Source organism: Cupriavidus sp. 05T313 (genome assembly GCF_056396665.1).
Window position 1 is genome coordinate 1 of sequence record NZ_JBFTLX010000035.1, and the last position, 57,671, is coordinate 57,671.

At 63.6% G+C, this 57,671-nt stretch carries 46 protein-coding genes and 1 pseudogene (1 of these 47 running past the window's edge); 19 read left to right on the plus strand and 28 right to left on the minus strand.

Features of this window, described 5'->3' with window-relative positions; all coding sequences use genetic code 11:
* The 7 genes from AC1DKD_RS10950 to AC1DKD_RS10980 form a co-directional block, all read right to left on the minus strand.
* Window positions 1–674: hypothetical protein (locus tag AC1DKD_RS10950; protein ID WP_477143275.1), on the minus strand; the 674-nt coding region annotated here is incomplete at its 3' end.
* Between the two features lie 498 nt (window positions 675–1,172).
* The gene (locus tag AC1DKD_RS10955; RefSeq protein ID WP_441632805.1) at window positions 1,173–1,745 is read right to left on the minus strand and encodes a hypothetical protein; all 573 of its coding nucleotides are present in this window, start codon (window positions 1,743–1,745) and stop codon (window positions 1,173–1,175) included.
* Between the two features lie 3 nt (window positions 1,746–1,748).
* Entirely contained in the window at window positions 1,749–4,175 is a 2,427-nt protein-coding gene (locus tag AC1DKD_RS10960) for a glycoside hydrolase family 19 protein (RefSeq protein WP_477111397.1), read from the minus strand.
* Between the two features lie 2 nt (window positions 4,176–4,177).
* Entirely contained in the window at window positions 4,178–6,535 is a 2,358-nt protein-coding gene (locus tag AC1DKD_RS10965; protein WP_477111398.1) for a type VI secretion system Vgr family protein, read from the minus strand.
* A 546-nt stretch (window positions 6,536–7,081) separates the two neighbouring features.
* Window positions 7,082–7,915 carry a tripartite tricarboxylate transporter substrate binding protein gene (locus tag AC1DKD_RS10970; RefSeq protein WP_441632811.1) on the minus strand — a complete coding sequence of 278 codons (834 nt, stop codon included), beginning with the start codon at window positions 7,913–7,915 and terminating at the stop codon, window positions 7,082–7,084.
* 224 nt (window positions 7,916–8,139) lie between these two features.
* Window positions 8,140–8,931 carry a GntR family transcriptional regulator gene (locus tag AC1DKD_RS10975; protein WP_441632813.1) on the minus strand — a complete coding sequence of 264 codons (792 nt, stop codon included), beginning with the start codon at window positions 8,929–8,931 and terminating at the stop codon, window positions 8,140–8,142.
* 770 nt (window positions 8,932–9,701) lie between these two features.
* Window positions 9,702–10,259 carry a hypothetical protein gene (locus AC1DKD_RS10980; RefSeq protein ID WP_441632815.1) on the minus strand — a complete coding sequence of 186 codons (558 nt, stop codon included), beginning with the start codon at window positions 10,257–10,259 and terminating at the stop codon, window positions 9,702–9,704.
* Window positions 10,260–10,769: 510 nt separating this feature from the next.
* Between AC1DKD_RS10980 and AC1DKD_RS10985 the strand changes: the two genes are divergently transcribed.
* Entirely contained in the window at window positions 10,770–12,011 is a 1,242-nt protein-coding gene (locus tag AC1DKD_RS10985) for a hypothetical protein (protein ID WP_441632816.1), read from the plus strand.
* A complete protein-coding gene (locus AC1DKD_RS10990) occupies window positions 12,008–12,202 on the plus strand; it encodes a hypothetical protein (RefSeq protein WP_441632818.1) in 195 nt (64 codons plus the stop codon). Before AC1DKD_RS10985 ends, AC1DKD_RS10990 begins: the two co-directional genes overlap by 4 nt.
* A 10-nt stretch (window positions 12,203–12,212) precedes the next feature.
* Here AC1DKD_RS10990 and AC1DKD_RS10995 read toward each other — a convergent pair whose 3' ends face one another.
* A complete protein-coding gene (locus AC1DKD_RS10995; RefSeq protein WP_441632820.1) occupies window positions 12,213–12,986 on the minus strand; it encodes a YbaY family lipoprotein in 774 nt (257 codons plus the stop codon).
* 495 nt (window positions 12,987–13,481) lie between these two features.
* On the opposite strand from AC1DKD_RS10995, the gene AC1DKD_RS11000 reads away from it, so the two are divergent.
* The 3 genes from AC1DKD_RS11000 to AC1DKD_RS11010 all read left to right on the plus strand — a co-directional run bounded on the left by AC1DKD_RS11000 (window position 13,482) and on the right by AC1DKD_RS11010 (window position 18,728).
* The gene (locus AC1DKD_RS11000) at window positions 13,482–14,387 is read left to right on the plus strand and encodes a transporter (protein ID WP_441632822.1); all 906 of its coding nucleotides are present in this window, start codon (window positions 13,482–13,484) and stop codon (window positions 14,385–14,387) included.
* A gap of 89 nt (window positions 14,388–14,476) precedes the next feature.
* Window positions 14,477–16,426: an alkyl/aryl-sulfatase gene (locus AC1DKD_RS11005; RefSeq protein WP_477143276.1), complete on the plus strand. Its 1,950-nt coding sequence runs from the start codon at window positions 14,477–14,479 to the stop codon at window positions 16,424–16,426.
* 883 nt (window positions 16,427–17,309) lie between these two features.
* A complete protein-coding gene (locus AC1DKD_RS11010; RefSeq protein ID WP_441632826.1) occupies window positions 17,310–18,728 on the plus strand; it encodes an NCS2 family permease in 1,419 nt (472 codons plus the stop codon).
* Between the two features lie 217 nt (window positions 18,729–18,945).
* On the opposite strand, the gene metC is transcribed toward AC1DKD_RS11010, so the two are convergent.
* From metC to AC1DKD_RS11035, 5 genes are read right to left on the minus strand one after another with little or no spacing between them, the layout of a single operon-like run.
* Window positions 18,946–20,154 carry a cystathionine beta-lyase gene (metC, locus tag AC1DKD_RS11015; RefSeq protein WP_441632828.1) on the minus strand — a complete coding sequence of 403 codons (1,209 nt, stop codon included), beginning with the start codon at window positions 20,152–20,154 and terminating at the stop codon, window positions 18,946–18,948.
* 32 nt (window positions 20,155–20,186) lie between these two features.
* Window positions 20,187–21,041, minus strand: coding sequence for an amino acid ABC transporter ATP-binding protein (locus AC1DKD_RS11020; protein WP_477102723.1), 855 nt, complete (start codon window positions 21,039–21,041; stop codon window positions 20,187–20,189).
* Window positions 21,028–21,831 (minus strand): amino acid ABC transporter permease, encoded by an 804-nt coding sequence (locus AC1DKD_RS11025; protein WP_441632832.1) that lies wholly within the window; start codon window positions 21,829–21,831, stop codon window positions 21,028–21,030. Before AC1DKD_RS11025 ends, AC1DKD_RS11020 begins: the two co-directional genes overlap by 14 nt.
* Window positions 21,818–22,564 (minus strand): amino acid ABC transporter permease, encoded by a 747-nt coding sequence (locus tag AC1DKD_RS11030; protein ID WP_441632834.1) that lies wholly within the window; start codon window positions 22,562–22,564, stop codon window positions 21,818–21,820. Before AC1DKD_RS11030 ends, AC1DKD_RS11025 begins: the two co-directional genes overlap by 14 nt.
* Window positions 22,564–23,412, minus strand: a complete 849-nt coding sequence (locus tag AC1DKD_RS11035; RefSeq protein ID WP_441632836.1) for a transporter substrate-binding domain-containing protein — start codon at window positions 23,410–23,412, stop codon at window positions 22,564–22,566. Before AC1DKD_RS11035 ends, AC1DKD_RS11030 begins: the two co-directional genes overlap by 1 nt.
* Window positions 23,413–23,691: 279 nt before the next feature.
* Between AC1DKD_RS11035 and AC1DKD_RS11040 the strand changes: the two genes are divergently transcribed.
* A complete protein-coding gene (locus AC1DKD_RS11040) occupies window positions 23,692–24,696 on the plus strand; it encodes a tripartite tricarboxylate transporter substrate binding protein (protein WP_441632838.1) in 1,005 nt (334 codons plus the stop codon).
* Between the two features lie 77 nt (window positions 24,697–24,773).
* Here the strand turns inward: AC1DKD_RS11040 and AC1DKD_RS11045 are convergent, their stop codons facing one another.
* Entirely contained in the window at window positions 24,774–27,035 is a 2,262-nt protein-coding gene (locus tag AC1DKD_RS11045; protein WP_477111399.1) for a rhodanese-like domain-containing protein, read from the minus strand.
* Between the two features lie 289 nt (window positions 27,036–27,324).
* On the opposite strand from AC1DKD_RS11045, the gene AC1DKD_RS11050 reads away from it, so the two are divergent.
* The 3 genes from AC1DKD_RS11050 to AC1DKD_RS11060 all read left to right on the plus strand — a co-directional run bounded on the left by AC1DKD_RS11050 (window position 27,325) and on the right by AC1DKD_RS11060 (window position 30,966).
* Complete coding sequence (locus AC1DKD_RS11050) at window positions 27,325–29,190, plus strand: rhodanese-like domain-containing protein (RefSeq protein WP_477143277.1); 1,866 nt, start codon at window positions 27,325–27,327, stop codon at window positions 29,188–29,190.
* A 184-nt stretch (window positions 29,191–29,374) separates the two neighbouring features.
* On the plus strand, window positions 29,375–29,668 hold the full coding sequence (locus tag AC1DKD_RS11055; protein WP_045236754.1) for a helix-turn-helix domain-containing protein: 294 nt from the start codon (window positions 29,375–29,377) through the stop codon (window positions 29,666–29,668).
* On the plus strand, window positions 29,665–30,966 hold the full coding sequence (locus AC1DKD_RS11060) for a type II toxin-antitoxin system HipA family toxin (RefSeq protein ID WP_477143278.1): 1,302 nt from the start codon (window positions 29,665–29,667) through the stop codon (window positions 30,964–30,966). Before AC1DKD_RS11055 ends, AC1DKD_RS11060 begins: the two co-directional genes overlap by 4 nt.
* 26 nt (window positions 30,967–30,992) lie before the next feature.
* Here the strand turns inward: AC1DKD_RS11060 and hutG are convergent, their stop codons facing one another.
* The 6 genes and pseudogenes from hutG to AC1DKD_RS11090 all read right to left on the minus strand — a co-directional run bounded on the left by hutG (window position 30,993) and on the right by AC1DKD_RS11090 (window position 35,781).
* Complete coding sequence (hutG, locus tag AC1DKD_RS11065; RefSeq protein WP_477102729.1) at window positions 30,993–31,934, minus strand: formimidoylglutamase; 942 nt, start codon at window positions 31,932–31,934, stop codon at window positions 30,993–30,995.
* A complete protein-coding gene (locus AC1DKD_RS11070; RefSeq protein ID WP_441629467.1) occupies window positions 31,931–32,692 on the minus strand; it encodes an amino acid ABC transporter ATP-binding protein in 762 nt (253 codons plus the stop codon). Before AC1DKD_RS11070 ends, hutG begins: the two co-directional genes overlap by 4 nt.
* Window positions 32,689–33,357, minus strand: coding sequence for an amino acid ABC transporter permease (locus AC1DKD_RS11075; RefSeq protein ID WP_441629468.1), 669 nt, complete (start codon window positions 33,355–33,357; stop codon window positions 32,689–32,691). Before AC1DKD_RS11075 ends, AC1DKD_RS11070 begins: the two co-directional genes overlap by 4 nt.
* A gap of 14 nt (window positions 33,358–33,371) precedes the next feature.
* Window positions 33,372–34,121 carry a glutamine ABC transporter substrate-binding protein gene (locus tag AC1DKD_RS11080; RefSeq protein WP_441629469.1) on the minus strand — a complete coding sequence of 250 codons (750 nt, stop codon included), beginning with the start codon at window positions 34,119–34,121 and terminating at the stop codon, window positions 33,372–33,374.
* Window positions 34,122–34,197: 76 nt separating this feature from the next.
* A pseudogene (locus AC1DKD_RS11085) lies at window positions 34,198–34,774 on the minus strand (IclR family transcriptional regulator).
* 290 nt (window positions 34,775–35,064) lie between these two features.
* A complete protein-coding gene (locus AC1DKD_RS11090; protein ID WP_441629471.1) occupies window positions 35,065–35,781 on the minus strand; it encodes an SDR family NAD(P)-dependent oxidoreductase in 717 nt (238 codons plus the stop codon).
* A gap of 287 nt (window positions 35,782–36,068) precedes the next feature.
* Here AC1DKD_RS11090 and AC1DKD_RS11095 point away from each other — a divergent pair, with 287 nt between their 5' ends.
* On the plus strand, window positions 36,069–38,168 hold the full coding sequence (locus AC1DKD_RS11095) for a TonB-dependent siderophore receptor (protein WP_441629472.1): 2,100 nt from the start codon (window positions 36,069–36,071) through the stop codon (window positions 38,166–38,168).
* Window positions 38,169–38,175: 7 nt separating this feature from the next.
* On the opposite strand, the gene AC1DKD_RS11100 is transcribed toward AC1DKD_RS11095, so the two are convergent.
* Window positions 38,176–39,072 (minus strand): LysR substrate-binding domain-containing protein, encoded by an 897-nt coding sequence (locus AC1DKD_RS11100; protein ID WP_441629473.1) that lies wholly within the window; start codon window positions 39,070–39,072, stop codon window positions 38,176–38,178.
* Window positions 39,073–39,192: 120 nt separating this feature from the next.
* Here AC1DKD_RS11100 and AC1DKD_RS11105 point away from each other — a divergent pair, with 120 nt between their 5' ends.
* Both AC1DKD_RS11105 and AC1DKD_RS11110 read left to right on the plus strand, forming a co-directional pair.
* Complete coding sequence (locus AC1DKD_RS11105; RefSeq protein WP_441629474.1) at window positions 39,193–39,768, plus strand: NAD(P)H-dependent oxidoreductase; 576 nt, start codon at window positions 39,193–39,195, stop codon at window positions 39,766–39,768.
* A gap of 151 nt (window positions 39,769–39,919) precedes the next feature.
* On the plus strand, window positions 39,920–40,804 hold the full coding sequence (locus tag AC1DKD_RS11110) for an EamA family transporter (protein ID WP_477102734.1): 885 nt from the start codon (window positions 39,920–39,922) through the stop codon (window positions 40,802–40,804).
* Window position 40,805: 1 nt separating this feature from the next.
* Here AC1DKD_RS11110 and AC1DKD_RS11115 read toward each other — a convergent pair whose 3' ends face one another.
* The gene (locus AC1DKD_RS11115; protein ID WP_441629476.1) at window positions 40,806–41,417 is read right to left on the minus strand and encodes a GNAT family N-acetyltransferase; all 612 of its coding nucleotides are present in this window, start codon (window positions 41,415–41,417) and stop codon (window positions 40,806–40,808) included.
* Between the two features lie 88 nt (window positions 41,418–41,505).
* Between AC1DKD_RS11115 and AC1DKD_RS11120 the strand changes: the two genes are divergently transcribed.
* On the plus strand, window positions 41,506–42,009 hold the full coding sequence (locus AC1DKD_RS11120; protein WP_441629477.1) for a winged helix-turn-helix transcriptional regulator: 504 nt from the start codon (window positions 41,506–41,508) through the stop codon (window positions 42,007–42,009).
* Between the two features lie 50 nt (window positions 42,010–42,059).
* On the opposite strand, the gene AC1DKD_RS11125 is transcribed toward AC1DKD_RS11120, so the two are convergent.
* The 4 genes from AC1DKD_RS11125 to AC1DKD_RS11140 all read right to left on the minus strand — a co-directional run bounded on the left by AC1DKD_RS11125 (window position 42,060) and on the right by AC1DKD_RS11140 (window position 45,286).
* Window positions 42,060–42,191, minus strand: a complete 132-nt coding sequence (locus tag AC1DKD_RS11125; RefSeq protein ID WP_441629478.1) for a hypothetical protein — start codon at window positions 42,189–42,191, stop codon at window positions 42,060–42,062.
* An 85-nt stretch (window positions 42,192–42,276) separates the two neighbouring features.
* Window positions 42,277–43,323 (minus strand): DUF1254 domain-containing protein, encoded by a 1,047-nt coding sequence (locus AC1DKD_RS11130; protein WP_441629479.1) that lies wholly within the window; start codon window positions 43,321–43,323, stop codon window positions 42,277–42,279.
* A gap of 374 nt (window positions 43,324–43,697) precedes the next feature.
* Entirely contained in the window at window positions 43,698–44,177 is a 480-nt protein-coding gene (locus tag AC1DKD_RS11135; RefSeq protein WP_441629480.1) for an SRPBCC family protein, read from the minus strand.
* Between the two features lie 2 nt (window positions 44,178–44,179).
* On the minus strand, window positions 44,180–45,286 hold the full coding sequence (locus AC1DKD_RS11140; protein ID WP_477143279.1) for a saccharopine dehydrogenase family protein: 1,107 nt from the start codon (window positions 45,284–45,286) through the stop codon (window positions 44,180–44,182).
* 712 nt (window positions 45,287–45,998) lie between these two features.
* Between AC1DKD_RS11140 and AC1DKD_RS11145 the strand changes: the two genes are divergently transcribed.
* The 6 genes from AC1DKD_RS11145 to AC1DKD_RS11170 all read left to right on the plus strand — a co-directional run bounded on the left by AC1DKD_RS11145 (window position 45,999) and on the right by AC1DKD_RS11170 (window position 55,296).
* Window positions 45,999–46,397, plus strand: a complete 399-nt coding sequence (locus AC1DKD_RS11145) for a VOC family protein (RefSeq protein ID WP_441629482.1) — start codon at window positions 45,999–46,001, stop codon at window positions 46,395–46,397.
* A 452-nt stretch (window positions 46,398–46,849) separates the two neighbouring features.
* Window positions 46,850–48,169 (plus strand): MFS transporter, encoded by a 1,320-nt coding sequence (locus AC1DKD_RS11150; protein WP_477143285.1) that lies wholly within the window; start codon window positions 46,850–46,852, stop codon window positions 48,167–48,169.
* Window positions 48,170–48,237: 68 nt separating this feature from the next.
* The gene (gene nirB / locus AC1DKD_RS11155) at window positions 48,238–50,787 is read left to right on the plus strand and encodes a nitrite reductase large subunit NirB (RefSeq protein ID WP_477143280.1); all 2,550 of its coding nucleotides are present in this window, start codon (window positions 48,238–48,240) and stop codon (window positions 50,785–50,787) included.
* A gap of 45 nt (window positions 50,788–50,832) precedes the next feature.
* Window positions 50,833–51,204, plus strand: coding sequence for a nitrite reductase small subunit NirD (gene nirD, locus AC1DKD_RS11160; protein ID WP_045236818.1), 372 nt, complete (start codon window positions 50,833–50,835; stop codon window positions 51,202–51,204).
* The gene (locus AC1DKD_RS11165; protein WP_477143281.1) at window positions 51,201–52,430 is read left to right on the plus strand and encodes an NAD(P)/FAD-dependent oxidoreductase; all 1,230 of its coding nucleotides are present in this window, start codon (window positions 51,201–51,203) and stop codon (window positions 52,428–52,430) included. Before nirD ends, AC1DKD_RS11165 begins: the two co-directional genes overlap by 4 nt.
* Window positions 52,431–52,503: 73 nt before the next feature.
* Window positions 52,504–55,296 carry a molybdopterin-dependent oxidoreductase gene (locus AC1DKD_RS11170; RefSeq protein WP_441629484.1) on the plus strand — a complete coding sequence of 931 codons (2,793 nt, stop codon included), beginning with the start codon at window positions 52,504–52,506 and terminating at the stop codon, window positions 55,294–55,296.
* A 24-nt stretch (window positions 55,297–55,320) separates the two neighbouring features.
* On the opposite strand, the gene ppk2 is transcribed toward AC1DKD_RS11170, so the two are convergent.
* Together ppk2 and ftsH are read right to left on the minus strand one after the other, a co-directional pair.
* Window positions 55,321–56,133 (minus strand): polyphosphate kinase 2, encoded by an 813-nt coding sequence (ppk2, locus tag AC1DKD_RS11175; RefSeq protein ID WP_477143282.1) that lies wholly within the window; start codon window positions 56,131–56,133, stop codon window positions 55,321–55,323.
* On the minus strand, window positions 56,130–57,671 hold the 3' portion of the coding sequence (gene ftsH, locus AC1DKD_RS11180) for an ATP-dependent zinc metalloprotease FtsH (RefSeq protein WP_441629486.1). The gene runs 381 nt beyond the window's last position; 1,542 of the gene's 1,923 nt are visible here — the last part of the coding sequence; the start codon falls outside the window, past its right edge; the stop codon is at window positions 56,130–56,132. Before ftsH ends, ppk2 begins: the two co-directional genes overlap by 4 nt.

Below are 57,671 nucleotides of genomic sequence, written 5' to 3' on the forward strand. Positions count from 1 at the left end.
GTCCCAATCATTTCCATAAACAGGTCGTAACTGAAGCCATTTTCCAGGCTAAGCTCGCGCTTGCGTAGCAGGCACACGGCATCTAATTGGGCCGTCATCTTGTCGTTGCCAACCATGACATGAACGCAGCGATAGCGTGATGTGTACTCCTTCTCTGGCTTGCAACGTCCACGTGCTTTGGCAAAGGTTTCCTCAGCGATCCAGCCATGCCAGTTACTGCCCTGGATCGGCCTTACCTCGGTTTTTATTGCCGGGTCACCGCAGTTTGATGTTTGGTATGCTGAACTCATCACCAGCGTCGGCAGGCTATCTCCGGGTTTCAATCGGAATACGCTGTGACCTTTAGCAGTCAACTTTCTTTCGATTCCGATCTCTTCGACGATGAAGGCAACGCTATCGCCCCCACGGGGGTCGAAGTTCGGATCGTATTGAAAATCCATTTCCATGACGGCATAGTCCTTGTTTTTATATGAACTGGTGCACCCGAACCCAATCACTTGATCAGAGACGCTTTTCAAAGCCGGAGTTCTCAATGACATGCCACATTGCTCCTCCACTTTGGAAGAAGTACGATTAGTTCCGATGCTGCGAAGACGAGCCGCGTCAGTTGCCGATTGCGCATAGGCGATCGAATATAAAAGCAGCCCGCATGCTGCGATAATGCGCCGAATCATGGATCCTTTCCTATCTCAGTGGAGCAGGCATTGTCTGCCCACATATACTTCCAGAAATCTCCGGAAGTATTTTTCATCATGAATTCCGAATATTTCTGAATTCGGTTACTCCATAAAACGGAGCGTCCCAAGCATTTCCATAAAAAGGTCGTAACTGAAGCCACTTTCCAGGCTAAGCTCGCGCTTGCGTAGCAGACACACACCTCCTAATTGGGCCATCATTTTTTCGTTGCCAACCATGACGTGAACACAGCGGTAGCTGTGATTGCTCGTATCCGGCACGTGCAATACCAAGTGCGAGAAGGAGCAAGCCGTTGGGCGGGCCCGCCGCGCCAAACCAGAACCAAGGACCGCGCGCGCGGTTAGCGACGCCGCCCGGGCACCACTCTGTGCGGCCACCGCAGCCCGGAAACCCTTCTGTCAATGAGCCTCCTAACGATGTGCTCGGAAATTGGGCAAAAGATGTGCATAACACAATGGGTTGTACGTCATCACTCTCTACTGACCTACTTGTTTGGCAAGCCTAGCTTTCAAAATTAGAGCCTCATATTTTTTAATAAAAATATTCCCCGAAGATGTATTTGGAGCGCAAAATTTTGTTGTCAGGACATTTTTTTTATCGCCCAGCGCAATTGATACGCATTTTGCGGTCAGTGAATAGCCGTCATTCCTCTTGTATTTAGGCAGCATCTGCATAAATCCGACCCACTCACCTATATACCCCTCCATTCCACTGACAAATACGTGCCGAGCCGGATAATTTTCTATCTGGTGTCGAGTAAAATTCTGGCCATCGATTTCTTCGTATGAAAAATAGTACCTCCCATCATCCAAGTATAATCTGTCAGCATCTGATATCACGGAATCAATGCCATGCCTATCATCAAGGGAGAGATAATTATCCCCACCATAATTAGTGTGGTTTTCTATTTCATAATAGCAATCAGAAATCATCTTAAATTTAAATTCCCTGCTCTCAGGCAACTCAAAATTACACCTCGACTCCGAAAATGCGGTGGAGGATGAAACCGCACACATCAGCGCAAGCACGGCAAAATAGAATAATTTCATCAATCAATCCATTATCAGCTTGAAGTCAACTGAAAATCCATCGACCATATCGGAAAGATACGAATACGCGTGTCTTGTGAGCCTTAGTCGTTCGTCAAACCCAACCGCCTGCGCATTCACGCAAAGCGTGACATTTCTGATCGCACTGGCTAACGCTGTCGAGTCAATATCCTCATCAAACGATACTCTTTCGACCCAATAATTAATGCCTAATTTCCCCAACGGAACAAGGACGTGATTCTCGTTATAACGGTATCTCTGCTTGCTGGCCCAATAATATCCGCTCACATCGCAAGCATTATAAGCCTCTGCAATCACGCTTTCCGGGCCTGGGTCAGTTGCGAAATTCGCACCACCACGATATTTGCTATAATTTCGATAATTATCCCCACCCGTCAGCTGAATCATCCCTTTTCCGGAAAAACGTACGCCGTCCCCGGGATCGCAATTCCCGAGAGGGGACAGTGTTTTCATCTGACCGCCAATCAATCTTTGAACTGGCGTATGACATCGTCCCTCATAATAATTCGTGAGGTAAGCCACCGAGCCATTCTCCCGCATAGAAGAATAGAGACCTGTTTCATGCAGCGTTTGCCCAAACCAGTTTGCCATTCTTGGCTTCGATGTAATTCCATATCTATTCATACAGACACTTATCGCAGGATAAAGATTGGTTGGTCGCACCACACGACCGCTGTTATCGTTTCGTCCATCTTTAAAAATTTTCGATAACGATTGAATCGTGCGATTCGATCCAGCTGGAATAGCCTGAGCCAGTTCTCGGATGTTCAGCCACCCGCACTTCCTGAAATGGCGGATGAATTCAAGTGGGTGAAAAAACCAGAGTTTCTGTGCTGGAGGGAGTCCTGTTGCATCCCAGAATTGTAATCTCACCTGAAAATCGATAAATTTCTTATACCCATCAGGATTATTTTCGTAAAATCCACCTTGATCCGTGATCTTTGCGTATCGTGTTTCATTGTTTTTACTATCCCACTCGCTTGGAGCCTCACATACAAAACCACGCAGCTTGGCGCGAACATCATGTGCCATCACATAGCCGCGCAGTTCATCGTCCTTGCTCCATTCCTTCGGGTTGGGCACCACAGACGACGCGCTTGTAACAGTCGCTGCCGGAGCGGTGGTGGAGGCGGAAGACGCATTAACATCGTTCAGCAATTGCTTCAAGGCATCGACATCGCACAGCGCATCACTGTCAAATGGGCTGTTAGTGTCACTGACCTTTCTCCAGTTCATGAAGAACGGAAAATCAGCGTCAGAGGTTTTTATAACCTTATGGTCGCTAATATCGATATAGCCCGCTTTGCCATCAGTGTCGAATACCACGGAAATCCAAGTGCGGCGATCGCCGGCAGCCTGTAACGTAATCGACGGATTAAGAACCCGCCCGAAGCGCTGCATTTCATAGCCGTCCGCAGGGCAAGCGGGATACAACGCCGTTGCCCGCTTGAAGAGATCGTACTCATAATCCGCGTACGCATCCGGCATGGGATCAAGTGTCAGCGGTCGGAGCGGTGTTCCGTCTCCTATATCGAGCCATGAGCGGGTGTAGCGCTGGCCGCGGTCGAAAAACGCCTCGACATACAAGGTTTGGCCATCGGCAAGTGTTCCGGCCTGCTGCCCAGCGAACGTTATGCCGTGAATCTTGGAGTTACCATCGGGCGAAGGATTGACCGGCGACGGCAGGAAGGTGCTCGGACCACGAATCACATAGTACGTACTTCCCCAACAATCTGAGGTCGTAGATGTGACTAGTTGCTGCTGTCCTAGCTGGGTTGCATCGAAATACCCGTGGGGTCCGGTGAAGTCATCCGGCATCATGAAAATCTCGAAGTGCAGGTACGGAATGCCATGGCACTTGCCCACGTAACCAAGGACATCTTTTCTGCAAACTTTCTGTCCCTCGCCGGAAACGGCTCCCTTTGTAGAGTGCTTCAGCCAGGATGGAAACGCGTAGTGTGCTGGCGCCGGGATCGGCGGAAGACCTCGGCTGTTCTGCTCGTCCAGATCCATCAAATGTATGTAGAGCGAATAGAATGTCAGCTTGCGACCGTTGCCGGTCTCTGTCGTGTGCTTCAGCAGCACAAAGCCCGTATTGCTGTTCAGTTCAGGCGTTCCATCCGCTTTTTGCACACCATCGCTGATCGGCTTCTGGCTCACGCCATATGCCACAACTTCACCGTCGGCAATTGCCCGCACCTCAAGATTCTGGTTACTGGGATACAGATGTACGCCGGTATGCCAGCGGCGATCAAAGGCAACCGGATAGATGCCGTGTGCCAGTTCGTATCCGTCCACTTCGTCCATCATGGGATCAACTGGATATCGTTTCGGCACATCGCCGGAACTGGCGGACATGCCGTCAGACGTCAGGCCCGAAGCGGGAAGGAATGGAGGGCTGATGAGCATGTTTAGCGCGATATGTTGTAGGAATTCGTTGCATTGAAATTGCTTTTTGGAAGCGCTGGCAACGGGGCATTGACACTAGCAGGGCCTTCGAACGTGAACGATGCTGCCTTGATCTTGAAATCGCCCGGGCAGTGGAACACGACATTGCCGTTCTCGATCGTAAGCGCGGCGCCGCCGCTCGCCATGACAGTCTTCGTGCGCCCTGTAACCAACACGTCGGCGCTGGCGCTTGCCACCCGCAGTTGCTTGTCGGCAAACAGGTCCATCGCGTCGCTCTGTGCCTGAATCTCGACCTTGCCCTTCGCCGCGAAGATCTTCAGCCCGAGCTTGTGCGCGCACAGCGAGATCAGGTCGCCGGCGGCCAGCGTGAAGCGCTTTACCGCGCTCACGTCAACGTGCCTGCCGGCGCTTACCATCACGTTTGCGCTGGCGGCCTGCTGGATCGATTGTGGGGTCACCAGCGCGATGCCGCCTGGTGCGCTGGCGATCAGCCCTGCGCTCTTGAGCTGGTCCAGCGCGTCTTTCAGGCTCGCCTGGGTCGCCTTGTCGGCGGGCACGGCCTTCGCCTGCGTGGTGGTGTCGACCAGCGCGGTCACGCGGCTCAGGGCCAACTGAAGCTCCTGGAGCGCCGCCTGCATCTCAAGCTGCGGGGCATTCGGGCTCGACAAGCCGTCGGCTGACAGCATCAGGCCCTTCGCCCCGTGCACGGTGCCCCAGCCCTGCGTGCTGATCTCGAAGCCCTCGCCGCGCTTCTGTTTCTGGCTGTCGACCAGATAGCCAAGGCTGACCGACGACTTCATGTAGACCGTCGCGACCTTCGCGCCTTCGTGGCCCTTCAGATCCTCGAAGCGGATCTTCGCGCCATGGAGCGGCGAGCGCCATATCGCGCGGCTGTGCCAGCCCGCCTTGCCATGTACGATGTCCGGGTGCGCATAGTCATGCAGCGCCCCGGCGATATACATGCGGTCCACGTCCCCGTTGGTGCATTCGAGCCGGACCTCCGTGCCCGGCAGCAGCGGCGAATGGAAGCCGCCCTGGTATGACGCGCTTGGGCGCATGAGGCGCAGCGGCATGGTGTTCACGCCCCGCTTGCCCGTGCGGCGCTGGAAATGCGGCAGTGCCCGGTAGCGGCCGTATTCGTCCAGCCACGCGTAAGGGCCGTCGTCGCCCGACTCGATGGTGGCGACCAGCGTGCCGCCGATCCTGCGCCAGTCCCGCTCAGGGACGTACTCAGGGCGATACGTCAGATGCGAGGGCGTTGCCTCGAACGTGTTGATGACCGGCTGGCTGCGACTGCCTGTCGTGACCAGCTTCGTGATCACGACACCGTATTCGGCCTCGGGCATCTTGTGGTTGGTCAGGCGCACCACCATGCCGGGCATCATGCCGATCACGTTGCTCGTGCCCCTGAACGTGGTCTGCCGGGCGATCAGTTCATCGCGTCTGGCGTCGGCCAGCATCTGCCCGACCTCTGCCGTGTGGTGGTGCTCGGTGCCGCGGTTCACGCTGCCGTACACGGAGTGGTCGTCGCGCGCGACGTACGACTCGGCCTTCAGCGGATCACCAGGCGTACGGTAGTTTTGCTCCCGTAACTCGACCACGGCCGGCACCAGTTTGCGGACCGGACTGATCGACAGCACCGCCTCGTGCCAGTTGCCCGAGAGGCCGGAAACCGGCATCAGCGGCACCTCGAGCGCGCGCACGTAGCCGCGGGGCGAGTTGCCGAATACGATCGTGTCGCGCTGTGGTCCGTCTCCCTTGCGGCCCTGCTTGAAGTAGATGAAGATGCCGGCGCGCCGGCAATAGCGCGACACAAAGTTCCAGACGGTCTCCTCGTACATGACCGTCTGCTCAAAGCGCTCCTCGACGCCTTCCAGCTTGAACTCGACGTCGAATGACTCGATCAGGTGGCGGTCGATGATCGACTCGGCGATCAGTTCCTTTAGCGTCTTGTCCAGGAAGATTCCCGAGTCGTACACCTGCCTGTACAGGGCAACACGTGGCTCGATGCGCAGCCTGTAGGTGGACTCGTCACGGCTTGTGCTGAGACGCTCCCATTGCGTCACCACGCCATTGACCGTGCGTGCAGGACTGACTACCGGGTCGACCAGACCCGGCAACGATGGGATCGCGGCGCGTTCGTCGATCGTAAAGGTCGAGCGACGCCCCACGCAGGCCGCGCCGTCGATCGCCTTGTCGATCGACGTGACGGTGATGTCAGCCACGTAGGTTTCGTTGAACCCTTCCTCAAGACGGAACTCCAGAACATCCAGCGGCGAGGTGAGCGTGGCTACCGAGAGACCGAGGTGCTGGGTCAGCCTGGCACTCGGATGCTGCAAAACGTCAATGAGGGTTCGCATGGCGGCAGTGAAATCCGGTTTCTCGTTGATCGGCATGGACGCGCTGCGTGTGCCAGTGCCATCTAGCGGAACAGGCTAGCTCACCACATCAAGGGCTGTCTATCGGACAAGTCCGAATCTGGCGCCATCCACTGACGAAGCGTTTTCCAATGGCGGGGGAGCCTGGAGAGCCAGATAGCCAACGCATTTCCATCGGTTGATGAGCCTCGGTTAAACAAGGCCCGTTTGGTATTGACAGCCGATGGGAGGCCGGCTAGCGGGGATGGTTGATCATCGCCGGATGATCATCGACTTGTACGAAACAGGAATCCGCACCATAGCAGGCGCGCGCCATACTCGAGGGCACCGAGACGCTGGAATTCTTTCCCGCCGCGAACGCGCACGCGCGCTGCGCATGGATCGCCTCGGCGCCGGGCCGGCTGCATTATCGCCAGATGAAGCGCAACAACCGGGGGCTGGTATTGCGCTATCTGCGCACACCATAGCAATCCTTGCGGCCAGTTTCCTGATTCTCCTCACGGCGCCACCTCGCGACTGCAACACAATTCAATCGGCCTGAATTCGATCGCGGCTGATGACCTTCTCCCACTCGGTCATCTGCACCTTGATAAACCGAGATGCTTCCGATGGCGTTCCTGCCACGACCGCACCGCCGAGGTTACTCACACGTTCCCGGCTCTCGGACTCGCTCATTGCCTTGCGAATCGCTTCCGAAAGACGCTGTACGATGTGGGGTGGTGTGCCGGCAGGAGCAAACACGCTGTTCCACTCGTACACCTCATAGCGCATCACTCCCTCTTCTGCCATGGTCGGCGTGCCGGGCAGGGCTGCGACACGTTTGTCGCCGGTCACGGCAAGCGCGCGGAGCTTTCCGGCGCGGATATGAGGCAAGGCGGAGGCCGTGTTGGCGAAGAAGACCGGGACCTGACCGGCAATGACGTCAGCCAAGGCCGGGCCGCCGCCCTTGTAGGGGACATGTAGCAACTCGATTCCCATGGACTGCGCAAACATCGCACCAGCCAAGTGCTGTGCGGTCCCATTCCCACCTGATGCATAGGCAATTCGACCTGGCTCCTTGCGAGCCAATGACACCACATCACCCACCGAGGATGCAGGAAAACCAGGATTCGCGACCAGGATGTTCGGGAACAAGGCAATCAACGATACCGGCACGAACGATCCGATGGGGTCATAAGGCAGTCGTTTGTACAGGGCCGGGTTGATCGCAAACGATGATGCATCCAGCAGCAGCGTATAGCCATCCGGATCCGTTTTTGCGACCAGATCCGCGGCAATCCTACCCCCAGCGCCAGGGCGATTGTCGACCGTGACCCTTTGCCCCAGTTCCTGGCTGAGAAGAGGCGACAGCAGGCGTGCCATTGCATCAGCACCTCCGCCCGGTGGATAGCCCACGACTAACCGGATAGGTTTTTCCGTCGGCCATGCCGTCGCTTGCGCGTGGCTACCGATCAGGCCACAGCAAAGCACGGCTATAGATGCACAGACTGCGAATCGCATAGGTCTCCAATCAATTTGCGGCTACTTCCCGAGCGGGCCGCTATAACGCGAAGGTCCCGCTTAACACCATCGGGGTTGACAGGCCTTCAACGAGTCTCGGTGCGGTACTGAAACTCGTCTCCGTTACCCAAGGCCAGGCGATATTCCACAGGCTTATCCGCCATATCGAACGCAACACGAGTTACCGACAATGCCGGGTGGTGCTCAGCCACACGAAGCAGTTCCGCTTCGCGTCCGCCTAGCCTGGTAAAGCTCAGATCATCGACGGCTCGACAGACCGTCACCCCGCAACGTACCGCGTAAAACGGATACAACAGAGCGGGGAATTCGCGGGGTTCAAGTACGGACAACCCGCGAAATCTCACCTCCGGCAGCCAAATGGTCTCGAGCAATCGGACCATTCCCTTCCAACTGCGCTGCCGTGACAAGTGCACTACCTGCGCGCCTTCTTCCAACCCTAGCTTCGCGGCCACGTCGACCGGTGCGGGCAAGACCTGCCTAGACATGATGCGAGACTGCGGAAGCTCTGCGCTGTCATCATCACAGCGAAGAAATCGCGTCATAAAGGCCCCGTATAGGGCACCTCTCACATAGGTCCCGCGGCCCTGCGCCCGCTCGAGCATGCCTTGGTCCACCAACACGTGAATCGCCGCGCGCACAGTTCCGACCGCGACGCGATAGTGCTGTGCCAAAGCGCTCTCCGTTGCAATCGCTGTACCTGGCGCCCACTCACCAGCCAAGATACGCGCCTTCAGCGAACCAGCGATTCTCGACCAGAGCGGTGAGGTGCCGACGAGCAAAGCATCATCGAATTCAGCAGGGATTCCGGAGGAGGCAACAGATTTCATTAAATAAAAATCACTAAAATATTTGGCCATACTATTCTTCTATCAAACAACAAGTCAAGTCCACTTGAATAAAATCGTACTTTTCCTAATAGAATAGGAATAATCCTATTTACCTTTGTTTTATTCTGTTTTCAACTCTAACGATTGACAATCAATTTCATATATTCTTCTTCGATCGCTGCGGCTGCACCCGGGGCCCCGTATCGCCCAGACTACAGGACTGACCTAGCCGAATGGAGGACGGTTGCCGGCAAAAGCGGGGTTCGTGTGGGCGTTGTAGCGTTGTAGTCCAGCCTAGCTTTCCTGGCATCGACAACAGTGCGCTTTCGCGTCCACTCCCTCATCGCGGGGATGTGTGACGTGCTGGAGCCCGATACACATCAGAAGACGAAATGGTACGGCTACACCGATTTGACTTGCGTGGCCCGCGCCGGAACCCCTCATGGCACGATGCGCACTGGCATGCGCTGCTGGGGGCGGCGTATGCACTGGGCTGGCACCTGGCCCCGCCCGGTCGCCGCCGGTCTGTGCGGACTGGTTGCCGCCGGTTCCGATCGCGCTGGCGCCCGACCATTTCGGCAAGCCTGTGCCGACGGCACCGATAGATGAACCAATGACGGCTTGTGCCACTCACCGGCATCGACATCAACCCGTGTACATCAAGCTGAGTGCCCCACTTCGGGTGAAATCCGACTTGCAGCACCAGGCATGCGCACTGTGCCCATATGAAGGTGACCCGGAGCTGCTGCGCCAATTGGTAGCCCCGGCAGCAACCGATGTTGACCAGGGTCGCGCGTCCGTTAGTCCTTGCCCTCCAAAATACCTGTCAGTGCTTCCGTCAGCGTGGTCACGACCTGCGCGCCTTTGCTCGCTGCAGCGTTGCCAGCGCCATTGGTTTCACGGAAATACTGGATGGAATATTCCCATGGCTGGAAATTCAATAGCCCTTGTTTCAGTTCATCTACCCTGCCCTGCAGGCGTTCGACTTCGTCGCTGCTTAGCATCTGGACCACCGCGGTGGGGCGCGGTGCCCGCACATTGCCCGGGTCGACCGACAGAACCCACTTCTGACGCGGCAGCCGTGAGTCCGACAACTTCAGCACGGAAATAGCCCCGAGGAAGGCAGCCGATGCGGATGGGACATCCAGCGTCAGTACGGCGTCACCGTAACTTGCGCGAATCTGTTTCCCGTGTGTCGACACGGAAAAACCCTCCCCGCCGAGGAAGACGTGAAACTCCTTTTTTAGCTCGTCGAGGATCCGCTGCCTGTCTTTGATCCGGAGGGCAATGAGCTTATCACCCAGTTTAGCTTCCTCTTCCCTCAATTCTTGAATTCGCTTGAAACCTTCCAGGGCCATGCCTGCACTCCTTGATCTGACAAAATCGATTGACGAAAAACGTTGACGGCCTGTGACTCGTGGCGGTCGATCTCGCGCCGGTCCAATCTATCTGGCATTTGCTCCGGAAATCTCATCCGATATGGATGGGTTCCCTTCAAGAACAAAACTCGTCAAGATGGAAAATCTCAATCTGGCTGAGACGCCCATACTTTACTCGGTTTCAGTGTTTCAGTCATTGCAAGGTTCGCATAACCTATTCAATCAATCTTGTTTTCCATGGATGTAGCAAATCTACGACACAGATAGGACGAGTAAATGATTAAAGGAATCGGATGAATCATATCTTTCATAACGATTTTTTCCACTATCGCTATTCTTTATAAGGCGCTAAAAAAAATTAGTACTTGTCCCATTGATTCCAATGAGGCATTACGCTCAAATCGGGGCTACATTTGCGCACATAGCCCATCCGGAGAGAGAGCGTATGCAGAAGAACAAGCGGCCCATCGGCATTTGGGAGGCCCAGCCATGAAGCGAAGAATTGCCTGCGTTAACGACGAACTGGAGGATGGTGGCAGGATCCTGCCCTCTCCAGGCCGAGGTTGCACTTTTGGCGATCCCGCTCGCCAGACAGCGATGATCGGAGGCCAGGCATACTGCGAAGCCTGCAAGAGCACTGGCACGATTGCCAAGGCCGGCGGGCCACGCCGGATGCAGTTCATGGGCGAGATTGCCCTGGACGGCGATATTGTCCTGTGCCGGTGCCCGACGCCGCCGCGCATTGTTGCTCTGCTTGCCGGCGAAAAATGGTTCGACGATATGGGCGCACGCAATGGCGCACCCGCGGCCATCTCCCCCGCACAGAGCATATTTGCGGCATCCAACCCGCAGTACGACCAACAGATCCAGCTCATCAACGAGCAGACGGGGCAACCGTTGGCGCGCGTGAGATATCGCCTCATCGGTGAGCTGGGTACGTTTGACGGCCGCACTGACGAACAGGGGATGAGTGAGCGCGTCGCCAGCGACACCGCATCGACCATGAAGATCGAAATCTTGGGGGCCGGGCGCCTGATGCGGCCGATCAAGACGGTTAAGGTGCAACATACGCCTATCGAGGACCGGGCGCCGGTCAAGGTCTATCTGTTACAGCCCCGCGGCACGCTGTATTGGGGCAGTGCCGAGCTGGACGGCGGATATGTTCAGCCGCTGCTCGATGCGTTCCGGAAGGCGGGGATTGCGCACTGCTTCGCTGGRCTGACCCATGCCGCTGGCGCAGCCATGCCAAATGGAAACGAATTCGCTGGCACATTGCTTGACGCTATCCATTCGGGAATGCCGATCCGCTCGCGCGACGACAGCGAGTGGACGATTGCGGGCGGTATAGCGATGGAGGCTCCGCAGTTCAACCTGATCGGCTACAGCTACGGCTCTCTCCTGGCCGCGCAAACCGCATGGTCATATGCCCGTGCCGGCCACGTGATCGACCATTTGGTACTGGTGGGCTCACCGATTGAGGCGGGGTTCCTTTCACACCTGCGCAACCACGAGAACATCCGCAAGACCATCGTTATCGATCTGGAGCCGTTCGGAGACCCGATCTACGCCGGAATGCCTTGGCGCGAGCTGGTTGAATCGGTGCCGATGCTTGAGAGCCAGATGCTCGCCGGCAAGTGCGAGGGGCACTTCTACTATGCCCATGTTGTGAGAGACAGCCCGAAACGATGGGCTGCGCTCGCCGAGCGTGTTGCGGCGGAGGGCCTTAGATGACTACGCGCACCAAGGCCCTTGTGCGCATCGTCCCCGGCCTCGGAGCACTTCTCGCTCTCGATGGGCTCGGCCTGGCCGTGGCTACCATCCTGGTGACAAACTGCGTGCTCCGCCCGCCATGGGCACAGCATCAACAGATGCGCACTGCGACCCGCAAAGATGAAGTCACGCTCGTCACACTCTTCCGATGAACAGCCTCTTCTAGCGCTGCGCCACGGCCTCGAAGCGCGCCGCCACGACATTGTCGGCCCCGAGCAGATCGAGCTGGTGGCCCGCGATGCGATAGCGCCGTACGGTTTCCAGGGCGCGCAGGATCTGCGTTTCCTGGGCCATGCCCTGTGCGCAGGCCATCATGGTGCCTGCCAGGCCTTTGATGCGAAGCTGGTCCCCATCGACTTCAAAGCCGCCCATCAGGCTGTTGCAGCCGCCATTGCCTGACAGTCGCGCTTCGTCGGTGGCAAGGATCAGGTGCGGTTCCCGCTGGTGCTCCGCCACGCTGACCGGCGCATCGCCTATCCGCGTGAGCTTCCAGTAAGTCCCGCGCAACGGACTGTCAGGCACCTGGGCGGATGGTTTCCCCTCGCCCCTCGAAGCCGATACCAGCTGCAACTGGAGTGGCGCATTGCTGCCGTCGAGCGCCGGGACATGCGTGTCGGTGGTGAACAGCAACCGGCCGTGCTGCCGGATCACCGCCCGCACGGCGTAGCGATGGCCAGGTTCAATCGCCTGGTCTTGGTAGGCAACCCCGAAATGAAAGGGTGGCTGGCCCGCCGGATCCAGCGTGGAGCGGCCGATAACCTTGGCTGGCGCTCCGGCGCGCGATACGTCTTGCAGCGTGACTTCAAACACGGCATCGGGAGGCAACGCGATACGCTCGCGATAAGCCGCCGTGCCCGTCACGGTGCCGGCCAGCGCAGGCAACGCCAGGGCGGCAACGATCGCTGCAAGAGTTTGGCGTACGGGGTTCTTCGACATGGTTTTCTCCGTTCTCGGGTTCATTGGGTTGACTCGTGAAGCCTTCACGCAATCACGACTATGTAGTTTTCCGGACAACTGCTGACTATATGCCACGCGTCGAGCCTGCACCTTCCGTTTCAGGATTCCGCAGCGTCCACGTCGATGCAATAGGCCTACATAACACACTTCTGGCGTAACGCTTTTGCCGGGCATCAAACTCGCGGTTATTCCCCAAAACTCGCGATCACACAATGCAGCGGGAATCAGGCCGGCAGCACAAAGTACAATGACGGCCCTTCACTCGGTCCTGAATCAACCGGTCACCCACTGATGATCACGTATTGAGTTTCACTTCGCATCCGATTGGGAGTATTCATGCGAAAAAGCGTTACCCCAGCCGTTCATCCCGTACGCTGTGTACTGGGAAAACGAGCAATGAAATGTAGCAAAAATATAACAAAGACACGCACTTTACACAGGCCTGCATGGCAATGCCATCTCGATGCCGTGCGATTGAAGCCTTCGGCCGCCGCGTTGTTATTTTTCCTGCTGCCTGGCATTGCGGCCGCCGATGGTGCCCGGGACTGGATCAATCTCCCGATCGACACGAATCTGGTCTATCTCTACTACAACCATGTTCAGTCCAACACGCAGCTCGACACGACCCTTCCAGTGCAAGGTGTTGACACCACCATGAACATGGCGTTGGTCCGCTATGCGTATTCCTTTCCGGTTGCAGGCAAGACCGGCGGCATCCAGTTCCTGCTGCCCTACAGCTGGGCGACAGCCACCATCGATAGTTCCATTGCTCCGCTGGCTTCGCGCGAGTTCAGCAAGAACGGCGTGGGAGACCTGACCGTTGTGCTGGCAGCCAACCTGTTTGGCGCGCCGGCAATGACGCGCGAGGCATTTGCCAAGGCCACACCACAGACGCTTCTTACCGCGGCAGTCTTCCTCACCGTGCCCGTCGGGCAGTATGACCGGAACAAGCCGGTCAACTTCGGTGGAAATCGTTGGGTAGTCAAGCCACAGCTTGCATTCAACTATCCCTTTGGCAACTCGATGCTGTCCGTCAATGGCAATGTTTCGCTTTACACGGAGAACAGTGAATACTACAAGCCGGATGGCCACGGAAAGCTTCAGCAAGAACCGTTGGGGACGCTGGAGGCGCACTACAGCTACAGCTTCAACCGCGCGCTGTGGGCGGCGGTGGACATGGTCTATAGCAACGGTGGGCAGACCAGGATCAACGGCGTCAAGCAACACAACGCACAGGACACACTGAAGCTTGGTGTCAGCGGAAGCTTCAATTTCACCCCCACGGATGCCGTCTCGATGTCCTACCTCAAGACCGTCAGCACGCCTGCAGGCGCTGCGGATGTGAAAGTGTTTTCCATCAACTACAACCACGCCTGGTAGTGGGCCGACACCCTTTCCGTGAATACCGATAACGACAAAGAACTATAAACATGAAGAGAAAACCAGGTTCCCGGCGACGCCTTCTGGCAATGGCGCTTGCCCTTGCGAGCACCCCCGCACTCCTTTTTGCGCAATCCGCCCCGGCGCCTGGCAAACCCGCCACGGACCGGACCCGCCAAGCCAATGCCGCCATTCTCAAGGAACTTCCGTTTAACGACCGGACCGACTTCGAATCGGCGCAGCGCGGTTTCATCGGCACCACACCCAACCTGGTCATTCGGGCAGAGAATGGCAAGCACGCCGCCTGGAACTTGCCGGCATACGATTTTCTCAAGGCCGAGGGGGCGCCCGACACCATCAACCCCAGTCTGTACCGCATGGCTCAGCTCAATATGTTCAACGGGCTGTTCGCCGTTGTCGACCGCGTCTATCAGGTACGCGGCTTCGACCTGTCCAACATGACGATTATCGAAGGTGACACCGGACTTATCCTGATCGATCCGCTGATCAGCAAGGAAACCGCGAAAGCCGCGCTTGACTTGTATTACCAACACCGGCCGCGCAAGCCGGTCGTGGCCGTGATCTACACCCACAGCCACGTGGATCACTATGGCGGCGTCAAAGGCGTCGTGAACGAGGCGGATGTAAAGGCTGGCAAGGTAAAGATACTGGCGCCCGAGGGCTTCCTGGAAGAAGCGGTCAGCGAAAACATCTATGCCGGTACCGCCATGAGCCGCCGGGCCACGTATATGTATGGATCGCTACTGCCGMGCGGGGCGCAAGGCCAGGTCGATGGCGGGCTCGGCAAGAGCACCTCGCTTGGCGAGGTCACCTTGATCGCCCCCACCGATTCGGTAAAAAAGACTGGCGAGACACGCACGATTGACGGCGTGCAGATGGAATTCCAGATGGCGCCCAATACCGAAGCGCCTGCGGAAATGCTGATCTGGTTCCCGCAGTTCCAGATGCTCAACATGGCCGAAGATGCCACGCACACCCTCCACAACCTCTATACGCTGCGTGGCGCTCAGGTGCGCGATGCCAGGGAATGGTGGAAGACCGTCAACGAAGCGATCAATCGCTATGGCGTGCGCGCCAGGGCCGTGATCGCCCAACACCATTGGCCGACCTGGGGCGACGCCATCGTTCCGTTCCTGGAGAACCAGCGTGACATGTTCAAGTACCTTCACGACCAGACGCTGCATCTTGCCAACCAGGGCTACACGTCGGTAGAAATCGCGGAAATGCTGAAGCTCCCCGACAGCATTGGCAAGCAATGGTACAACCGGGACTACTATGGCACAGTCAATCACAATGCCAAGGCGGTCTACCAGCGTTACCTCGGCTGGTACGACTCTAATCCCGCAAACCTGTACAAGCTGCCGCCCACCGAGGCCGCCAAGCGTTACGTGGAGTTCATGGGCGGTGCGAAAAGCGCTATCGGGAAGGCCCGGCAATCGTTCCAGGAAGGCGATTATCGCTGGGTGGCGGAAGTGATGAACCACGTCGTCTTTGCCGATCCGGATAACAAGGAGGCGCGCGAGCTGGGGGCCGACGCGCTGGAGCAACTCGCCTACCAGACCGAGAGTCCCACGTGGCGTAACGAATTCCTGATGGGCGCCCTGGAATTGCGGCACGGCGCCGTCAAGCTACCGGGCTCCGGCGTGGCCTCGGCCGATACGGTAAATGCGATGACCGCCGACATGATCCTGGACTATGCCGGCATTCGCCTGAATGGGAGGAAGGCCGCCGGGAAGACGCTCAATGTCAACTGGCTCAATCCTGAAACCCACGAGCAATACGCGATCGAACTGCGCAATTCGGTCCTGATTTATACGCTCGGGAAACAGCTTCCCAAGGCGGATGTCACGATCACGACCAACAAGCTCGGCCTGGCAGGCGTGCTGGGCGGGGCGACCACACTGAGCAAGCTGTCGCAGGCGGGAAAGGCGAAGGTTGAAGGCGCAGGCGAAAAATTCGACGAACTCGCAGGCATGCTCGACACGTTCAGACCTGACTTCAATATCGTGACGCCATAATTCGCGCTGAACGATCCGGCGGCCAATATGGGAAGCGACGTCCGCATCCGCCGAGTTGTCCGGTCCCGGCGCTCTCCACTGGCGGAGAGCCTGCGCGGAACTTTTTCTGCGCATTTCCGGGCGGATGATGACCCCGGTTCTCCGGCGCGGCGGCCGACAGGCCCGCATTCGCGGTCATGGTTCGAATGCCACGTCGGGCGCATCCGTGGGCGTTGGCGACAGGATGCCGGTCTGGTGCCGACTTCCGACGCCGAGGCAGRGAAAGCCGAACTGTAGAGCCCGTGCCCCGGTAGGGTCGTCTTGCTTTTCGCCATTCTTTTGCCGACGCGCCAATGTAAGAAGTGATCGATATCCCACGCAGCGGAATACCATATGGCTTTTGCGCACAAAAGCCAACTCCACCCCAACGCCCACCTCAGTATCCACTGGTAGAATCGGCCCCCCTCAAACAAAAGCCAGCAGATCCGATACCGCACGTAAGTGCACTCCTGACTAACCGAGCCACATCCCCACCCCCACCGCATTCATCGTCGCCCGCCCACCCGCCAGCAGCCACAACTCACGGACTTGCGCCCCCACCACCGGGGATCCGCGGGACACCTCACATATATCCAAATCCCAATAACAGGCATGTCTGCGCCGTTATGAACGAATCCTGCGCCTCCCTTAGTCTTGCGCCATGTCGGACCGGCACCACCAGCACGGAGTGGCGAAGATCCGGCCGACAGCGACGTACCGCGGCAAATGCAGTGCCGGACGCGACACAACCCAGTGCGCGGCGGCCCGCAGACCTGCCCCGGTAACGACAACGAAAAAGCGAGACAGCCTGGAATACGAGCGGCGTAGCCGCCGCCCCAGTGCACCACAAAGGAGACACTCCGCCATGCTTGAGCAGCCGTTCCCCGGCCGTGCCGCCGCCCCCGGTACCGAAGCGATCGAGGCCAAGGCCATCGACACCATCGAGGCCATCGAAGTCAATGGCTTCCTTGACCGCTACTTCCAGATCAGTGCGCGCGGCAGCACTGGCCGGCGCGAGGCGCTTGCCGGCGTCACCACGTTCATGGCCATGGTGTATTCCGTGTTCGTGGTGCCGGGCATGCTCGGCAAGGCGGGCTTTGACTCCAGTGCCGTATTCGTCGCCACCTGCCTGACCGCGGCCTTCGGCTCCTTGCTGATGGGTGTGTGGGCCAGGCTGCCGATCGCCATCGGCTGCGCCATCTCGCTGACCGCGTTCACTGCCTTCGGGCTGGTGCTCGGGCAGGGTCTCTCCCCGGCCGTCGCGCTGGGTGCGATCTTCCTGATGGGCGTGGTGTTCACCGCCATTTCCGTGACCGGGGTGCGCTCCTGGATCCTGCGCAACCTGCCATCCGGCGTGGCGCACGGCACGGGGATCGGCATCGGTCTGTTCCTGCTGCTGATCGCGTCCAACGACGTGGGGCTCGTGATCAAGAATCCGGGCGCCGGCCTGCCCGTTGCGCTGGGCAAGATCACGGCGTTCCCGGTGGTGATGTCGATCCTTGGCCTGGCCGCGATCTTCGGGCTCGAACGCCGCAAGGTGCCCGGCGGCATCCTGCTGGTGATCGTCGCGATCTCCGCGCTGGGCCTGGCCTTCGACCCTGCCGTCAAGTTCTCCGGCGTGTTCGCCCTGCCCGCGCTGAGCGCGCCGGGCCATGCCACGCTGATCGGCTCCATGGACATCAAGGGCGCGCTGTCGCTGGCGGTGCTGCCCAGCGTGCTGGCACTGGTGATGACCGCCGTGTTCGATGCCACCGGCACGATCCGCGCGGTTGCCGGCCAGGCCGGCCAGCTCGATGCGAAAGGCCAGATCCCCAACGGCGGCCGTGCCCTGACCACGGATTCGCTGAGCTCGATCTTCTCGGCCTTTTTCGGTGGCGCGCCCGCCGCGGCCTACATCGAATCAAGCGTAGGCGTAGCCGCCGGCGCCAAGACCGGCCTGGCCGCGGTGGTAGTGGGCCTGCTCTTCCTGGCGGTGATCTTCTTCTCGCCGCTGGCCGGACTGGTGCCTTCGTACGCCACCGCTCCCGCGCTGATGTACGTGGGACTGCTGATGCTCAGCAGCGTCAGCAAGCTGCATATGGACGACATGGTCGACGCCATGGCCGGGCTGGTATGCGCGGTCTTTATCGTGCTGACCTGCAATATCGTCACCGGCATCATGCTCGGCTTCTGCACCCTGGTGATCGGCCGCGTCGTGGCCGGCGAGTTCCGCAAGCTCAATGTGGGAACCGTCAGCATCGCGCTGGCACTGGCCGTGTTCTACGGCGGCGGATGGGCCATCTGAGGCTTGACGGCCGCGGCGCGCGCCGCGGCCGTTGATGCAGGCGGCACCGCGCGGGCTGATGGCCGCGCGGTGCCGCCACGCCAGTGGGTACTGAAAGCCAGYGCAACGATGACACTGGCTTTTTTGCGAAGCGGGCAAATTCCCGTCCCGCTTCTTTTTTTGCGCAGCCTCGCCCCGAATGACCGCGTGACCGCGCGCAAGGCGCTGGCCGCCAGGCTCAGGCCGCCGCGCGCCGTTGCGGCAATGCCGCCCGCAATGCCAATTCCAGCCCCTGCTCCAGGTCAGCGATCAAATCCTCGGACGCTTCCAGGCCGATATGCAGGCGGATCACCGGCTCGGTGCCTCGCCAGTACGAATGCGTCGCCAGCCGTTCCGGCGCGGCCACCTGCACCAGGCTTTCATACCCGCCCCAGGAAGCCCCCAGCCCGAACAAGCGCAGCGAATCCACCAGCTTGCGCGCCGCCGCCGCATCGGCGCCGGGCAACGCGAACGACACCAGCCCGTTGGCGCCCGAGAAATCCCGCCGCCACAGCGCATGACCGGGGTCCGAGGGCAAGGCCGGGTAGAAAACCCGCCCCACCGCCTCATGCGCTTCCAGGAACCGCGCCACCGCCAGCGCGTTGCGATGATGCTGCGCCAGCCGTACCGCCAGCGTGCGGATGCCGCGCAGCGCCAGGTAGGCATCGTCCGCGCCGATGGCCAGCCCGAAGCTATCGTGGGTATCGGCAATCCGGTGCGCCAGCGCTTCATCCCTGACCACCACCGCGCCCTGCATCAGGTCGGAATGGCCGCTGATATATTTGGTCGAGGCCAGGATCGATATATCCACGCCCAGCGCCAGCGGCTGCAGCACGTGACCGGACGCCCAGGTATTGTCGGCGGCAACCACCACCCCATGCCGGTGCGCGATCTGCGACAGGCGCGGCAGGTCCAGCACCTCGTACAACAGCGAACTGGGCGACTCCAGGTAAAGCAGGCGCGTATTCGGACGGATCAGCGCGTCCACATCGTGCTGGCTGGGCGAGAAATAGCTGACCTCGATGCCCAGGCGGCGCAGCAGCGTCTGCTCCAGACGGCGCACCGGCGCGTAGACGCTGTCCGCCACCAGCGCATGATCGCCGGGCGAGAGCAGCGCCAGGAACGTCAGCGAGATCGCCGCCAGCCCGGAAGGCGCAAGGAAGGTACGGTTGCCGCCTTCCAGCGCGGCAATTGCGTCTTCCAGCGCGCGATGCGTGTCCATGCCCTGCCGGCCGTAGGAACTGACGCGCTCGCCGCGCGCATGGCGGGCACGGATATCGTCGTAGGCGTCGGTATTCTCGAAACGCACGGTGCTGGTCCGCACCACCGGCACATTGACCGGACCGTGGCCCTGGCTGAAGGGCGGCGTGCCGGCGTGGATCAGTTGGGTATCGCGATGATGGCTCATGGTTCTTCGATGGGGATTGGACCGGGCGGCGCTCAAACAGCAAAGCGCAGCTTGTCGAAAGAGAAGACGAAGGGATCGGCCGCCACGCGCGGCGCTGCGCCCAGCGCGCGGTTGAGAAAGGCGCGCGTGCGCTCGCTGCGCGGTTCGCTGAAGATGCGGCGCGCCGGGCCATGCTCGACGATCCGCCCGCTCTCGGTGAAATACACTTCGTCGCTGATCTCCTCGGCAAAGCGCATTTCATGCGTGACCAGCAGGCAGGTCAGGCCCTCCGCCACCAGGTCGCTGATCACGTTCAGCACCTCGCCCACCGTTTCCGGGTCCAGCGCTGAAGTCACCTCATCGAACAGGATCAGCTCGGGCTCCATCGCCAGCGCGCGGGCAATCGCCACGCGCTGCTGCTGGCCACCGGAAAGCTCGCCCGGATAGGCGCCCGCCTTGTCGGCCAGGCGCACCTTGCGCAGCAGCTCGATGGCGGTAGCCTCGGCCTCGGCCCGGCCACGCCCCAGCACGCGCAGTGGCGCGATGGTGAGATTCTGCARCACGGTCAGGTGCGGAAACAGGTTGTACTGCTGGAAGACAAAGCCCACSCGCTTGCGCAGCGCGATGCGCTCGGCCTCGCTGCGCAGCTCGCGCACCGCCACGCCGCCCACCGTCACCGTGCCCTGCTGCGGGGCCAGCAGGCCCGTCATGCAACGCAGGATGGTGGACTTGCCCGAGCCCGACGGGCCGATGATGGACACCGCCTGCCCGCGCCGCACTTCCAGGTCGATGCCCTTGAGCACCGCGTTGCCGCCGAACGCGAGGTGCACGTCGCGCAGCGCAACCAGCGGCGCTGGCGTGGGGACCGCGGACAACACGGGTCCGCCGCTATGTTCAGGCAACAGCATGTTTTTGTTCCAGGAAACGGGTGAAGCGCGAGATCGGGTAGCACCAGGCAAAGAACATCGCCAGCACGATGAAGTAGATCAGCACGGTAAAAGCGGTCTGGTTGACGGTATTGCTGGCGATCTGCGCGGTATCGAGCAAATCGTGCACGCCCACCAGCGAAGCCAGCGCGGTGCTCATGGTGAGTGTGGCGTACAGGTTCATCCATGGCGGCAGCATGCGCCGCACGCACTGCGGCCCGACGATCAGCCGCAGGATCTGCCAGCGCGAGAACGCCATCGAGCTGGCCGCCTCCCACTGCGTGAGCGGGATCGACTGCACCGCGCCACGCAGCACCTCGGCCACATTGGCGCTGGCCGGCAGCGCCAGTCCCACCACCACCTTGAGCCAGTCCGGGAACGGCACGATATGGCTGCCGATGTTCAGCTCGAACGGAAAGACATAGGTGGAGAAGTAGATCAGCACCAGCCACGGCGCATTGCGGAACACCTGCACATAAAGCTGCGCCGGGCGCCACAGCAGCGCCAGCGGCGACAGCCGCAGCGCGCCGACCAGCAGCCCGCCAGCGGTGCCCAGCGCGATCGCCAGCAGGCTCACGCCGATATTGACCAGGAAGCCGCGCGCCAGCGCCGGCGACCATTGCCACGCGCTGGCCAGCGCCCGCGCCAGGTCCGGATGGCGGGTGGCGGCCAGCGCCACCGCCACGAGCGGCAGGAGCCACAGCAGGCTGGCGAAGCGGCCCACGCGCGGCCATGCCGGCGCGCCGCGGAAAATGGAATCAGCGGTCGCCATAGCCGGGCATCCTCAGCCGAAGTTCCAGCCAGTTGCCGGCCTGGCTGACCACCCAGGTCAGCAGGCCAAAAAACAGCAGCAACAGCACCATCAGTTCCAGCACGTTATCGCGCTGGGTCCAGATCATGATGGAGGCATAGGTGATATCGCCCACGGCAATGGCCGACGCCACCGCCGTGGCCTTGACCAGATCCACGGAGTTGTTGACCAGGGCAGGCAGCGCGAAGCGCACCGCCAGCGGCAACTGCACCCGCCACAGCAAGGTGCGGCGGTCGAAGCCGAGCGAGGCCGCCGCCTCCAGCGTGACCCTGGGCACCGCTTCGATGCCCGCGCGCAAGGCTTCGGCATGGAACACACCCTTGTGCAGCGACAGCACCACCACCACCCACAGGAACGGGGTGAGCGGATTGCTCCGCTGCGCATCCTGCAAGGCATGGGTGATCAGCATATTGAGCACGAGGAAGGCGCAATAGAGCTGCACCAGCGTGGGCGTATTGCGCGTGACCTCCACAAAGGCGCGCGTGGCACCGGCCAGCAATGGCCGGCGCGAAGTCAGCAACGCCGCCATGGCCACCCCCGCCACCAGGCTGCCGGCCAGCGCGCAGACCACCAGTTGCACGGTGACCCATGCGCCATGCACGAAGGAAGCGCGGTCATAGGCATCGGCAAGAAATGCATAGTTCAGGCCGAAGCGGCGCGCCACCTCGATCCCCCAGGCAATCGCTGCATCCATCAGGAACGGCCGCCCTTGAACTTGTCGTGCAGTTCGGTCAGCGCAGGCGAAGGCGGCTGGATGCCGGCCTTCTTCTCGGTAGCCACCAGCCAGCCGCTGCGATGCCAGTTCTGCACGATGCGGTCGACGGCCTGGATGGTGTCCTGCTCGCCCTTGCGGGTCCAGATCACGGTGGGCGCGGGGTTCAGTTCCGGCAGCACGATGCGGTAGTTCTGCCACTCGGGATTGCCGCGCACCAGCGGTTGCAGCAGCGTGTTGTCGTGCACGGCGCCGGCGCAGTTGTCGCCGCGCAGGGCCAGCAGCGATTCCGCCGAGCCCTTGAAGCCCTTCGGGATGGCGCCGTATTCCACCTGTACCGGCCGCGTATAGCTGCTGCCTTGCGAGATGCAGACCGTCTTGCCCTTGAGGTCTTCCCAGCGGCGGATATCGCTCTGCCTGGGCACGATCACGGCGCCGCCCACGCGGTAGTAAGGCGTGGGCACGTGGCCGAGCTGCTCGCCGCGATCGGCGTTGTATTCCATCGATGCGATCAGCACATCGACCTTGCCTTGCTGCAGGAACTGCACGCGGTTGGAGGGCTGCACCTGCACCGTTTCCAGCTCCACGTTGAGTTGCCTGGCGAGATCCTGCGCAAGCTCCGCGTTAAAGCCCACGGGTTTCTGCGTGGCGGGATCGATCGAGCCGAAAGCGCTGCCGGACAGCATGACGCCGACCACGATCCTGCCGCGCTGGCGGATCTTGTCGAGCGTGGCGTCGGCATGGGCGGCGCCGGCGAGGAAGGTACCTGCCAGCATGGCAGCGGCGAGGACGATGGGACGCGGGGAACGCAGGGGAAAGATACGGGTCATGGTGTGTTCGAGTTCTTGTAGGCGAAGTCGTGTCTTGCGCGAATGGCATGCCGCCGGAGGGGCTGGCTGGAGCGTCCGGTGCGCCATGCGGTCAGCAAACTGTACCCATGCGCCGATGAACACGGAACGAATCATTGAGCCCATCGTTATGCGCTGCGCGTTGCCGGTCGCAGTGCCGCCAGGCCGGGCCACACCGCATATCCATGCGCGGAAAGATTCGTTGGCCTTGCCCGCCGCGCTTTCTAAGCTTTGCGCTCGATTCGCCTCCGGCCACATCCCATGCAACGCCGCACTGTGCTCCGCACCCTCTCCTGCCTTCCTGTCGCTGCCGGCGTGGCAGCCATCGCAGGCGTTCCGTTCCACAGCCACGCCACGCAAGCCGCGGAGGCCTTTCCCTCGCGTCCCGTGCGCATCGTGGTGCCGGTGGCTCCCGGCGGCAGCGCCGACAAGCTCGCGCGCACGCTGGCCCTCAAGCTCAGCGAGAAATGGGGGCAGCCGGTAGTGGTGGAAAACGTGGTTGGCGCCAGCGGCACCCTGGGCGCGGCACAGGTGGCAAGGGCCAGGCCTGACGGCCATACGCTGCTGCTGGGCGGGGAAGGCGTGACGCTGAATGCCTCGCTGTTCAAGACGCTGCCCTATGACACGGGCCATGCGTTTCGCGGCGTGAGCAAGGCGGTGGTCAATCCGCAGATCCTGGTGGCGCGGCCGGACCTGGGCGTGCGCAGTCTCCAGGATTACATCGCGCTCGCGCGCAAGAAGCCAGGCGAACTGACGCTTGGCCTGCCGGGCAACGGCGGCATAGCCCACGTCGCGCACGAAATGCTGTCGCGGCAGGTCGGCATCAAGGTCAACTACATTCCGTATGCCGGTGGCGCACCCGCCACGGTGGACTTGCTGGGCGGGCATATCGATGCCACGCTGATCACGCTGGCGGCGGTCACGGACTACGTGCGCTCAGGGCGCCTGACGGCGCTGGCGGTCACGACGCCTTATCGTTCGAAGGCACTGCCGCAAGTGCCGACCATGGCGGAAGCCGGGGCCGCCGGCTTTGCGGTGGAGAGCTGGCAGGGGCTGATCGCGCCCTCGGCCACGCCGACGCAGGTGGTGGAGCGCATCAGCCGCGATGTGGCGGCGGTGCTCAATGTGCCGGCCACGCGTGGGCAGTTGGAGGATGCGGGATATGTGGTGGTGGGTTCGTCGGCGCAGGAGCTGGACGCTACGCTGTCGCGCGATTTGCCGAAGTACGCTTCCGTGATCGCGGCTTCGGGGATTTCGTTGCGTTGAGGCGGGAGGGAAAGCGCTCACGTGATGTGAGCGCTATCGGTATGGCGGTATATGGCGCGCGCGCCCTCTCCCCGCGCTCAGCCCTGCCGATAGTCCACCAGCCGCACCGGCAGATCGCCATCGCGTTCCAGCTGATCGACCAGGCCGATCTCCCAGTTCAGGTAGGCATGCATCTCCGCCTTGCGGCGGTTCTCGTCCTCATAGGCATAAGCGCTGTACCACGCGTCTTCGTCACCGGTCAGCACGCGCGCCGCGGCAGCGCTACCCGCCCCCGCCGGTTCAACAGGCAGGCCCAACGCCTGCCAGCGCGCATTGCCGCCGAGCAGTGCCCGCACGTCGCGCCCGCTGGTGCGGCGCAACTCTGCCGCAACCGCCTGCGCCAGCACGCCGTCCGATGACGTCACGACGATGATGTCTTCGGCCTCCCCGTGCTCCAGCACCAGCGCCACCTTCTCCGGTGTGGCAAACCAGGCGCCAGGCACATGGCCGCGGCGGAATGCAAGGCTGCTGTCCACGTCGGCCACGCTTACCCCGCCCCGCGCTTGCAACTCGGCGAGCGATGCCACCTCGATCCAGGGCGCCTCCACCTCGGAGGCACGCAGTACGCGCACGGGCTCCGGCCCGGACTCGCGCGGCGCCAGCGGCGCGGGACGGAACAGGTAGACCTCATGCCCGCTGAACTGCGCCAGCCACGCGGCCGTGATCTGCGCGCGCACGCCATCCCAGTCGGCCAGCACGATGCGGGCGCGGCGGGTGCCGGCGTAGGCGTCGGTGGCCTGCACCAGTTGCCCGCCGGGCGCGCTGCGCCAGCCGGGCAGGTGCCCTGCCGCGTATTCCTCGGGCGAGCGCACGTCGAAGCGGTACAGCGTGCGTGCGCCGGCTTGCTGCTCGAAGGCGGCCAGCTGCGCCGCATCGATATGCCGCACGCCGGCGCGTTCGGCCACCCGCGCCGCACGCTCGCGCGCGGCCGCCTGGGCCGCATCGCACGGCTGCGGCGCGAAGCGGGTCTGGCCGTGGTCCAGCTTGTAGCCCGCCAGCAGCCAGGCCATGGTGCCGTCCTTGAGCGACACCACGCGATTGGGAATGCCCGCGTTGATCAGCGTCTGCGCGCCCACGATGCTGCGCGTGCGGCCGGCGCAATTGACGACCACCAGCGTGGCGGGATCGGGCGCGATCTCGCCGATGCGGTAGACCAGTTCCGCGCCGGGGCAGTCGACCGCGCCGGGAATGCTCATATTCTGGAATTCCGTGAAGGGGCGGCTGTCCACCACCACCACGTTGTCGCCGCGCTCCTGGTAGAGCCTGAGCGTCTCGGCGGTGATCCACGGCGTGCGCAGCTCATGCTCGATCACCTCGCCGAAGGCCTTGCTTGGCACGTTGGTGCCGCTGAATACCTCATAGCCCGCCGCCTGCCAGGCGCGCGTGCCGCCTTCCAGCACGGAGACGTTCGTATAGCCGAAACGCAGCAGCTTGGCCGCGGCCGCGTGGGCGATATCTTCCGCCAGGTCCGTCACGACGATGCGCGTAGTCCGGCGCGGCACCAGGCGGTCGATCGTGGTCTCGAGCCGGCCCAGCGGCGCGGGCACCGCGAACAGCAGGTGCTCGCGCGAGAATGCACCTTCTTCGCGCGCGTCCAGCACGGCCAGTTCCTCGCCCGCTGCAATGGCGCGCTTGAGCGCGGCCGGGCTCACCAGCGGATGGCGGATCAGCGCCGGCGCGGCAAAGGTGCGGCAGGTGTACTGGGTGCCGTCCTCGGGCACGGGCTCGAACTTCACGCGAGCGGCGAGGCGGGTCAGCGTGAGGCCGTAGAAGTGCAGGTGCAGCCCGGGCGTGTCGCCGGTCAGCTCGATGGTATGCACATCGGCTGGCGACAAGGTGATGGCATTGCCCGCGCGCACGTCGAGCTGGCGCAGCGGCTCCAGCGTGTCCTGGCCGGGCCTGCTGCCCTGGCTGCGGTGGAAGATGACATTGCGCTCGACGCCGCGCACCCCGGCGATCACCGCCCAGGTGGTGTGGTCGTGCGGCGGCTGCGCCTTGCCGGGCAGGCCGGCGGAAGCGAACAGCGCGAAGCCGCCGTCCGGATCTTCCGCCAGCCGGTAGATCGCGGCGGGCCGTGCCGTGTCCACGGGGAAGTGCTCGGGCGGGAACAGGTGCGCCTGGCCGGCCAGCGCCACCAGTTCGTCGGCCAGCGCGGCCAGCGGCGCCCTGTCGGCGGCCTGGCGGGCGGCGATCTTGCGGGCGCGGGCGATAAAGGCCGCGACGGCGGCGGCGCGGGCATCGCTTACGTCGCCGGCGGCCGCGTCATCGACAAGGGTCTGGGTCAGGTCGGTAATGGTCATGGCGAGGGATTTTCGTGAATGCTGGGAGAGTGCGGGGACAGTGCGCGGCTTGCGCGGCCAATGGCTTGCCCGCGCACCGGACACTAGAGCCTAAGAGAAGTTGCGCCGCCGGCTAACGAATCAGATCGCAGATCGTTATGCCGTGGCCGCCGCGCATGGGTGCGCTTCGCCCGCCGGCACGGCTTCGCATATGCATCGTCGATATTGTTCGTTCTTGCGCAGCCTCGTATTCCTTAGAGTAAAGGCCTGCCGCCACCCGCCGCGGCTTCGCACCGACCAAGGACTCCCCATGACGACCCGGAACCAGCGCACTGCCGCCATTGCCACCACCCTTGCCGAGGTCCGCGCACTGACCGCGCAGCGCGACATCGACCGCGCCACGCTGGCACAGGTCGCCGCGGTCCTGCAGAACCTGGCCAGCCGCAAGGACCTGTTCGGCTTTGCCGACTTTCCGCCGCCCGGCGATGGCGCCACCACCTCCACCCGCTACCGCCTGAGCGAGGAAGGCCAGTTGCCGGCGCTCTACCTCAACTCGATCGTGCCGGGCAAGAAAACCATCCCGCACAACCACGACACCTGGGCCGTGATCGTGGCCGTGCAGGGCGATGAACTCAACCGCGTCTACCGCCGCACCGACGACGGCAGCAACCCCGAGCGGGCCAGCATCGAACTGGAGCGCGAACTGGTGGTGCGCCCGGGCACGCCGATCAGCTTCCTGCCGCAAGACATCCACAGCATTCACGTGGTCGGCGACGCGCAACGGCTGGCGGCGCTGGGCTACCGGGACGTCACGCTGCTGGCCGGCGGCGCGCCGGCCTGGGCTCTGGCCGGCTTCACTTTGTTCAAAGGCGTCAACGTGCCGTCCAAGACGTTTGGCGAACTGGTGGAACACCTGCAGGAAACGCCGCGCCTGAGCGCCGCGGAACTGGTAGCGCGCCGCGCCGCCGGCGAGCCCCTGGTACTGGTGGACGGCCGCACCTTCGATGAACACCAGAAGATGACCATCCCCGGCGCGCACAGCCTGCCCAACGGCGAGCTGGCCTTGCGCCTGTCCGCCCTGCTGCCGGATGCACGGACCACCGTGGTGGTGCACTGCGCCGGGCGCACGCGCAGCATCATCGGGGCCCAGACGCTGCGCAACCTCGGCCTGCCCAATCCGGTGCTGGCGCTGGAAAACGGCACGCAGGGCTGGTACCTGGCCGACTACGCGCTGGAACACGGCAGCCAGCGCCGCTACCCGCCAGCCCCGGCAGCCGGCGAGCTGGCCGAGGCGCGTGCGCGCTCGGCCCGGCTGCTGCAGCGCGACGGGCTGCCCGCGCTGTCGGCCACGCAGGCGCAGCAGTGGCTGGACGACGACCGCCGCACCACCTACCTGCTCGACATCCGCACCGCGGAGGAATTCGCCCAGGGATCGATCGACGGCGCACAGCATGCGCCCGGTGGCCAGCTGGTGCAGGCCACCGACCAGTACATCGGCGTACGCGGCGGCCGCGTGATCGTGTTCGACGACGACGGCGTGCGGGCGCCCGTGGTGGCGAGCTGGCTGCACCAGATCGGCTACGAGAGCGCCGTGCTGGCCCATGGCGTCAATGCCGCCGTCAAGGCACCCGCGCCGCCGCGCACCCTGCCCGCCCATGCCCTGCCGGTGCTCGACGCCAACCTGCTGCGCGCTCTGTATGCCGAAGCGCCCGATGCGCTGCGCTTCGACCTGCGCGACAGCGCCGAATACGCACGCGGCCATGCCAAAGGCGCAGCCTGGTCGATCCGCCCGCGCCTGCCGGCCACGCTCGACCGCCTCGGCGCCACGCACGACCATCCGGTCATCCTGATCGCCAGCGAGCCGCATATTGCCAACCTGGCCGGCCTGGACCTGCTGGCCGAAGGCTACCGGCACGTGTATCGCCTGGCCGAGGGCTACCAAACCTGGCAAGCCGCGGGCCTGCCCGAAGCAACCGAACCCACGCCGCTGCCCCCCGAGACGCGTATCGACTACCTTTTCTTCGTGCACGACCGCCACGAAGGCAACAAGGACGCCGCCCGYGCCTACCTGGCCTGGGAAACGGGACTGATCGCCCAGTGCGCGCCGGACGAGATCGGCCGCTTCCGGATCCCGGCACCCGCCGCGCTGGCGTCGGCCCGTCACAAGACCGCGTGAAATCATTCGCCATTGGCTTTGGCCACCCCGGAAGCGTTGCGCTCGGGCGTTGGTATCGACTCGCGGGCAATTCGCCTGCCGTTGATTGTTATTTAATAATAATTACCAATAAATTATGTAATACCATAATACGTAGACAGCTTGTGCTATGATATTTCATATCTTTTTGATGTGAAACTATGCTATGCCATCCTTCTACGACCAGCTTCAGGCCCGCCGCGCCGCACGGAAGTCCTCGCTTGGGGACGTGGCGCGGCTGATTGGCATGGCGCCGTCGAATCTCACCACGGCACTGAGCGGCCGGCATGATGTGCGCGCCTCCACACTCGAAGCCGTGGGCGCGGCGCTTGATGCGGAATGGGTGCTGGTGCCCCGCGAGCACCTGCTCGCCGTGCGGCGCCTGATCGAAGGCAAGGACAGCGGCCCGGACCGCGAAGCCAGGACATCGGTCGAGATGTTCCTGGAGCAGGAACCGTGAGCCCCGGACTGCGCCCCCGCTACCTGGAGGTACACCTGCACGGCGTACTGTGCGGCTACCTGTGCGAAGTCGAGCGCACCTGCCGCTTTGTACCCGCGGAAGCCTTTCGTGGCGACCCGTTGCGGCCCACGCTCAGCCTCTCGCTGACCTTTCCCGGCAATGACACGCTGACCGCGGCGGTACTGGCCAACCCCTTCCACCCCGCGCTCYACAACACCAACGGCGCGCTGCCGCCCTATTTCGCCGGGCTGCTGCCCGAAAGCGAATTGCGCAAGCGGCTGGAAGCCACACGCCATCATCCCGAGGACCGCGACGATTTCGGCATCCTGGCCGCCGCCGGCGAGGACCTGCCCGGCGCGGTGGTGGTGCGCCCCGCGCCCATCGACGCCCTGCCCGCGCACGTACGCACGGTTGGCGTGACGGGTGGCGCGGACAACCTGGAAATTGCCGTCATCGAAGGCGCCACCGAAGGCGCGGCCTCGGTCTCGGGCGTGCAGAACAAGATTGCGCTATCCACCGCGCATGCCGGCAAGCGCTACACCATGCCCACCCACGGGCACCTGTCGGACCTGATCGCCAAGCTGCCCACGCGCAACGACGACAGCCAGGTCTTCAACGAATACGTGTCGATGCAACTGGCACAGGCCGCCGGCGTGGCGGTCGCGCCGTGCCGGCCCGCGCCGCTGGCCGCCATCGAGGTGGAAGGCATGGCCGAAGCCCTTGGCGCGGATCTGCACTTCCTCGCCGTGGACCGCTTCGACCGCGAGCCGGGCGGACGCGTGCATGCCGAGGACGGTTGCCAGTTGCTGACCCGCATGCCCAATCGCAAGTACGCCGGCCGCGACGCCTACGCCGTGCTGGTGCAATTGCTGGAGCGGCTGAGCGTGCGCGGGATCGAGGATGTGCGGCAGTTCTTTATCCGGCAGGCCGTCAACACCCTGCTGGGCAACAGCGACGCCCACCTGAAGAACTTCTCCTTCCTGTACCGCAACGGCATCGCGCCAGAGCTGTCGCCTGCCTACGACATCGTCAGCGTGGCGGCCCTGCCGGGCTTTGCCGGCTTCGGCCAGAACGTCGTCATCGACCGCCAGCAGCGCGTGCAAACCCTGCAAACCTACCGCGAGTTCGCGCGCGAGGCGAAAATCGCCGGGCGCATCGCCACCGCCGCCGTCAAAGATGCGGTGGCCATGGCCCACGAGCGATGGCCCGCCTTGCTGGAACAACTACCGGCTCCGGCGGGCATGCGCGCGGTGGTGCTGGAGCGGCTGGCGACGCTACCGCTGGCACGGCGCAAATAGACGGCACTCGAAAAGCGGACCCCGCCTCAGGCCAGCAGCCGGTACGCCAGCCGTGCCGCCACCCGCGCGCCCTGATGATCGCGGTCGTAGTTGGGGTTGTACTCGGCCAGGTCGGCCACGCGCAACTTGCCGCTGCGCCGCACCTCGCCCACCAGCGCCTCGACTACCGCCAGCGGCACGCCAAAGGCAGCAGGCGCCGAGACGCCTGGCATGACGGCGGCCGGCAGCGCATCCAGATCGATGGTGAGATAGACATGCCCGGCCAGGGCCATGCGCTCCCTCAACGCGGCCAGGCGAGCATCGAGATGCCGTTCCTGCAAGTCGACATCCTCGACGTAAGACACGCCCAGTTCGTCGGCCCGGGCAAACAGGGCCGGGGTATTGGCGAGACGGCTCACGCCCAGGCAGACATAGTCGAACGGCTGCCCGCGGCGCGCACTCTCGCACGCGATCTGGTCGAACGGCGTTCCGGAACTTGCTGGCCGGCTGGTACGCAAGTCGAAGTGTGCGTCGATATTCACGATCARCAGGCGGCCGTCGTCGCCGGCGGCATCCAGATGCGCCCGCAACCCCTGCCAGCTGCCCCAGGCGACTTCGTGGCCGCCGCCCAGCACCAGCGGCAAGCCGCCGCCATCCAGCACGGCACGGACCGCCCCCGCCAGGCGTTCCTGGGCGGCTTCCAGTGCATCGTCTTCGCAGATCACGTTGCCGGCATCGTACAAGGCCGGCAGTCCGTGCGCCGGCACATTGGCCAGGGCGCGGCGGATTGCATCCGGCCCCTGCGCCGCGCCGGCGCGGCCTTGGTTGCGCAGCACGCCGGCATCGCAGGCGAACCCAACCAGCACCGGCGATCCGGCCGGCAGCGGCGCGCCCGCGGCGCGCACAACATGGAACAAGCGCCTGGTATCGCCACGCTCGCCGGCGTCGGTACGGCCCTGCCAAAGAGACTCTGTCATTGCCATGCTCATTGCCGCGTCAGCACGGCTTGCAGGAAACCGCGCGTGCGCTCCTGCGTGGGCGCGGAGAAGATGACGGACGGCGGACCGGCTTCGATGATGCCGCCGCCGTCCATCACCACCACGACATCGGCGACCTCGCGGGCAAAGCCCATCTCGTGCGTGACCACCACCATCGTCATGCCTTCGGCGGCCAACACCTTCATCACTTGCAGGACCTCGCCCACCAGTTCGGGATCGAGCGCGGAGGTGGGCTCGTCGAACAGCATCACACGCGGCGCCATGGCGAGCGCGCGCGCAATGGCCACGCGCTGTTTCTGCCCGCCCGAGAGGCTGGCCGGCATGGCGTGCGCTTTATGTGCCAGGCCCACTTTCTCCAGCAGCGCCATCGCCTTGCGCTCGGCGTCGTCGCGCGAGGCGCCGCGCAGCATGCGAGGACCGAGCGTGACATTGTGCAGCACGGACAGGTGGGGAAACAGATTGAAGGACTGGAACACCATCCCGACTTCCGTGCGCAAGCGGTTCAGTTCAGGGTCGGCGATCAGCTGCCCCTGATCGAGCAGCCTGGTGCCACAGATCTCGATGGTGCCGCTCTCAGCCTGCTCCAGGCCGTTGCAGCAGCGCAGGAACGTGCTTTTGCCCGAGCCGCTGGGCCCGATCACAACCACCACTTGCGACGGCTCCACATCGAAATCGATGCCCCTCAGTACCGTATGGTCGCCGAAGGATTTGCCCAGATTGCGGATCCGGATGATTGCGGAATCGCTCATTGCACCATGCCTCCCATACGCAGCCGTTGCTCCATGTGCCGCAGGAACAATCCCGCGGCGCTAGTCAGCAGCAGATAGACCAACGCGATCGCCAGGTACACCTCCAGCGAGCGGTAGGACACACTGATGATCTTCTGCCCTTCGTGCATCACGTCGTGAATGGTCAGCAGCGATACCAGTGCGGAGTTCTTGATCAATGCGATGAACTCATTGCCTAGCGGCGGAATCATGCGCACGATCGCTTGCGGCAGGATCACCGCGCGCATCGCCTGGCCTGACGACATGCCGATGGAACGCGCGGCTTCCATCTGACCCTTGTCGACAGACTGGATCGCGCCCCGCACAATCTCGGAGACATAGGCGCCGGAATAGATGCCCAGGCCGATCACGCCGCAAACGAATGCCGGTAGCAGGATGTCAAATTGCGGCAGCCCGAAGAACAGCAAGAACAGTTGCACCAGCAAGGGCGTGCCACGAATCGCGGTCACGTAGGCGGTACAGATGCCATACACGACGCGGCGCCGCGGATCGAGCCGGCCGATGCCAACCAGCAAGCCCATCACGCACCCGAGCACCAGCGCGCAGGCTGTCACCTCGACCGTGACCACGGCGCCGCGCACCAGGTCGGGCCAGCCGGCCCAGACCGGCGAGAAGTCCAGTTCCATGATGTCTTCCCGCCTTACTTATGCGCGGCGCCGAACCATTTCTGGATCAACTGCGCATAGGTGCCATCGGCCTTGAGCTTGGCCAGGGCGGCATTCACCGCGCGCGTCAGCTCCGGCGTATCCTTGCGCACCGCCATGCCGTACTCCTCGGTGGTCAGGGCTTTCTCGACCACGCGCATACCGCCGCGCGCCTTGACATATTGCATTGCGGCGGGCTTGCCGGTCACTGCCGCATCCGCGCGGCCAATCTCGACCAGGTTGAACATTTCCTGGTTCTTTTCGACTTCCACGCGCTGGACCTGCGGATAGTTCTCGCGCAGGAAATTGACTGACTTGGTACCGACCTGCACGCTTACCTTCTTGCCATTGAGATCCGCCGGGGTATTGATGGCGGTATTGCCAGTTTTAACCAGCGCGACCAGGCCTCCGGTGTAGTAGGGATCGGTGAAATCCACCACCTTGCGGCGTTCCTCGGTGATGTAGATGCCGGACACCGCCATATCGAAGCGGCGCGAGATCAGGCCGGGGATCAGCCCCTTGAAATCGATGTCGGTCCATTCGACGCGCTTGCCCATCGTCTTGGCGAGCGCTTCGACCAACTCGACATCGAAGCCCGTGCGCTTGCCGTTCTCGACGAATTCCATTGGCGGGAAGGTGGCATCAGTGGCCACCCGCAGGACTGCATTGTCCTGGGCTCGCGCCAGGCCGGTGGCCAGGCTGAGGCCCATCAGGCCAATAAGCAGGCATTTGCGTCGAAGATTCATCAGTCGCTCCTCTCGTAGGTATTGGATTTCGTACTGGTTATTGCGTATTCGGTACCGGGCGCCAGGGTGCCGGGTACTAGAAGGCCTGGAGTCCGGCCGAGACTCTTCCTGCGGCCGACCTCGTCATCTCGATCAGGAGCGGCTCGCGCCCCTGCGTGCGGGTGGCCGGCGCCATCAGCGTGATGGAGCCGACCGCCGCTGTCTTCTCGCGCCGGCGGAACACCGGCACGCTGACGCCCCATACGCCGGCATCCACAGCAACGCAGCGACTGCCGGCTCTCAATCATTTCCAGGCAAACCGCCTGATCCTTGGCCGCCACCACCAGCCCTACGCTCTCGCCGGTTTGCTGTGCCAGCCATTGCATTTCCGGCTGCGCTTCGCGCGCGAGGTGCGAGGCCATGTCAAAGCCAAGCGCCAGCTGCAGGCTGATCGGACCGGGCGCATATCGTCCGTCCGACTCCAGCACGAAGCCCCATTTCTTGAGCAGCACCAGTTGGCGATACAGCGTGCTCTTGGGCAAGCCGGTGGCAGCGCCCAGTTCGCGCACGGTCATCGGCTTGCCCTGCTGGGCCAAGGCGGCGAGCACGAACAGCACGCGATCCGCGCCAGCGGCGGGGTAGTTGGTTTCGGGGGCGTCGGTTTCGATCTGCATGGGACGAGAGCATGCGCGCGTTTTCCCGAATATCAAAACTGCGATTCCCAGCTCTTGGGAAAACGTGCCTAGGATTTACCCTAGCATCGAAATGGTTCTCCGCTTGCGTCCTCACCGGGGTTCTCCCGGATCCACTTCCCATGCCATGTACACGTCAAGCGCCAATCGCGGCGAAGAACGACTACCTGCGCGACATGGACGCAATGTCCCGGGCAGGCCTTGCGCCTGCCGGGTCAAGGGAACCCCTGTGGCAAGCCTCGCACCGCGCCGGCCCACGTGCCGGCCGCGGATCAACTCAACCCGTCCAGCACCAGGTGCTGTCCATGGATAGCCTGCGCGGCGTCCGAGGCGAGGAAGGCAATGGCGCGCGCCGCCGCCGCGGTCGAGACCCAGTCGCTCGGGTCGGCGGCCGGCATGGCCGCGCGGTTGGCATGGGTGTCGAGGATGCTCGGCGCGATGCTGTTGACGTTGACGCCGCCCCTGCGCACCTCGTGCGACAGGCTTTCCACCAGACGCTGCAGCGCGCTCTTGGACGCGCAATAGGCCCCCATCGCGGCGGCCCCGCTGGCCGCGCCGCGCGCCGTGACCGCCACCACCTTGCCTGCGCCCTGGGCAAGCATGGCGGGCACCAGGTGCTGCGTGACGGCAACCAGCGACCAGGCGTTGAGATCCATCATCCGCATCCAGGACTCCCGGCTGAGCGCATGGACGGACTCTCCCATCTCGAAGCCRCCAGCCACGTGCACCAGTACGTCGATACCCCCAAACGCATCGAGGATGGTGCGTGCCGCCACCGCCATGCTGTCCGGCGAGGTCACGTCGGCCGCCAGCAGCAAATGCCAGTCGGCGGCCTCGGGCACCGGTGGTTGTGCCCGCAGGGCGTCCACGCCCCGGTCGATCAGGGCTAACCGGGCCCCCTCGTCCGCGAACGCCTGGGTGACGGCCCGGCCTAGCGCACCGGCTGCGCCCGTGATCACGATGCGGCGCGGGGATGCTGACGAATCCATGGTGTTCTCCTGTGTCGTCGGGTAACGGATAGAGACAGACAGAGAGCGAGATGCCAAGGGCAGGCCCTGGCCGGACCGGCACCGGCTCCGCGCGCCCTCTCCAGCCTCCTAGTCACCATAGACCGCCGGCCTTCGCCTGGAAACCCGGCCCTGCACATTCGGGATGCCCACCCCCTGGCAGGCGGGCCGGACGCCACTGGACAACCCTGTCCGGAAACGTTGCAGAATCTTACAAACGATAATCATTATCATTTACAATTCGCCGCTTTAGCCACTCCCGCAGTACGATGCTCTCTCGCCAACTGATTGCCCCCGTTACCCTGGGTTGCCTGCTCTCCCCCGCCATGGCGCAGACCGCCACGGACGCCGTGCCCACCTTGCCATCCGTCACCGTCAGCGCCGCCGAAGATCCGCGCACCGATACCGGTTTTGCCACGCGCAGGGCGGCGAGCGTGACGAAGTCCGGCACCTCGGCGGCAGACAGCGCGCAATCGATCACCATCATCACGCGCGACCTGATGGACAGCCAGCAGGCGCAAACCCTGGGCGACGCACTGGGCAATTCCGCCGGCGTGGTCACCAACGTCTACGGCCGGCGCGGCTGGGACGACTTCATCATCCGTGGCCAGCGCGCGTCGGAATCCGTGTTCGTCGATGGCCTGCTGGTCGAGAGCAACAACCGCGTGGCGCAGGAACTGTTTGGCGCCGAGCGCGTGGAAGTGCTGAAAGGCCCTGCCTCGGTGCTGTTCGGCAAGGTGCAGCCGGGYGGCATGGTCAACATCGTCAGCAAGCGCCCCAGGCCCGAACTGTTCGGCGAACTGGGGCTCACGGTCGGCAACTACGGCCTGCGCCAGGTCACGGCGGACGTCGGCACGCCCTTGTCGGAAAACGGCAAGGCCGCGCTGCGCGTAAACGCCCTGGCGATGAACAGCGACGACCCGACCGACTACGTGTACTACCGCAACCGCTATATCGCGCCGTCGCTGTCGCTGGACCTTGGCGCGCGCACCGACCTGACCCTGCTGGCGAGCCATAACGAGCGGCAATACGTGCGCCAGCAAGGCTTGCCCGTGAACGGCACGCTGACCGCCAACCGCAACGGCACCCTGCCCAACAGCCGCTTTATCGGCGAGCCCGGACTGGCCCCGTACGACGGTGAACAGAACCGGCTGGGCTATGCGCTGACCCACCGCTTCGATTCCGGCTGGACGCTGAACCAGAATTTCCGCTGGCAGACGCTGTCGCTGACCGGCACGCTGGTCTCGGCCGGGACCATGGCTGTCAACAGCCAGTTGCTGAACCGCAGCGGCACGCAGCAGGACTTCTCCGGCACCACCATCGGCGTGGATACCAACCTGCAGCGGCGCTTCGACCTGACCGGCACGCAACACGAGATCACGCTGGGCGTGGACTACAACCGCAGCACCGAGAGCCGACTGCAGCGCACCTGCAAGGTCGCGGCGCTGAACGTCTACCGGCCGGTCTATGGCGCGGCCGTCAATTGCCCCAGCGCCTATAGCCTGAGCGCTGAAGACAACGTCAGCGCGCTCGGATTCTACGTGCGCGACCAGATGCGGTTTGCCGGGCGCTGGCTGCTGACGGCCGGCCTGCGCCACGACACGGCCCGCACCGGCAGTACCGACCGCCTGCTCGGCGCACGCACGGAAGACACCGCGCGCGCTGTCACCGGCAACGCTGGCCTGATGTTCGACCTGACCACCTGGGCGCGCCCCTATATCAGCTACGCCACCTCCTTCCTGCCGAACAGCGGCACCGACGTCAACGGCGGCACCTTCAAGCCCGAGACCGGCCGGCAGGCCGAGCTTGGCATCAAGTTCGACCTGCCCAACAAGAGCGGACTGCTGACGCTGGCGGCATTCGACCTGACACGGCGCAACGTACTGAGCTCCGACCCGGTCAACACCGGCTTCAGCATTGCCACGGGCGGGCAGCGCACGCGCGGGCTGGAGGCCGAGCTGACCGCCGATCTCGGCGGCGGCTGGAGCCTGGCCGGCGCCTATGCCTATATCGCCAGCGAGGTGACGGAAGACACGGTCGCGGCCAATGTGGGCCAACCGCTCAACAATGTGCCGCGGCATAGCGTTTCCCTGTGGGGCACCAAGCATTTCCGCGGGGCGCTGGCGGGCTGGTATGCCGGCGCCGGCATGCGCGCCGAGAGCGCCAAGCGCGGCTACAGCTTCAACTACACGGTGCCCGGCTATGCGGTGGCGGACCTTGCCGTGGGCTACGCGGCATCGCACTGGAAGGCCGCGCTCAACGTCAAGAACGTATTCGACAAGGCGTACTACGCCGGCGGTCTCAACAACAATGTGCTGCCGGTGGGCAATCCCCGCACGGTCATGCTCAACATCGGGCTCAACTACTAAGCGAGCGCTACGCCGCCAGCAGGTTTTCGATCAGGACCGCCACATGCCGCACGGCCACATCGTCGTCGCGGCGGATATGCCAGGCCAGGTGGAGGGCAAACCCCTCCACCGCCACAGGCGGCGCGAAGGTTGCCAGCGCTTGTGCGGGACCCGCCGGCAGGCAGCGGCTGGGCAGCATGGCGATCAGGTCGGAATCCGCCAGCAGCGGCGGCACCATCATGAAACTCGGCACCACCATGCCGACGCGCCGCGACAGGCCCAGCGCGGCCAGCGCATCGTCCAGCGGCGTGCGGCTCTCGCCACGGCCGGATACCAGCACGTGCGGAAAGTCCAGCCAGCGAGCCAGGCTGAAGCCGGCGGCGGCCGGATGGCCGGCGCGCATGGCTACCACATAGTGCTCGCGCAATAACGGGCGACACCGGAAATCCGTGCCCGGCGCGGGAAACACCGATACGGCCAGGTCGCTGTCGCCCCGCGCCAGGGATTCAAGCGCGGCGTCCGCGCCCTGCCAGGGCTGGAGCACCAGGTTCAGGCCCGGCGCGCTCGCGGCCAGCTGACGATGCAACTGCCTCGCCACCAGCACGGCGGGATGGTCCGCCATGCGCACGCGCACGGTCTGCGACAAGCTCGCCAGATCCACCTCCGGCGCGCCGATCACCGCGGCCACCGACGCCAGCGCCTGCTTCAGCGGCGCCCGCAAGGCCTGCGCCCTGGGCGTCAGTTGCATGCCGCCGGGAGCACGCTCCAGCAAACGGTCCTTGAACAGGTGGCGGCAACGCTCCAATGCGCTGGAGGCAGCTGGCTGGGACAGGCCAACGCGCTGGGCGGCCCGCGAGACGTGAGCCTCGTCGAGCAACGCATCCAGCACCGTCAGCAGGTTGAGATCGATCGCGCGTAAATTCATGAAACGGATAATAAAACATACAAACTATCCATTGGAGTAATTTCACTCCGGGCGCCATTCTTGCGGCATGGCCACTGCATCGCCACTGCATCGCCACGGCAGGACCAACCGGAGCCAACCATGCCCAAGACCCTGATTCTCCTGTTCCACCCCCGCTTTGCCCATTCCAAGGCCAATCGCGCCTTATGCGCTGCCGCCGCCACGGTCCCCGGCGTGGAAATCGCCGACCTCTACGCCTGCTACCCGGACGGCGCCATCGACGTGGACGCCGAGGTGCGCCGGCTGCGCAACGCGGACCGCATCGTGTTCCAGTTCCCGGTCCAGTGGTACGCCACGCCCTCGCTGCTCAAGGCCTGGCAGGATGCCGTGCTGACCCGCATGTTCTATCTCGCCTACGACACCGAAGGCCGCGCGCTCGAAGGCAAGCCCCTGCTGGTGGCGGCTACCGCCGGCAATGTGCCGCACGCTTATACGCCTGCCGGCGTGAACCTCTTCCCGCTTGCGGAACTGTTGCGTCCCTTGCAGGCAACCGCGCATCGCTGCGGCCTGCCGTGGACGGAGCCCTTCCTGCTGTTCGAGGCCGGCAAGCTGGGCAGCGATGCGCTGGCGGCCGCGGGCGAACGCTACGCGGCACGATTGGAGCAGTGGGATTTCGGGTGCGGGACGGATGCCCCGTCCCGGTGCAGAGCCGCCTAGCCAGCGGGCCCAAGATCGTTCAAGATGCGGGCTCGCCGCCCGCCGTAGCGTACGGGCGGCCATTCCCCCCAACCCCAACGACGCGGGCCGGCGGCAGGGATCGCCCTCGCCCGCCCGCTCGTTGGCACGCTTGAACGCCTGAGAGTCGCAATTGCCGCTGAACCGCCTGAAACAGAGTGCCACCCTGATCGCCGTGCTGGCGCTGATCGGGTCGATGGCTTCGCTTTGCATCGGCACGTCGTTTGCCAAGAGCCTGTTCACCGCCGTGGGCGCGCAGGGCACCACGGCGCTGCGGGTCAGCTTTTCGGCGTTGATCCTGCTGTGCGTGTGGCGGCCCTGGCGAATGCCGCTGAGCCTGGCCAATGCGCGCGTGATCGCGCTATACGGCGCCGCGCTGGGCGCCACCAACCTGCTGTTCTATATGTCGCTGCGCACCGTCCCGCTCGGGCTGGCGATCGCCATCGAGTTCACCGGGCCGCTGGCGGTCGCGGTATCGTCGTCGCGGCGGGCCATCGACTTCCTCTGGATCGCCTTCGCCGTGGCGGGCCTGCTGCTGCTGTTGCCGCTCGGGCAGAACGTGGCCAACCTGGACCCCGTCGGCATTGGCTACGCGCTGGCAGCGGGCGTGGGCTGGGCGCTGTACATCATCTTCGGGCAGATGGCCGGCAACGCGCACGGCGGGCAGGCCACTTCGCTGGGGCTGACCATGGCATCGCTGGTGGTGCTGCCCTTCGGGCTGGCGCATGCCGGCACCGCCATGTTCAGCCCCTCGCTGCTGCTGGCCGGACTGGCCGTGGGCCTGCTCTCCAGCGCCATCCCCTATTCGCTGGAGATGGTGGCGCTCAAGCGGTTGCCGCGCCGGACTTTCGGCATCCTGCTCAGCATGGAACCGGCCATGGGCGCGCTCGCCGGGCTGGCGTTCCTGCATGAGACCTTGAACGCGCAGCAATGGCTGGCCATTGCCAGCATCATCACAGCTTCGATCGGCTGCACACTGACGGCGGGCTCGCGCAAGCGCGCCACCGCCGAGGCCTAGATCAGGCCACCGCCGCCCGCGGCTCGCCGACAGCCTGCCCGCTTAGCGCCAGGCGCACCTCATAGAGCAGGACGTCCTCCGGATTGCGCCGGGCGGAGAAACCGAACTCGCGCATCAGCGCCAGCATGCGGCGGTTTTCGCTCAGCACGTCGCCGCGCAGCAGGCGCAGCCCGGCGCCAATGGCGGCATCCCGCAGGCGCTGGATCAGCCGGCGGCCGATGCCCTTGCCCTGCCAGTCGTCGGCCACCGCCACGGCGAACTCGCCAACCGCGTCACCCGTCACCACGTAGTTGCCATTGGCGACGATCACCGGCACCCCGTCCGCTTCCGCCGTGACCACCAGCGCCAGGCCGGCTTCATTGTCGAGGAACAGGTCGATCACCTCGTCCGACACGCGTCCGCCGGTCAGGAAGCGGTAGTACCTGCTCTCGCGCGACAAGGCCTGGACAAAGGCCCGCTCCCGCTCCGCATCGCCTGCGCGCACCGCGCGAACCACCACCCGTTCACCGCCGCTCAGCAGCCAGGTTTCCGCGCATTCCGGGCACGCTGCGTGCGGGCCGCTCACGGACGGGCGGGCTTGGCCGGCCAGGCTGAGGTGGTGGATGGGTTGCATGTACGGCTCCTAACTTCATATTTCATAGCCAGGAGTATAGGCAATACCCTGACTATTGCAAATGAAGTTAGCCTGCTATGCTGAATCCATGGATCTCACTGCCCAAGAACTCCGCAACTGCTCGATTGCCGCGACCCTTTCGCTGATTGGAGAGAAGTGGACGATCCTGATCTTGCGCGACGTCTTCCACGGCGTCCGGCGCTTCGACGAATTCCTGGAGCGCCTGCAATGCTCCCCCGCCGTGCTGTCCGCAAGGCTTAAGACGCTGACCGAGGCAGGCATCCTGCGCAAGGTGAGCTATCGGGAACCCGGCGAGCGCGAACGATTTGAATACCGGCCCACGCGCGCTGCGGTGGAGTTGCTGCCGGTGATCATTGGACTGATGCAGTGGGGCGATCGTCACATGGCCGCCAGCGGCAAGGGGCCGGTGGAGTTGCACACCCGCCCGGAGCGGCGTCAGGTGCGTGCCGCGCTGGTGGATGACGCGGACCAGCTGGTGCGGCCCAACGATATCGAGATTTCGCGCGCCAGCCGGCAGGCAGAGTCTGCGGCTGACGTCAAATCCCTGGAAACGCCAGCAGCGCGGGCATAGGCCTTGGCACCGGGCGCGGGGGAAAGCGGCCCGGTCAGCAGCGCCGGCCGTCAATCCTTCAGCCACCAGTCCAACAGCGTTTCGTCCTCGGGATTGTCGAGATTCCTGTAGATGTTCGCGTAGTACCACTGAATCCCGGTCTGCTCGCAAAACCGGTCAAAGACATCGCCGATTCGATTCATTCCGCTTTAGCTGCACGGATCAAGCGGCTGCCCAGGTCGACGAGCCGCTGTCGCCTTCGGTAGAGCCGATAGTCAAGCTGCCAGCTCAGTTGACCGGCCGGGGCTCGGGGAAGGTCCAGGCACCCGAGAGAATCTCCGCGCGAGGCCGGTACAGGCGCACCGTGTAGTTCCAGCCAGCGACAATCGGCACGCAGTTGGGCACCTGCGTGTCGCAGCCGCCGAACTGGATCGGGATCGAACCATCGCTGCCTTTCTTCGCCGTGAGGTTGTTGATCGTATAGGCGCTGGCGGGATTCTTCTGGAAGTAGCCCTCGGCGTTGTAGACGCTCACTGACCAGAACGCATCCACTGGGACATCCTTGACATTGAGCTGATAGACGGTCCCGCCGTCATTCCTGGCGGGGGTGATGTTGAGATAGGTGGCGTCCTTGTCGGGATTGCCGCCCCAGGCTGCCGCTGTGCCGATCAGGCGCCGTACCGGATCGACCTCCTCCTTCGTGCCGAACGCCTTCTTGAAGTCCGGCATCGTCGAAGACAGTACCAGGAGGGCATCGCGGACTTTCTTCTGGCTGACCGGATCCCAGTTGGGCGTTTCGAGCTTGCCAGGCGCTTTCTGGCTGACCTTGATAGCGTCCTGCAGGGCGTGGACTTGCTTGATGTCGTTCGGGCTGCTGGGGTCGACGAGTGTGCGGATCGCGGTGACCACGTAGCGCGTGCCGACGTTCTCGCGAGTCAGGGTATGGGTGCCCGCGCCGTAAAACACGTTCGGCACGTAGTGGTCCTCATTGATGACCTGCATGGACATGAAGCGCTTGCCCGGGTCCGGCAGGGTGATGGTCACAGGGCCGGCGTCAAGGTCAAAGACGCCGGACGAATAGAGGGTGTCGCGATTGAGGCGGATCACCGTCTGATGGTCGATCGACGCAGGCTCCCGGCGATGAAGCAGCTTGCCCACACCGCCCTGCCTGGCAAGTCCCCCGACATACATATCGGTCTCCGCACGGATGAAGTTGTCGACCGTAACGGGAACAGGGGCGCCACCGGGGTGCGTCGCCGCAGGCTGCGATTGCGCGGTGCCAAGCGTGGCGAGGGTGGCGCATATGGCGCAGGCGGAGGTTAGTGTTGCTCTCATGAAAGATTCCATTCGTTTGTTCGCGATCGTACATTTACTTAACGGCAGCGCCACTATCGAACCTGGTCACGCCTCATCAATCGACCCGCTTCAATTGTCGTCCTGAAGCGCTTCCTGGCTGCCGTCTCCGTGCCGCAAGACCTCACAGAAGAAGCCCCATCTTCGGTGGATACCCCATAGGTATGCCGACCAAGTGGACTCGCGCCGCTGTCGGCGGAGCGAACTGGCAATCATCCATGAGCGTACCGGAAGACGAAGTCGCCCGTAGTCAGCGTTTTCGCGGACCGAATTAGATTTTCTTGCAGGCAGCGGAATGCTGGCCCGAACAAAGAAAGTCCAACCTGCGGCCATCTGCACAGTCGAATTTGCTTCGCTCAACATGCTCCGTCATCTGGTTTGCGTTGTCGCCGCAAGTAACTAGCCATTGCCGCAAAACGACGGCGCGTTTCCAGTTCGAATATCCGCGCGGCGACAGGATCCAGAACCCGACCAAGAAATTGAGGCCGTAGCCTGATATTGAATGTGTAAGTGAGCTCCGACATGCCATCCGCAAGATCGCGGTGCCGCATCGACGCAGCCCAAAACGCGAAAGGACCAGTGGGAGCAACGATGACCGCTGCTGCAATGCTGGGCGGAGCATAGCTGACAAATCGCGTTCGCATTCCAAGGAGTCTCTTCCAGCCGCAGCCAAGGTTCGTCGTTACCGCTCCGACGTAGGGATGGGTGCCTCCGCCTTCCACATATGCCACCGACAACAAGGTGTCCCATAACAGCCGCTTCTCGTGATTGTGAAAAGCCTCGAATGCTGCGGCGGCCGATGCCGGCATCGTCAGCACCATGCGACGCTGAGCCATTTTCAGGACTCCTCGATTGTYGTTCGGATTCCMCACCGCTGAAACAGCGGTCCAAATTCCGAGAGGTGAAGAAACCCGGTGCAAGCGAAGGCACCGCGCGCAGTGAGTTTCCCTGCAAGGATTTTTCGCGCGACAAGGATAGCTGCCATGCAGGGTATTTCCGGACCGCTTCTGTCCGGCGCGCACAAATGCCACTCAGACTCGCCCGCGGTGCCATCGAGGCGGGTTCCGGTGACCCTTACCAGCATGCCGCCGTTTTCGCTGCCGAATCGATCAAGGAGGCTGATGGAAACCCGATTGAGCCAGGGCGCACTCCGCTCCAGTGGAATCCGCATCCCGCGCCTGCGCATTGCAGCCGCCAGCCACAACGCCATATGCTGGATTCGCAGCTCAAGCGCGGCGTGAAACTCCACAGTGCGGACACTGGGGTAGCGTAGCGGGAACAGTTCGAGGTCCGGGACATCGCATGCCGCCGCCCAACGGGTTCCCAGTCCGGGAAATCTGAGCACGCGTAGGTCTTGCCAGCCGTGCGCGGCTTGCCAAACGCCTTCCTTCAGGCGACCGATCGGCGAGCCAGCATAGCTGAAGACGGCCTTGAGCGTCGCCGTGCCCCTGGGCGCCTGCTGACCTGGCGCGATTGCCATGCTGATGCTGTCGACGCGGGAGTAGCGCGCGGCAAGCATGTCTGTGACCGCGGAGGACAGGGCAGGCACGCTGCTGGCACCGCTAATCGCACAGACTTCTGCTGCGCGCGCTCTGGTATCAAGGCATTGTGCGAAGTTCGCGACGAAACGCCTGCCGTCGGAGAGGTCCACATAATGCGCGCCGACGGCACAAGCCGATTCGGCAACGCGGTAGTCCTGCCCCTGGAACGGTCCGGCGCAATGTATCACGAGCTCTGGTTGCAGCTTCGCAAGCTTGTCCGGAAAGTCGTCGGCCTGGATGTCGATTTGCGCGGTACGGACAGACGCACAGTTCACTGTGATCGTGCTTGCGGATTGGGTGGYATGCCGTCCGGCAGCAATAATCTCATGACTTTCGTCTTCTGACAGGCTTCTGCAGATTCGCGCGCCAAAGTTGCCTAGCCCACCTAATACAACGACCCGCATGATGTCGCTCCTGGCTCTTACCCGGCGTCAGCCCATTTCGTCCTCCAATGGAGGATGCATCGTTCGGCAATTGATGTCAGGTCCATGCCTGATAGGTTAGTTATGCCAGTAATTTCTGTCAATAGAGAAACAAATGGCAGGAAATGGTCAGTCAACGCCCGGCCATGAGGATGCACTTCATTTGCACCGAATCCAGCTAGCCAACGGCGGATTGTTCGGTTTATCTCACCTTCGCTAGATGAAAGGTTAGCGGCCGGTTGAATCCACAGCCGGTTGCAGCCGTCCGATCCAGCGGCAGTTCACTGAGCGGCGGGTAGCAGTTGCGAATGTTGAATCGACGTAGACGGTATCGTCGGGCTCGGAGAGGCATTTTTTGGTCCACGTAGACTTTCCCGCCCCCTGCACGCCAAAGACCATGACGATTCGTCGCGGGCGGCCTTTGATCGCCGTGGACAAATCTATATACAACCGCTCCCAGGCCGCGGCGTTGCGCTCGGCTGTAAACCCCGGCCAGCATCGGTCTGCAAGTAGTGGTCGGGATTGAGGTGCATGGCACGCCTCCATTCTCGGCATTGAAACTTCCTGATCTGCTCACGGGCACCAGGATAACCGAGGAGGATTCGTGACTGGCGACGCCTCAAAAAACGATTGCCAGCAATTCACGGGGGGGTGGCTAAAATAACCGCCCGAGGACTGACTGGAGCAAACATCAATGCAACTTCTCGATCATGCTTCGATAGGCGTGCCCGACCTGGCCGCAGCGCGTCCGTTCTACGACTCGGTCATGCGAGCGTTGGGGGCAAGGAAGGTCTATGACCGCCCTGATGCGCTTGGCTACGGCGAGCGCTGCACGTCCGGCGATACGGTATCGACGTGCGTTGCGGTCTCTCTGGACCCGGGCAGGATCGAAGCAAACAAGCGGCACTGGTGCTTCAAGGCCGCGTCCCGCCGACAAGTGGACGAATTCTTCGCGGCAGGCATCGCCGCCGGGGCACGTTCGGATGGCGATCCGGGCCTCCGGCCTGACTACCATAGCGAATACTACGCAGCATTTCTCTTCGATCCGGCGGGCAATCGCGTGGAGGCGGTGTGTCATTCGGCCTCGGATTGACAGCGGTGCCTGCAAAAGCGGGGAGTGAGGGCCAAACATCACATGATGTAAAACACCGTCGGGCGACTGGAACATCATTTGGCGCACCGCGCAGGGGCCGCATCGCCCTGCTCCAGCGCTGAAATGAGCCTGGACGGCCTCAAGCCGCCCATCCCCTGCACCATCCCCACGCACCGCCCCGCCCATTGCACTGCACCATGACCGTGCCGCCCCGCCCCACCTCGGCGCATCCGGTACCCGCCTGACGCGCCCTCGCAGCGCAAAACCCCCTGCATCCATCACAAACCGCCCTGGCACACCGCTTGCGTAACAAGACCCGAGCGGACCAACGGCGGCCCGCTCACCCCACACAGGGTAGCAGCGGTCTTCACCGCTGCCACCAGGACAACGGCGTCCCCTGACCCGGTCTTATGACCGGCTCGCGGGACGCCATTTGTTTTTATGGAGCCATGATGACCGGCAAAGCCACCCGCATCGAACTGCTAAGCCTGCGCACCCCGCAGATGCGTGCCTTCCACCTGACGTGGATGGCGTTCTTCGTATGCTTCTTCGCGTGGTTCGCTTGCGCGCCGCTGATGCCCGTCCTCAAGGGCGAGTTCGGCCTGACCCCCGACCAGATTGCCAATATCAATATCGCCGCAGTCGCGGTGACCATCCTCGTGCGCCTGGCCATCGGCCCGCTGTGCGACCGCTTCGGCCCCCGCCGCGCCTATACCGGCCTGCTCGCGCTGGGCGCGATTCCCGTGCTGGGCGTGGCGATGGCGCAGAGCTACGAGGCCTTCCTGTTCTTCCGCCTGCTGATCGGCGCGGTGGGTGCCAGCTTCGTCATCACGCAGTACCACACCTCCGTCATGTTCGCCCCCAACGTGGTGGGCACCGCAAACGCGGCTGCGGCTGGCTGGGGCAATGCCGGCGGCGGCGCCGCGCAGGCGCTGATGCCGCTGCTGCTGGGCGGCGTCCTGATGCTGGGCGTGAGCCACACCATGGGCTGGCGCCTGGCGTTGCTGGTGCCGGGCGTGCTGATGCTGATCATGGCGGTGGTCTACTGGCGCTTCACGCAAGACTGCCCGCAAGGCGACTTCAAGGACCTGCGCGCTCGCGGCATCGCCATCGACAGCGGCAAGAAAGGCGGCTGGGCCAGCTTTGTCGCCGCTGCCGCCAACTACCGTGTGTGGATGCTGTTCATCACCTACGGCGCCTGCTTCGGCGTGGAGATCTTCATCCACAACGTGGCCGCCACCTATTACGTGGATCGCTTCGGCCTGTCGCTCAGCAGCGCCGGCCTGGCCGCCGCCAGCTTCGGCCTGCTCGCCCTGTTCGCCCGCGCCCTTGGCGGCTGGCTGTCGGACAAGGCAGCGCTGCGCCGCGGCCTGGACGCACGCTCCACGCTGCTGTTCGCGCTGATCCTGGGCGAAGGCCTGGGCCTGCTGTRGTTCGCCCAGGCGCATAGCGTCGCGGCGGCCATCGTTGCCATGCTGGCCTTCGGCCTGTTCACCCACATGGCCTGCGGCGCCACCTACGCGCTGGTGCCCTTTATCGATCGCAAGGCGCTCGGCGGCGTGGCCGGGATCATCGGTGCCGGCGGCAATGTGGGCGCGGTGGCGGCCGGCTTCCTGATGAAAGGCCTGGGCAACCTGCAGCAAACGCTGACCGTGCTGGGCGCGGTGGCCATCGTCTCGGCCCTGTGCGCCATCGCCGTGCGTTTCTCGGCCGAGCACAAGGCCAGCGAGCAGGCGCTGTTCGACAACGCCCTCGCCGGCTCCGGCTCCTGAGCCGTACCGACGCAACGATTCTCCTAAAAAGTACAAGCACAGCGGCCTCACAGAACAAGGAAATCATCATGAAACTGATCATCATCGGCCACGGCATGGTCGGCCACAAATTCCTGGAATGCCTGGCCGAGGCAGGCTCGCAAGATATCGAAGTCACCGTGCTGTGCGAGGAAGCGCGCCCGGCCTATGACCGCGTGCATCTATCCGAATTCTTCGCCGGCAAGTCCGCCGAGGAACTCTCGCTGGTGGAAGCCGGCTTCTTCGAGCGCAGCAACATGCTGCTGCGCCTGAACGCCCGCGCCACCRGCATTGACCGCRCCGCCAGGACGGTGACGGTTTCCACCGGCGARACGCTGKCCTACGACAAGCTGRTSMTCGCCACCGGCTCCTACCCCTTCGTGCCGCCGCTGCCGGGCAAGGACCGCAAGGATTGCTTCGTCTACCGCACCATCGAAGACCTGGAAGCCATGCAGGAGTGCGGTGCGCGCTCGAAGACCGGGGTGGTCATCGGCGGCGGCCTGCTGGGCCTGGAATGCRCCAAGGCGCTGCGCGACATGGGCCTGCAAACCCATGTGGTGGAATTCGCCCCGCGCCTGATGGCGGTACAGGTGGACGACGGCGGCGGCGCCATGCTGCGCCGGAAGATCGAAGAACTCGGCGTCACCGCGYACACCCGCAAGAACACCGTGGAAATCGTCGACGGCGAAGACGGCACCCACCGCATGAACTTTGCCGATGGCAGCCACCTCGACACCGACATGATCGTGTTCTCCGCCGGCATCCGCCCGCGCGACGAACTGGCCCGCGCCAGCGGTCTGGCCATTGGCGAGCGCGGCGGCATCACGGTGGACAACCAGTGCCTGACCTCGGACCCCGACGTTTACGCCATCGGCGAATGCGCGCTGTGGGACGGCAAGATCTACGGTCTGGTCGCCCCCGGCTATGAAATGGCCCGCGTGGCCGCCAAGCACCTGCTGGGCCACCAGGCCGAGTTCTCCGGCGCCGACATGAGCACCAAGCTCAAGCTGATGGGCGTGGACGTGGCCAGCCTGGGCGATCCGCACGGCAACGCACCCGGCAGCCGTTCCTACCAGTTCACCGACGAGCGCAAGCAGGTCTACAAGAAGCTGGTGGTTTCCGAATGCGGCAAGTACCTGCTGGGCGGCGTGCTGGTGGGCGATGCCGAGGAATACGGCACCCTGCTGCAGATGATGCTTAACAAGATCGAGTTGCCCGAGTCGCCGGAATTCCTGATCCTGCCGTCCTCCGATGGTCAGGCCAAGCCAGGTCTGGGCGCCGACGCGTTGCCGGAGTCCGCGCAGATCTGCTCGTGCAACAACGTTTCCAAGGGTGATATCTGCGCTGCCGTCTGCGATGGCGCCACCACCATCGGCGAGCTGAAGCGCTGCACCAAGGCCGGCAGCACCTGCGGCGGCTGCGTACCGCTGGTCACGCAGGTGATGAAGGCCGAGATGAAGAAGCAAGGCCTGGCGGTCAACAACCACCTGTGCGAACACTTCGCCTACTCGCGCCAGGAGCTTTACCACCTGGTCCGCGTGGGCGGCTTCAAGACCTTCGGCGATCTGCTGGCGGCGCATGGCAAGGGCCTGGGCTGCGACGTCTGCAAGCCGACCGTGGCGAGCATCCTCGCCTCSTGCTGGAACGASTTCGTGCTCAAGGAAGAGCACGCCAGCCTGCAGGACTCSAACGATTACTTCCTGGGCAATATCCAGAAGGACGGCACCTACTCCGTGGTGCCGCGCATGCCGGGCGGCGAAGTCACGCCCGACGGCCTGATCGCGGTGGGCCAGGTAGCCAAGAAGTACGGCCTCTACACCAAGATCACSGGCGGCGCSCGGGTCGACATGTTCGGCGCCCGCGTGGAAGAGCTGCCGATGATCTGGGAAGAACTGATCGCCGCCGGCTTCGAGTCCGGCCATGCCTACGGCAAGTCCCTGCGCACCGTGAAATCGTGCGTGGGCTCCACCTGGTGCCGTTACGGCGTGGACGACTCGGTCGGCCTGGCCGTCGAGATCGAAAACCGCTACAAGGGCCTGCGCGCGCCGCACAAGATCAAGTTTGGTGTTTCCGGCTGCACCCGCGAGTGCGCCGAAGCCCAGGGCAAGGACGTGGGCATCATCGCCACGGAACGCGGCTGGAACCTGTACGTGTGCGGCAACGGCGGCATGAAGCCCCGCCACGCCRAACTGCTGGCCAGCGACCTGGACCGCGAAACCCTGCTGCGCTACGTGGACCGCTTCCTGATGTTCTACGTGCGTACCGCCGACCGCCTGCAACGCACCAGCGTGTGGCGCGACAACCTCGAAGGCGGCCTGGACTACCTCAAGGCCGTGGTGCTGGAAGACAGCCTGGGCATCGGCGCCGAACTGGAAGCGCAGATGCAGCATGTGGTGGACACCTACGAAGACGAATGGAAGGCCGCCGTGACCAACCCGGAAACCCGCAAGCGATTCCGCCACTTCGTCAACAGCGACATGCGCGACGACAACCTGGTCTTYATGGAAGAGCGCGGCCAGATCCGCCCGGCCACGCCGGAGGAACGGAACTTGCATAAATCCCGGCTTGAGCAGATCCCCGTGATCGTCAAGGCAGCCTGAACCGTCCCGACCCAACATCTCGCGCCAACGCCCAAGGAAGACATCATGAGCCACACTCACCATACCGAAGCCTGGACCGCCGTTTGCAGCCTGCGCGACATCGTGCCCAATACCGGCGTGTGCGCACTGGTGGACAAGGCGCAGATCGCCGTGTTCCGGGTCGGCCCCGGCCACAGCGACGATCAGGGCGGCAACGGCGACCAGGTGTTCGCCATCTCCAATTACGATCCCAATTCCAACGCCGCCGTGCTGTCGCGCGGCCTGGTGGGCAGCCTGGGCGAGCGCATCGTGGTGGCGTCGCCGATCTACAAGCATCACTTCGACCTGCAGACCGGCGAATGCCTGGAAGCGCCCGAGCACTCCATCGCGGCGTATCCGGCCCGCGTCTATGACGGCAAAGTCTGGGTGGCCGCATGACCACGCCCCCCAAACCCCGCCTGGTGGTGGTCGGCAACGGCATGGCCGGCATGCGTACGGTCGAGGAGTTGCTCAAGCTCGCGCCCGACCTCTATGACATCACCGTGTTCGGCGCCGAGCCGCACGGCAATTACAACCGCATCCTGCTCTCGCCGGTGCTGGCGGGCGAGAAGACGGTCGCGGACATCATGCTCAACACCCGCGACTGGTACAAGCAGAACGGCATCGAACTGCTGGCCGGCGATCCGGTGGTGGCGATCGACCGCCGCCGCCGGCTGGTGCGCTCGCAGTCCGGGCGGGAAGTGGGTTACGACCGCCTGCTGCTGGCGACCGGCTCCAAGCCGTTCATCATCCCCGTGCCGGGCCACCAGCTTGATGGCGTGATCGCCTTTCGCGACATCCAGGACGTGGAAACCATGCTGGCAGCGGCCCGCAACCATCGCCACGCCGTGGTGATCGGCGGGGGCCTGCTCGGCCTGGAAGCCGCCAACGGCCTGATGCGCCAGGGCATGGAGGTCAGCGTAGTGCACGTGGCCGACAGCCTGATGGAGCGCCAGCTCGACAAGCCCGCCGCCGCGTTGCTCAAGCAGGCGCTGGAGCGCAAGGGCCTGCGCTTCCTGCTCAATGCCAATACCAGCGGCATCCTTGGGGAAGACCGCGTGACCGGCGTATGCTTTAAAGACGRTACCCGGATCCCCGCCGACCTGGTGGTGATGACCGCCGGCGTACGCCCCAATATCGAACTGGCCCAGCAGGCCGGGTTGCGCTGCGAGCGCGCCATCGTGGTGGACGACACCTTGCAGACCTTCGATCCGCGCGTGTACGCCGTGGGCGAATGCGTGCAGCACCGGCAGGCCACCTTCGGGCTGGTCGCGCCGATCTGGGAMCAGGCGCGCGTSKSCGCSGCSCACCTGGCCGGCGCCGGGCATCGCCGCTAYGTGCAGCAGGCCACGGCSACCAAGCTCAARGTSACYGGCGTGGAYCTKTACTCCGCCGGCGACTTCATCGGCGGCGAAGGCAGCGAGGATCTCGTCATGCGCGATCCGCGCCGCGGCATGTACAAGCGGCTGGTGCTGCAAGGCGGGCGGCTGGTCGGGGCGGTACTGTACGGCGACGTGCAGGACGGCCCCTGGTACTTCGACCTGATCCAGAGCGGCGCCCCGGTGGGCGCCATGCGCCAGCGGCTGCTGTTCGGCAAGGCGCAGTGCGAGGCCATGGCAGCCTGACCGATCTAACGCTTGAACGATTCAACGCTTGAACGATCCAGTCCCCGATTGACCGCCAGCAACGAGCGCTAACGTGAACCTGTCCGATATCCCCGTCATCCTCTCCACCGGTTCGCCCACCCTGCTGTCCGCCGACGCCGCAGTCACCGTCACCGATACCACCTGCCCGTATTGTGGCGTGGGCTGCGGCGTGCGCGCCACCCGCCATGCCGACGGCAGCGTGGAGGTGGCCGGCGACGCCAGCCACGGCTCCAACCAGGGCCGCCTGTGCGTGAAGGGCTCGGCCCTGGCCGAAACCGTTGGCCTGGAAGGCCGCCTGCTGCACCCGCAAGTACGCGGGGCCGACGGCGACTTGCAGCAAGTGTCCTGGGAGCACGCGCTGGACAAGGTCGCCCGGGGCTTCAAGGACATCATCGCCGAGCACGGCCCCGATGCCGTGGCGCTCTACGTCTCSGGCCAGYTGCTGACCGAGGACTACTACGTCGCCAACAAGCTGATGAAGGGCTTTATCGGCAGCGCCAATATCGACACCAATTCGCGGCTGTGCATGTCGTCGGCGGTGGCCGGGCACAAGCGCGCCTTTGGCGAGGACCTGGTGCCGGGCAACTACGAAGACCTGGAACTGGCCGACCTGGTGGTGCTGGTCGGCTCCAATACCGCCTGGTGCCACCCGATCCTGTTCCAGCGGCTGTTGAAAGCCAAGGAAGCCCGGCCCGATATGAAGCTGGTGGTGATCGACCCGCGCCGCACCGCAACGTGCGAGCTGGCCGACCTGCACCTGCCGGTCAAGCCGGGCACCGATGTGTGGCTGTTCAATGGCCTGCTGCACTACCTGGCGCAGCATGGCGCGCTGGACCAGTCGTTCATCGATGCCCATACCAGCGGCCTGGATGCCGCGCTGGCCGCGGCTGGCCCGGACTGCACCGATGTCGCCAAGGTGGCCAAAGCCTGCAAGCTGGACCCCGAAGCCCTGCGTGGTTTCTATGCGCTGTTCGCTGCCACGCCGAAGGTGGTGACCGGCTTCTCCCAGGGCGTGAACCAATCGTCGGCAGGCACCGACAAGGTCAACAGCATCATCAACTGCCACCTGGCCACTGGCCGGCTGGGCAAGCCGGGCATGGGCCCCTTCTCGCTGACGGGGCAGCCTAACGCGATGGGCGGCCGGGAAGTCGGCGGCCTGGCCAACATGCTGGCCGCGCACATGGAACTGGCCGACCCGCTGCACCGCGAGATCGTGCAAGCGTTCTGGGGCTCGCCCGCTATCGCGGACAAGCCAGGCCTGAAGGCGGTGGAGCTGTTCGAGGCCATCGAGCAAGGCCGGGTCAAGGCCGTGTGGGTGATCGCCACCAACCCGGTCGTCAGCCTGCCCGATGCCGACCAGGCCCGCCGCGCGCTGGCCAGATGCCAATTGGTGGTCAGCTCCGACATCATGCTGCGCACGGATACCAACGACGCGGCGCACGTCCTGCTGCCGGCGCTTGGCTGGGGCGAGAAGGACGGCACCGTCACCAGTTCCGAGCGCCGCATCTCGCGCCAGCGCGCCTTCCTGCGGGCGCCCGGCGAAGCCCGCGCCGACTGGCGGATCCTGTGCGACGTTGCCACGCGCATGGGCTTTGAGGGATTCCGCTTTGCCGGACCGCACGAGATCTTCGACGAGCACGCACGGCTGAGCGCGTACCGGAACGCGGGCAGCGGCGATCAGGCCCACGCGCCACGCCTGTTTGACCTCGCCGGGCTGGCTGGCATGAACCAGCAGCAATTCGACGCGCTCGCGCCGGTGCAATGGCCGGTGATGGCCGTGCCATCCGGGAGCCTCGCCAACGCGTCCGGCGGCACTGCGCGGCTGTTCGCCGACGGCCATTTCGCCCATCCCGATGGCCGCGCCCGCTTTATCGCCACCGCGCCGCGCGCGCCGTTCCACGCCACCGACGACGAGTTCCCCCTGGTGCTCAACACGGGCCGCGTGCGCGACCAGTGGCACACCATGACCCGCACCGGCAAATCGCCAAAGCTGGCCGACCACATCGCCGAGCCCTTCGTCGACATGCACCCGCAGGACGCCCTGCTTTGCGGCGTCAGCGAAGGCAAGCTGGCTCGCGTGACCACGCGCTGGGGCGCCATGGTGGCGCGGGTGCAGCACAGCGGCGGCATTGCGCGCGGCAGCGTATTCGTGCCGATCCACTGGAACAGCCAGTTCAGCTCCGATGCGCGCGTTGGCGCGCTGGTCAACCCGGTGGTGGACCCGGTCTCGGGCGAGCCCGAGTTCAAGCACACGCCGGTGCGCGTGGAAGAGTTCCGCGTGTCGTGGCATGGCTTCGTGTTGAGCCGCGAGGACCTCCGGGCGGACGCACTGACCTACTGGACGCGCATCCAGGGCCGCCATTTCCAGCGCTACGAATTCGCCGGCCGCGAGACGATCACCGACCGCGCCGCGTGGGCCCGCCAGTTGCTCGGCATCGATGACCCCAGTGCGGACTGGATCGAGTACGAAGACCGCACCGCCGGCGTCTACCATGCCGGCCATGTGGTCGACGACCGCCTCCAGGCCTGCATCTATGTGTGCACGCGCCCCGAACTGCCCTCGCGCGCGTGGCTGTCCACGCTGTTCGCCAAGGAGCGCCTGGAAGACGCCGATCGCATCGGGCTGCTGCTGGGCCAGCCGATGGAAAAAGGCGCCGACGCCGGCCCCACCGTGTGCTCCTGCTTCGGCGTGGGGCGCAACACCATCTGCGACGCGGTGCGCAAGCACGACCTGAAGACGCCGGCCGAAGTCACCGCCTGCGTGAAGGCGGGCGGCAATTGCGGGTCTTGCGTGCCGGAGTTGAAGAAGCTGCTGGCGGAGATACGGGTGGCGGAAGTGGCTTGATGGCGGCTTCATGGCGCCCGACAATCAAGCCGCGATAGCACCGTTCTCCAGACATGGCGCGTCATAGGTGAATACGACCTCCCGACTGGGGCGTATCAGCATGTCGTCCTTGTCGRCATAGTGCAGGCGCGTCAGCAAGTCCTTGATCAGGTTAAGGCGCGCCAGGCGCTTATCGTCGGCGCGCACCACGGTCCATGGCACCGCGGCGCTCGTGCGAGCAAACATCTCGTTGCGGGCCTCGCTGTATTTCTTCCACAAGCGCACCGCCTGCTGGTCGATCGGGCTGACCTTCCATTGCTTCAGCGGATCGCGCCGCCGCTCCGCAAGGCGCTTCCTCTGTTCCTCCTTGCTGATATCGAGGTAGTACTTGATCAAGCGGATTCCCGAGCGAACCAGCATGCTTTCAAACTCCGTGACGCTCGACATGAACTCCTCACGCTCTGCGTCGGTACAAAAACCCATGACGTGTTCAACGCCCGCGCGGTTGTACCAGCTACGATTGAACAGCGCGAATTCCCCGGCAGCCGGCAGGTACGCCACATAGCGTTGGAAGTACCACGAACCACGGTCCCGGTCGGAGGGTCTTCCCAGCGCCACCACCCGTGTCTCGCGCGGGCTGAGATACTCGACGATGCGCTTGATGGTGCCATCCTTGCCGGCTGCGTCGCGGCCTTCAAGGATCACCAGGATCTTGTCCTGGCAACCAATGAAGTGTTTCTGCAGCTTCACCAACTCTATCTGCAGCAGGCGTAGATCTTCCTCATAGCCATCGTGCCCATCGTGCGACGGGACGCCGTTCTCGTCTCCCGACAGATATCCATGCCGCCTCTTACTCATGATTCCGCTCCTACCGGCCGTCCGCTGCCCGGCATTTCGCCAGGCTGGGCGCTCTCCGGCACCAGCGCCTTACCCGACAGCAACTGATCCAGCGTTGCGCGATCCACAACTTCCTTCTTGAGCAGCAGTTTCGCCAGTCCTTTCAGCGTCTCCCGATGCTCCAGCAAGGTTTGCTGCACGCGCAGGCTCGCCTCCTTCAGCAATTGCCTGACCTCGTCGTCGATCATTTGCGCCGTGCGCTCGCTGTACTCTTTTCGATCGTGCGGGAGCATGGCGGCGCCCGCGAACATGGGATTGGGCATGGCCTCGTAGGTAGCCAGCCCGAGTTGCTCGCTCATGCCGTATTGGGTAATCATCTGCCGGGCGATGTCGGTGGCGCGCTGCAAGTCATTCTGCGCGCCGGTGGAAACATCGGAAAAAATGATCTGTTCGGCAACGCGCCCGCCCAGCAATACGTCGAGCCGGTCGAGCAACTCGCTTTTCTTGAGAAGATATCTATCCTCGGTCGGTGTCTGCTGCGTATAACCCAGCGCCGCGACGCCACGCGGAATAATGGAGATCTTCGAGACCCGGTCGGCATTGGGGCGATGTTCCGCAACCAGCGCGTGACCCGCTTCGTGAAACGCGATGGTTTCCTTCTCCCGGGGATTCATGACGCGGTTCTTCTTCTCCAGTCCACCGACGATCCGGTCTAATGCCTCGTCAAAATCTCCCACCTCGACGGCATCCTTGCCTTTGCGGGCCGCCAGCAGCGCCGCTTCATTGACCAGGTTAGCCAGATCCGCGCCGGCAAATCCCGGCGTACGCCCGGCCAGCCTGGCGAGATCCACGGTGGGGGCCAGGGTCACGTTCCTGGCATGCACCCTGAGAATCTGCTCTCGCCCTTTCAGGTCCGGACGGTCCAGCGCAACATGACGGTCGAATCGCCCGGGTCGCAGCAGCGCGGGATCGAGAATCTCGGGACGATTGGTGGCAGCCATGATGATGACCCCCTTATTGGTATCGAACCCGTCCATCTCCACCAGCAGTTGATTCAGGGTCTGCTCCCGCTCGTCCTGACCGCCGACGGCGTTGAAGCCGCGCGTCTTGCCAAGGGCATCCAGCTCGTCGATGAAGATAATGCAGGGCGCCTTCTGCTCAGCCTGCATAAAGAGGTCGCGCACCCGTGCAGCGCCCACGCCGACAAACATCTCGACGAAGCCGGAGCCACTCATGCTGAAAAAAGGCACCGCTGCTTCCCCTGCGACTGCCTTGGCGAGAAGCGTCTTGCCAGTCCCCGGCGCGCCAAGCAACAACACCCCTTTGGGGATCTTTCCACCAAGGCGCCGGTAGCGCTCGGGACTCCTGAGGAACTCCACGATTTCCATCAGTTCCGCCTTGGCCTCGTCGATGCCGGCAACGTCGGCAAAGGTGACACCGGTCTCCTTCTGCATATAGACCTTGGCCTTGCTCTTGCCGATCTCCATCATCCCGCCAGCCGCGCCACCCATGCGCTTGATCATAAAGCTCCAGAACGCAAAGAACAGCAGCGCGGGCAC

Excerpts from the sequence above, each read along its gene's own strand:
- AC1DKD_RS10970 (WP_441632811.1), bottom strand. The coding sequence starts at position 7,915 with ATGGCACGCCTGCTGTCGCCTCTTCTCAGCCAGGAACTGGGGCAAAGG.
- AC1DKD_RS11030 (WP_441632834.1), bottom strand. The coding sequence starts at position 22,564 with ATGGATGCAGCGATTGCCTGGGGGATCGAGGTGGCGCGCCGCTTCGGC.
- AC1DKD_RS10995 (WP_441632820.1), bottom strand. The coding sequence starts at position 12,986 with ATGTCGAAGAACCCCGTACGCCAAACTCTTGCAGCGATCGTTGCCGCC.
- AC1DKD_RS11045 (WP_477111399.1), bottom strand. The coding sequence starts at position 27,035 with ATGACCATTACCGACCTGACCCAGACCCTTGTCGATGACGCGGCCGCC.
- AC1DKD_RS11055 (WP_045236754.1), top strand. The coding sequence starts at position 29,375 with ATGCCATCCTTCTACGACCAGCTTCAGGCCCGCCGCGCCGCACGGAAG.
- metC (WP_441632828.1), bottom strand. The coding sequence starts at position 20,154 with ATGAGCCATCATCGCGATACCCAACTGATCCACGCCGGCACGCCGCCC.
- AC1DKD_RS11120 (WP_441629477.1), top strand. The coding sequence starts at position 41,506 with ATGGATCTCACTGCCCAAGAACTCCGCAACTGCTCGATTGCCGCGACC.
- AC1DKD_RS11040 (WP_441632838.1), top strand. The coding sequence starts at position 23,692 with ATGCAACGCCGCACTGTGCTCCGCACCCTCTCCTGCCTTCCTGTCGCT.
- AC1DKD_RS11130 (WP_441629479.1), bottom strand. The coding sequence starts at position 43,323 with ATGAGAGCAACACTAACCTCCGCCTGCGCCATATGCGCCACCCTCGCC.
- AC1DKD_RS10975 (WP_441632813.1), bottom strand. The coding sequence starts at position 8,931 with ATGGCCAAATATTTTAGTGATTTTTATTTAATGAAATCTGTTGCCTCC.
- AC1DKD_RS10990 (WP_441632818.1), top strand. The coding sequence starts at position 12,008 with ATGACTACGCGCACCAAGGCCCTTGTGCGCATCGTCCCCGGCCTCGGA.
- AC1DKD_RS11035 (WP_441632836.1), bottom strand. The coding sequence starts at position 23,412 with ATGACCCGTATCTTTCCCCTGCGTTCCCCGCGTCCCATCGTCCTCGCC.
- AC1DKD_RS11145 (WP_441629482.1), top strand. The coding sequence starts at position 45,999 with ATGCAACTTCTCGATCATGCTTCGATAGGCGTGCCCGACCTGGCCGCA.
- AC1DKD_RS10980 (WP_441632815.1), bottom strand. The coding sequence starts at position 10,259 with ATGGCCCTGGAAGGTTTCAAGCGAATTCAAGAATTGAGGGAAGAGGAA.
- AC1DKD_RS11100 (WP_441629473.1), bottom strand. The coding sequence starts at position 39,072 with ATGAATTTACGCGCGATCGATCTCAACCTGCTGACGGTGCTGGATGCG.
- AC1DKD_RS11070 (WP_441629467.1), bottom strand. The coding sequence starts at position 32,692 with ATGAGCGATTCCGCAATCATCCGGATCCGCAATCTGGGCAAATCCTTC.
- AC1DKD_RS11080 (WP_441629469.1), bottom strand. The coding sequence starts at position 34,121 with ATGAATCTTCGACGCAAATGCCTGCTTATTGGCCTGATGGGCCTCAGC.
- AC1DKD_RS10955 (WP_441632805.1), bottom strand. The coding sequence starts at position 1,745 with ATGAAATTATTCTATTTTGCCGTGCTTGCGCTGATGTGTGCGGTTTCA.
- AC1DKD_RS11025 (WP_441632832.1), bottom strand. The coding sequence starts at position 21,831 with ATGGCGACCGCTGATTCCATTTTCCGCGGCGCGCCGGCATGGCCGCGC.
- AC1DKD_RS10960 (WP_477111397.1), bottom strand. The coding sequence starts at position 4,175 with ATGCTCATCAGCCCTCCATTCCTTCCCGCTTCGGGCCTGACGTCTGAC.
- AC1DKD_RS11115 (WP_441629476.1), bottom strand. The coding sequence starts at position 41,417 with ATGCAACCCATCCACCACCTCAGCCTGGCCGGCCAAGCCCGCCCGTCC.
- nirD (WP_045236818.1), top strand. The coding sequence starts at position 50,833 with ATGAGCCACACTCACCATACCGAAGCCTGGACCGCCGTTTGCAGCCTG.
- AC1DKD_RS11125 (WP_441629478.1), bottom strand. The coding sequence starts at position 42,191 with ATGAATCGAATCGGCGATGTCTTTGACCGGTTTTGCGAGCAGACCGGG.
- AC1DKD_RS11075 (WP_441629468.1), bottom strand. The coding sequence starts at position 33,357 with ATGGAACTGGACTTCTCGCCGGTCTGGGCCGGCTGGCCCGACCTGGTG.
- AC1DKD_RS11135 (WP_441629480.1), bottom strand. The coding sequence starts at position 44,177 with ATGGCTCAGCGTCGCATGGTGCTGACGATGCCGGCATCGGCCGCCGCA.
- AC1DKD_RS11010 (WP_441632826.1), top strand. The coding sequence starts at position 17,310 with ATGCTTGAGCAGCCGTTCCCCGGCCGTGCCGCCGCCCCCGGTACCGAA.
- AC1DKD_RS10965 (WP_477111398.1), bottom strand. The coding sequence starts at position 6,535 with ATGCGAACCCTCATTGACGTTTTGCAGCATCCGAGTGCCAGGCTGACC.
- AC1DKD_RS11105 (WP_441629474.1), top strand. The coding sequence starts at position 39,193 with ATGCCCAAGACCCTGATTCTCCTGTTCCACCCCCGCTTTGCCCATTCC.